Annotated in this window: 49 protein-coding genes and 3 pseudogenes (1 of these 52 running past the window's edge); 14 read left to right on the top strand and 38 right to left on the bottom strand. The window is 39.0% G+C overall.

Going from position 1 to position 57,671, the window contains the following annotated elements:
- Together DXA07_RS08055 and DXA07_RS08050 are read right to left on the bottom strand one after the other, a co-directional pair.
- Positions 1–219: the 5' portion of an SMI1/KNR4 family protein gene (locus DXA07_RS08055; RefSeq protein ID WP_044998407.1), read on the bottom strand. The gene continues 180 nt to the left of window position 1, outside the view; 219 of the gene's 399 nt are visible here — the first part of the coding sequence; it begins with the start codon at positions 217–219; its stop codon lies beyond the left edge, outside the window.
- A gap of 77 nt (positions 220–296) precedes the next feature.
- On the bottom strand, positions 297–617 hold the full coding sequence (locus tag DXA07_RS08050) for a hypothetical protein (RefSeq protein ID WP_118484201.1): 321 nt from the start codon (positions 615–617) through the stop codon (positions 297–299).
- A 413-nt stretch (positions 618–1,030) separates the two neighbouring features.
- Between DXA07_RS08050 and DXA07_RS08045 the strand changes: the two genes are divergently transcribed.
- Genes DXA07_RS08045 through DXA07_RS14090 form a run of 3 tightly spaced genes read left to right on the top strand, consistent with a single transcriptional unit; the run spans position 1,031 to position 1,722 of the window.
- Positions 1,031–1,378, top strand: a complete 348-nt coding sequence (locus DXA07_RS08045; protein ID WP_118484199.1) for a hypothetical protein — start codon at positions 1,031–1,033, stop codon at positions 1,376–1,378.
- Between the two features lies 1 nt (position 1,379).
- Complete coding sequence (locus DXA07_RS13060; RefSeq protein ID WP_182427508.1) at positions 1,380–1,535, top strand: hypothetical protein; 156 nt, start codon at positions 1,380–1,382, stop codon at positions 1,533–1,535.
- Positions 1,507–1,722, top strand: coding sequence for a hypothetical protein (locus DXA07_RS14090; protein WP_348980797.1), 216 nt, complete (start codon positions 1,507–1,509; stop codon positions 1,720–1,722). Before DXA07_RS13060 ends, DXA07_RS14090 begins: the two co-directional genes overlap by 29 nt.
- Positions 1,723–1,875: 153 nt before the next feature.
- On the opposite strand, the pseudogene DXA07_RS08035 reads toward DXA07_RS14090, so the two are convergent.
- From DXA07_RS08035 to DXA07_RS08015, 5 genes and pseudogenes are all read right to left on the bottom strand, one after another.
- A pseudogene (locus DXA07_RS08035) lies at positions 1,876–3,119 on the bottom strand (IS256 family transposase).
- Between the two features lie 252 nt (positions 3,120–3,371).
- Positions 3,372–3,662: a RyR domain-containing protein gene (locus DXA07_RS08030; protein ID WP_118484197.1), complete on the bottom strand. Its 291-nt coding sequence runs from the start codon at positions 3,660–3,662 to the stop codon at positions 3,372–3,374.
- A 19-nt stretch (positions 3,663–3,681) separates the two neighbouring features.
- Positions 3,682–7,932, bottom strand: a complete 4,251-nt coding sequence (locus DXA07_RS08025) for a hypothetical protein (protein WP_118484195.1) — start codon at positions 7,930–7,932, stop codon at positions 3,682–3,684.
- Positions 7,929–8,666 (bottom strand): protein phosphatase 2C domain-containing protein, encoded by a 738-nt coding sequence (locus DXA07_RS08020; protein ID WP_118484193.1) that lies wholly within the window; start codon positions 8,664–8,666, stop codon positions 7,929–7,931. Before DXA07_RS08020 ends, DXA07_RS08025 begins: the two co-directional genes overlap by 4 nt.
- Positions 8,667–8,777: 111 nt before the next feature.
- Positions 8,778–11,363: a hypothetical protein gene (locus DXA07_RS08015; RefSeq protein WP_118484191.1), complete on the bottom strand. Its 2,586-nt coding sequence runs from the start codon at positions 11,361–11,363 to the stop codon at positions 8,778–8,780.
- Positions 11,364–11,950: 587 nt separating this feature from the next.
- On the opposite strand from DXA07_RS08015, the gene DXA07_RS08010 reads away from it, so the two are divergent.
- From DXA07_RS08010 to DXA07_RS07990, 5 genes are all read left to right on the top strand, one after another.
- Positions 11,951–12,283 carry a hypothetical protein gene (locus DXA07_RS08010; protein WP_118484189.1) on the top strand — a complete coding sequence of 111 codons (333 nt, stop codon included), beginning with the start codon at positions 11,951–11,953 and terminating at the stop codon, positions 12,281–12,283.
- Positions 12,284–12,285: 2 nt separating this feature from the next.
- The gene (locus tag DXA07_RS08005; protein WP_118484187.1) at positions 12,286–13,209 is read left to right on the top strand and encodes a hypothetical protein; all 924 of its coding nucleotides are present in this window, start codon (positions 12,286–12,288) and stop codon (positions 13,207–13,209) included.
- Between the two features lie 32 nt (positions 13,210–13,241).
- Positions 13,242–14,048, top strand: coding sequence for a hypothetical protein (locus DXA07_RS08000; protein WP_118484185.1), 807 nt, complete (start codon positions 13,242–13,244; stop codon positions 14,046–14,048).
- Between the two features lie 17 nt (positions 14,049–14,065).
- Positions 14,066–14,560, top strand: coding sequence for an OmpA family protein (locus DXA07_RS07995; protein ID WP_207663737.1), 495 nt, complete (start codon positions 14,066–14,068; stop codon positions 14,558–14,560).
- Between the two features lie 182 nt (positions 14,561–14,742).
- The gene (locus DXA07_RS07990) at positions 14,743–16,044 is read left to right on the top strand and encodes a VWA domain-containing protein (RefSeq protein WP_147352427.1); all 1,302 of its coding nucleotides are present in this window, start codon (positions 14,743–14,745) and stop codon (positions 16,042–16,044) included.
- A 167-nt stretch (positions 16,045–16,211) separates the two neighbouring features.
- Here DXA07_RS07990 and DXA07_RS07985 read toward each other — a convergent pair whose 3' ends face one another.
- The 15 genes from DXA07_RS07985 to DXA07_RS07915 form a co-directional block, all read right to left on the bottom strand.
- On the bottom strand, positions 16,212–18,674 hold the full coding sequence (locus DXA07_RS07985; RefSeq protein ID WP_118484180.1) for a toll/interleukin-1 receptor domain-containing protein: 2,463 nt from the start codon (positions 18,672–18,674) through the stop codon (positions 16,212–16,214).
- Between the two features lie 50 nt (positions 18,675–18,724).
- Entirely contained in the window at positions 18,725–18,967 is a 243-nt protein-coding gene (locus DXA07_RS07980) for a hypothetical protein (protein WP_118484178.1), read from the bottom strand.
- 67 nt (positions 18,968–19,034) lie between these two features.
- Entirely contained in the window at positions 19,035–19,187 is a 153-nt protein-coding gene (locus DXA07_RS13055; protein WP_182429578.1) for a hypothetical protein, read from the bottom strand.
- The gene (locus tag DXA07_RS07975) at positions 19,184–19,645 is read right to left on the bottom strand and encodes a hypothetical protein (RefSeq protein ID WP_118484176.1); all 462 of its coding nucleotides are present in this window, start codon (positions 19,643–19,645) and stop codon (positions 19,184–19,186) included. The genes DXA07_RS13055 and DXA07_RS07975 overlap by 4 nt, the downstream gene beginning before the upstream one ends.
- 28 nt (positions 19,646–19,673) lie before the next feature.
- A complete protein-coding gene (locus DXA07_RS07970) occupies positions 19,674–20,060 on the bottom strand; it encodes a hypothetical protein (RefSeq protein WP_004853985.1) in 387 nt (128 codons plus the stop codon).
- Complete coding sequence (locus tag DXA07_RS07965; RefSeq protein ID WP_182427505.1) at positions 20,050–23,046, bottom strand: DUF4062 domain-containing protein; 2,997 nt, start codon at positions 23,044–23,046, stop codon at positions 20,050–20,052. The genes DXA07_RS07970 and DXA07_RS07965 overlap by 11 nt, the downstream gene beginning before the upstream one ends.
- A 1,054-nt stretch (positions 23,047–24,100) precedes the next feature.
- On the bottom strand, positions 24,101–25,699 hold the full coding sequence (locus DXA07_RS07955) for an ABC transporter substrate-binding protein (protein ID WP_118484170.1): 1,599 nt from the start codon (positions 25,697–25,699) through the stop codon (positions 24,101–24,103).
- Positions 25,692–26,504 (bottom strand): ABC transporter permease, encoded by an 813-nt coding sequence (locus DXA07_RS07950; RefSeq protein WP_008402011.1) that lies wholly within the window; start codon positions 26,502–26,504, stop codon positions 25,692–25,694. The genes DXA07_RS07955 and DXA07_RS07950 overlap by 8 nt, the downstream gene beginning before the upstream one ends.
- The gene (locus DXA07_RS07945) at positions 26,504–27,301 is read right to left on the bottom strand and encodes an ABC transporter permease (RefSeq protein ID WP_021943440.1); all 798 of its coding nucleotides are present in this window, start codon (positions 27,299–27,301) and stop codon (positions 26,504–26,506) included. The genes DXA07_RS07950 and DXA07_RS07945 overlap by 1 nt, the downstream gene beginning before the upstream one ends.
- Before the next feature lie 22 nt (positions 27,302–27,323).
- The gene (gene potA, locus DXA07_RS07940; RefSeq protein ID WP_118484168.1) at positions 27,324–28,751 is read right to left on the bottom strand and encodes a polyamine ABC transporter ATP-binding protein; all 1,428 of its coding nucleotides are present in this window, start codon (positions 28,749–28,751) and stop codon (positions 27,324–27,326) included.
- A 143-nt stretch (positions 28,752–28,894) separates the two neighbouring features.
- Positions 28,895–29,608, bottom strand: a complete 714-nt coding sequence (locus tag DXA07_RS07935; RefSeq protein WP_118484166.1) for a hypothetical protein — start codon at positions 29,606–29,608, stop codon at positions 28,895–28,897.
- 212 nt (positions 29,609–29,820) lie between these two features.
- Positions 29,821–30,813: a leucine-rich repeat protein gene (locus DXA07_RS07930; protein WP_118484164.1), complete on the bottom strand. Its 993-nt coding sequence runs from the start codon at positions 30,811–30,813 to the stop codon at positions 29,821–29,823.
- Positions 30,814–30,824: 11 nt separating this feature from the next.
- Positions 30,825–33,098 (bottom strand): Ig-like domain-containing protein, encoded by a 2,274-nt coding sequence (locus DXA07_RS07925; RefSeq protein WP_118484162.1) that lies wholly within the window; start codon positions 33,096–33,098, stop codon positions 30,825–30,827.
- Positions 33,099–33,348: 250 nt separating this feature from the next.
- Complete coding sequence (locus DXA07_RS07920; RefSeq protein WP_118484160.1) at positions 33,349–35,169, bottom strand: CDP-glycerol glycerophosphotransferase family protein; 1,821 nt, start codon at positions 35,167–35,169, stop codon at positions 33,349–33,351.
- A 35-nt stretch (positions 35,170–35,204) separates the two neighbouring features.
- Positions 35,205–36,320: a hypothetical protein gene (locus DXA07_RS07915; RefSeq protein ID WP_118484158.1), complete on the bottom strand. Its 1,116-nt coding sequence runs from the start codon at positions 36,318–36,320 to the stop codon at positions 35,205–35,207.
- 200 nt (positions 36,321–36,520) lie between these two features.
- On the opposite strand from DXA07_RS07915, the gene DXA07_RS07910 reads away from it, so the two are divergent.
- Together DXA07_RS07910 and DXA07_RS07905 are read left to right on the top strand one after the other, a co-directional pair.
- Complete coding sequence (locus DXA07_RS07910; RefSeq protein ID WP_118484156.1) at positions 36,521–37,186, top strand: TetR/AcrR family transcriptional regulator; 666 nt, start codon at positions 36,521–36,523, stop codon at positions 37,184–37,186.
- 104 nt (positions 37,187–37,290) lie between these two features.
- A complete protein-coding gene (locus DXA07_RS07905; protein ID WP_118484154.1) occupies positions 37,291–37,896 on the top strand; it encodes an L-2-amino-thiazoline-4-carboxylic acid hydrolase in 606 nt (201 codons plus the stop codon).
- 149 nt (positions 37,897–38,045) lie between these two features.
- Here DXA07_RS07905 and DXA07_RS07900 read toward each other — a convergent pair whose 3' ends face one another.
- The 3 genes from DXA07_RS07900 to DXA07_RS07890 all read right to left on the bottom strand — a co-directional run bounded on the left by DXA07_RS07900 (position 38,046) and on the right by DXA07_RS07890 (position 41,116).
- Positions 38,046–39,380, bottom strand: a complete 1,335-nt coding sequence (locus tag DXA07_RS07900) for a leucine-rich repeat protein (RefSeq protein WP_118484152.1) — start codon at positions 39,378–39,380, stop codon at positions 38,046–38,048.
- Between the two features lie 256 nt (positions 39,381–39,636).
- Entirely contained in the window at positions 39,637–40,665 is a 1,029-nt protein-coding gene (locus tag DXA07_RS07895; RefSeq protein ID WP_118484150.1) for a hypothetical protein, read from the bottom strand.
- A 136-nt stretch (positions 40,666–40,801) separates the two neighbouring features.
- Positions 40,802–41,116: a hypothetical protein gene (locus tag DXA07_RS07890; RefSeq protein WP_182427550.1), complete on the bottom strand. Its 315-nt coding sequence runs from the start codon at positions 41,114–41,116 to the stop codon at positions 40,802–40,804.
- Positions 41,117–41,566: 450 nt separating this feature from the next.
- Between DXA07_RS07890 and DXA07_RS07885 the strand changes: the two genes are divergently transcribed.
- Genes DXA07_RS07885 through DXA07_RS07875 form a run of 3 tightly spaced genes read left to right on the top strand, consistent with a single transcriptional unit; the run spans position 41,567 to position 46,189 of the window.
- On the top strand, positions 41,567–43,942 hold the full coding sequence (locus tag DXA07_RS07885) for an endonuclease MutS2 (protein WP_118484148.1): 2,376 nt from the start codon (positions 41,567–41,569) through the stop codon (positions 43,940–43,942).
- A gap of 25 nt (positions 43,943–43,967) precedes the next feature.
- A complete protein-coding gene (locus DXA07_RS07880) occupies positions 43,968–44,684 on the top strand; it encodes a response regulator transcription factor (protein WP_117808537.1) in 717 nt (238 codons plus the stop codon).
- A gap of 2 nt (positions 44,685–44,686) precedes the next feature.
- Complete coding sequence (locus DXA07_RS07875) at positions 44,687–46,189, top strand: HAMP domain-containing sensor histidine kinase (protein ID WP_118484146.1); 1,503 nt, start codon at positions 44,687–44,689, stop codon at positions 46,187–46,189.
- A gap of 43 nt (positions 46,190–46,232) precedes the next feature.
- Here the strand turns inward: DXA07_RS07875 and DXA07_RS07870 are convergent, their stop codons facing one another.
- From DXA07_RS07870 to DXA07_RS14080, 13 genes and pseudogenes are all read right to left on the bottom strand, one after another.
- The gene (locus DXA07_RS07870) at positions 46,233–46,454 is read right to left on the bottom strand and encodes a type II toxin-antitoxin system MqsA family antitoxin (RefSeq protein ID WP_348980796.1); all 222 of its coding nucleotides are present in this window, start codon (positions 46,452–46,454) and stop codon (positions 46,233–46,235) included.
- A gap of 11 nt (positions 46,455–46,465) precedes the next feature.
- Entirely contained in the window at positions 46,466–46,777 is a 312-nt protein-coding gene (locus tag DXA07_RS07865) for a DUF4258 domain-containing protein (RefSeq protein WP_118484144.1), read from the bottom strand.
- 76 nt (positions 46,778–46,853) lie between these two features.
- Positions 46,854–47,342 (bottom strand): WYL domain-containing protein, encoded by a 489-nt coding sequence (locus DXA07_RS13495; RefSeq protein WP_243015433.1) that lies wholly within the window; start codon positions 47,340–47,342, stop codon positions 46,854–46,856.
- Between the two features lie 11 nt (positions 47,343–47,353).
- Positions 47,354–47,929, bottom strand: a complete 576-nt coding sequence (locus DXA07_RS13490) for a hypothetical protein (protein ID WP_243015432.1) — start codon at positions 47,927–47,929, stop codon at positions 47,354–47,356.
- Positions 47,930–47,941: 12 nt separating this feature from the next.
- A complete protein-coding gene (trmL, locus tag DXA07_RS07855) occupies positions 47,942–48,433 on the bottom strand; it encodes a tRNA (uridine(34)/cytosine(34)/5-carboxymethylaminomethyluridine(34)-2'-O)-methyltransferase TrmL (protein ID WP_118484142.1) in 492 nt (163 codons plus the stop codon).
- Between the two features lie 18 nt (positions 48,434–48,451).
- Entirely contained in the window at positions 48,452–49,396 is a 945-nt protein-coding gene (locus DXA07_RS07850; RefSeq protein WP_117808534.1) for an AIR synthase family protein, read from the bottom strand.
- A gap of 298 nt (positions 49,397–49,694) precedes the next feature.
- The gene (gene nth, locus DXA07_RS07845) at positions 49,695–50,339 is read right to left on the bottom strand and encodes an endonuclease III (RefSeq protein ID WP_118484140.1); all 645 of its coding nucleotides are present in this window, start codon (positions 50,337–50,339) and stop codon (positions 49,695–49,697) included.
- Positions 50,340–50,345: 6 nt separating this feature from the next.
- Positions 50,346–51,652: pseudogene (locus tag DXA07_RS07840) on the bottom strand (ATP-binding protein).
- Between the two features lie 72 nt (positions 51,653–51,724).
- Entirely contained in the window at positions 51,725–52,978 is a 1,254-nt protein-coding gene (locus DXA07_RS07835) for an AI-2E family transporter (RefSeq protein WP_243015431.1), read from the bottom strand.
- 79 nt (positions 52,979–53,057) lie between these two features.
- Entirely contained in the window at positions 53,058–53,708 is a 651-nt protein-coding gene (locus DXA07_RS07830; protein WP_117784669.1) for a 3'-5' exonuclease, read from the bottom strand.
- Positions 53,709–53,867: 159 nt separating this feature from the next.
- Complete coding sequence (locus DXA07_RS07825; protein ID WP_118484136.1) at positions 53,868–55,355, bottom strand: MATE family efflux transporter; 1,488 nt, start codon at positions 55,353–55,355, stop codon at positions 53,868–53,870.
- A gap of 114 nt (positions 55,356–55,469) precedes the next feature.
- Positions 55,470–55,670: a DUF6363 domain-containing protein gene (locus DXA07_RS14085; protein WP_348980802.1), complete on the bottom strand. Its 201-nt coding sequence runs from the start codon at positions 55,668–55,670 to the stop codon at positions 55,470–55,472.
- 195 nt (positions 55,671–55,865) lie between these two features.
- Positions 55,866–56,278 (bottom strand): annotated as a pseudogene (locus DXA07_RS14080) (patatin family protein); the annotation flags it as partial.
- Between the two features lie 281 nt (positions 56,279–56,559).
- On the opposite strand from DXA07_RS14080, the gene DXA07_RS07815 reads away from it, so the two are divergent.
- Positions 56,560–57,525, top strand: coding sequence for an ATP-grasp domain-containing protein (locus tag DXA07_RS07815; protein WP_118484134.1), 966 nt, complete (start codon positions 56,560–56,562; stop codon positions 57,523–57,525).
- The last annotated feature ends 146 nt before the right edge of the window (positions 57,526–57,671 follow it).

Here is a 57,671-nt window from a genome sequence, read left to right as displayed (position 1 = left end):
CGTATAGCGTAGTACCTTCCTCACAGGATAAACCTCTGTTCCCGGCACACCAATCTCGACACCGTCTGTAACTCTGTAGAAATCAAGAACCTGTGAAGGAACAAACGGATAGTTTTTCTTCATTTCCGATATAGCCTTGGCATCTGCTGGCGGATGAATATCTATCCTGTAGCTACTGTGCTCCTCCATCTGCATTAACAAATCTTCTACTGTCTTCATGTGCATCACTCCTTTGAATTTTTTGCTCTGCCTCTTTTTCATAGCCTACATAAGGTAAATCCGTGTAAACCTGAAAATTATCGCACAGATTCCCCTCTTACAATAGTGTTAAGCCAGGCTTGTCTATTCGCTTCAATCAAACTTTTCGGATTCAATATAAATGACGATAGCTGCCTGATTACTGCGCTCACAACATTCTGAAAAACATCTTCCCAGTTTGAATAGCCAACACGATTTATGATCTTATATTTCGTATCGCATTGAAGTACAAAGTAAAGTTCGGCATAAGTCCAATCCTTGAGTTTCTCATCCTGCAAGCCATTTTTTAACCTTTCAAAAAACTCTTGTGATGCAAAACGCATACCTACCACCTCTTCAAGTTTCTTCGTCTCATCCATACCTTTTTCTCCTATCAAATTTTGCCATTATTGGTTTGATGTCATCTTTGTTCTATAGATAGTTAATCACATCAATTTGAGAGAAAAAGCAGGGGGAAAATCCGCAACGCAAACCGCGCAGCGATTCGGAGAAGTAAATGTTTGCTTTCGCAAACCCAAATCGTGCGCCAAATTTTCCCCTTCGGATTTAACTTTTGCTATGGTGATATAACTTAGGCATAGCAATCAGACAGCTAATATTTTTAAAGGAGGATTTTGATATGCATTGGTCAGATTTGATAGCAGAGGAAATAATTAAAAGGAAGTTATCGATTTGCTTGGCAGAATAGTGCCGTGCTTATCTGATGTAAAAGCAATTTGCTGATGGATTATTTATTTAAGACAGTTAGATCACAGAGGAGGAAAGAAAAATTATGGAGAAAATCAAAGTGATTATTAAAGATGACCTTTTTAAGGCAATCGGATTAACGGTCGAGAAGTGTTCGGCTTATACAGAGGATTCAGATAGTTACGTAAGAATCAATGGCGAAATAGTTTGTAATGAAAAATGGGATGAGGATTATTGCTTGAAGGTAAAAGCAAATCTTTGCAATGAAGACGACGATGTTGTTCATATCGACTATGATTACGATGTGAAAAGATTTATTAAACTCGGGTATGAAACTTTTTCAATTAGCTGTTATAAAGGCAATGTCAAAAGCATCAAATGTGTTGAGATATATCCAATACTTATTATGGCATCAGAAAGAGAGGATGATTAAGATGGATGAACTTGAGATTACGAAGGATTTAATTCGTGTACTGGCATTTTATGGAATTGTTAAAGATTGGGATATGGATGAACTGCTTGATGAATATGAGCATTTGGGAATTCCGATAGTTTTGGTCAATGAGACTCTTCGTGAGGGTGCCGAGTAAGGAGGTTTTATGGAAGATCGACTGGCCTATGAGATGGTTATATGAAGGTGTAGACTTTGAACCCGGAGGAAAAGATCATGCAGCTCCCGGAGGCTCATATAACACCAGCCGAGTTATTGCAAAGGAGATTTCAAGCTGTTTTTTTATTAATCAGCAGACACTAATTACTTTGATAGCGAGACTATGAAAAAAAGTCTGTAAATAATAATCTTCTATGATAATGATTGAGCTGGAAGTGCTAAAATAGGCTTCCAGCTCTTGATTTATATATACGACATGATTTCGAGCATGTCAAGAGCGGCCGTCAAAAACGTCCTTCCCGTCATACTAACAGATTCTATTATTCCGGAAGTCTTCCATCGTACATAATGCTAAGCTCGCCGTAGACCTGTCCCCAGTTTCGAATGCTCATAGTCCATCTTTTGGTAGCTTCGAAAGTTGCCAGATACAGAGCTTTGAGGAGAGCTGTGTCACTTGGAAATACGCTTCTCTGTCGGTTGAGTTTCCGGTAGGTGGAATTCAGACTTTCGATAGCATTGGTCGTGTAAATGACCTTTCTGACATCCGGAGAGAACTTGAAAATGGGCGTTATTGCATCCCAGTTGTCATACCAGCGTTTCATGGAATTCGGGTATTTTGTGGTCCATTTCTCGGTGACGCGATCCAGAGCCAGTCTAGCTTTTTCTTCATCGGAAGCATGGTAAATCGTCTTTAAGTCGGCAGCAAACGCTTTTCTGTCCTTATCTGGAACGTATTTCAGAGTGTTTCTTACCTGATGCACAATGCATCTCTGATACTCTGTTTTCGGGAATGCAGCTGCGATTGCCTCTTTGATACCACTAAGACCGTCAGCACAGATAATCAGGATATCCTTTACCCCACGATTCTTCAGTTCATTTAATACGGACAGCCAGTATTTGGAGCTTTCATTATCGCCTACAGTGATTGAAAGAACCTCCTTTTTCCCTTCCGTGTTGATGCCCAGAATGACATATGCAGCTAGCTTTCTGATTACTCCATTGTCGCGCACAGAATAGTGAATAGCATCTATGTAGAGAATCGGATATACCTCATCCAGCGGGCGATTTTGCCAGTCTCAATCTGAGGCAGGATTTTATCTGTGACGTCTGAAATAAATCCTTCCGATGTCTCAAAACCATAGATATCTTCAATGGTTTCTGATATTTGCCAGGTTGTCATACCTTTCGCATACATGGATATAATCTTCTGGTCGATGTCAGAAATATCCTTCTGGCGTTTCTTTACTACCTGCGGTTCGAACGTTGATTTACGATCCTGCGGAACATCAATATCCATACTTCCATAGCTGCTGTTTAATCGCTTTGATTTATATCCGTTACGATAATCATCGCTATCAGAGCGCTCGGATTTTTGATAGCCAAGATGATCATCCATCTCTGCTTCCATCATTTCTTTGATGGTTCCTCCGAGCAGATCTTTGAGAGCATCCTGGATATCTTCAGCAGTTTCGATATCATACTCCTGAAGGAGTTGCTGAATGATATTTCGTTTTCCCTCTGTCATTACTACTTTGTGTACTGGTTTCTTTTCTCTTCTTGCCATAATTAAAGGCCTCCTATGATTTTTATTTTATCATAGAAGACCTTGCTACTATAAGCTATTTACAGAAAAAGTTTCACACACTCGTGCTGTAATAATTGAATAATGTCTGCATTGCATTTCTGTCAGATTTTATATCTGACAGGAGGCTTTGCAATTACCTACAAAATGTAGGTGCAACGACCTACAAAAAGTTTTTGCAACTTTATGCAAAAAGGTCTTGCAAAAAACATATTATAGATACACTACAAGTAATTACTGCTTGTCGCATGTTATTTTGTATCCCAGCTTAACAATGAGCTTCAATGTCTCAAGCGCTGTATTCCTGTCATACATTTTCTCGCTCTCAGGCAGTTCTTCGTATGGCACAAGCAACGGAGTTGTCTTCTTCTCCGGATTCTTTATCTCGCCCAATGTCCAGCCTTCTGATATTCGCCCTACCGCCCATACATCATGAACATTTGAGGCTATCTGCTCTGTTAATGCGAGTAAGTCCTCCGATAGTATTACATCATCTGTGTTAACCGGTTGTGGTTTGTACATCATTCATATCCTCCTTAATTCATTATTGGTTGTTTTCTCTTAACTTCTCATTTAACGTGTCTCCGATGCAGGCTAATTGCTCATCACTCCATTCACCCATATCTGTGATTTTAATATGGCGAAATCCTTTCGTAATAAAAAGTGCATCGCTCTCATCTTGATTACCGATCTTGCTTCCATATACCACATCATCAAAATATGCGATCCTATTGGGTTCATGATATCCATACTTTAGCGTCTCATAATAAGCCCGAAGTAGCAGCACCCTGTTGGTCTTCATCATTACTCTCTTAATTCTCGGAGAGGTAAATGCAAAGCTCACCTTATCGGAAGAATCCTCTCCTCTCAAACCATTGATAAAATGCTTGTCCTGTAGTTTCTCAAGCATTCTATATGAGTTTTCTTCGATGCGGCTGATATCCGCCACTTCCAGATTGTTATAACCCACCCTCACATATTTGCTTTCATTATATGCTCTAACTCCATAATAGTCCAACAAGATTCTCGGATCAGCAAACAACGTGTCAAACGCATGTCTATATTTTTTAGATACGGAGAATTTTACTATGTAGCTTTCACTTGTATAATTCTCTATAATATCATCCCTTAAAATATCTCGCTCTGATAATTCTCTAAGCAATCGACGCACAGTTTTCTCCGTGTATTCCGGCAATACAAAGGATAATTTCTCGGTGTATTCATTACACTCATTGCCAAGTATCTCAAATTGTGCCAACGGCTTATTTCTCAGCTCATATTCATCAATACAACTACATAGTGTCCTCCACGCATCTTTGTCTGATTCGTAAATCTGCCACAATGCTTCGTAATCTTTTTGATACTCCGGAATATCAGAAATAGCACTATCCGTTCCTTTAAGCGCAGCTATGTTTTCCATTGTTAAGAAAGAGGCATCATGAATATATTGCAGATAATCACAGCCATTATGTTTCGTAAAGTGTTTATTTCTCCAGTCAAAACTATAATATGCTATGCCGGCAGACTTTATGACACTTTTAAAAGCCTCGTACTTTTTCCCATCGTGGAATAATAAATTGCTGCACTCATATATACAGTTATCGCTTTGTAAGTACTGCACTATTTCATTATACGCCGCATCCTGTGACGGATTGCAATATAACAGTGTGCAACCTTCAAATCTGACATTTTGATACTTTCCGCTTTCTATTCCGCTTAACCCTTTCTCAAGCATATTCGTGGTGCCACATTCACGAGAACCTGCAATCACAAACCTTACTTGGCAATGTATCTCTCTGCTGTCCAGATATCCAAGCACTGCCTTTAAGCCAGTCATAACCTTATCTACATCTGAATGCTCATCGCAATAATATATATAATCTATTTTTTTCGGACACAACACAGTAACTGCCGCTACATTGTTCAGTCTGCCATTAAATTCTTCACTTTCATCAAACGCCACTACTACATGTTCTATAAAACTGTACGTCAGTATAAACGGTATCTTCCCAACCAACACGTCATCATACGACTTATAGTCACGATACAAGTTTGCTTCCATAACAGGAAAGAACGCTTTTTTTATCATGGCAATCCTTGTCTCGGCATCTTTTAACACGGCTTCCGAGGCACTACTCTCAAATATTTTTTTAAGTCTTTTCTCATAATTACTATATTGACGAGTATAATTTTCCACTCCCTCCAAAATGTTTTCCAAGCAGAAACAGTATTGTCTGAAGGCACCAGAAACATCTTCTCCACATTCTTCAGCCAATTTACGAAGTTTTTCTATATCACTTTCTCTTTGCATAGGGTTATTTTTCTTATATTCATTGGCTCGCTTTCTGAAGCATCGATGAAGTTTAATTGACATTAGATCCAATTCATCGAGATCTGGATCTATATCCGCAACATCCCACTTCTCACGTCCCGATTTGCTGTATTTGTTGTATTCCTCGGTACTCAGCGGAGTCTCTTCCGTTCCATACACTATGCATGGATGAGTGGATTCCAACTCATTCTTTACTTTTCCCTTTTGAACACACTGTTCAAGATCAAGGTTTCCGTTCTTGTCCCGTGGCGCTCTCCAACCGGCGGTCACTTTCTCCAATACCCACCTTCTATGCTCCAGCGCAACTACAGCATCAAATTTTTCCTTTGCGCACTTTCCTGCCTCTGAATCAATGTCTTTCTTTTGAAGAATTTCTTCAAAGAAAACATTCGCCGCCTCAGAAAGGTTTTTTACCACTATAGCATTTTCATTACAAGTTCCAGCGTCTTTCTCCAGAACAATCCCTATGCTGTACAGCTTATATCGTATAGATAAGGCAAATGCCAATGATGATTCATATCTATATCTGTCATTTAAAAATTTGTCTTTTGCCTCGTCCATATCTTTATTGAGCGAATTATCCCAAGATATATCGGCATTAAACGCCATCTGAACCAAATCTATATCTGAACTGAATGTCTCCGGCGTAATTCGCTCGTTAATACATACCGGGTATACATTTGATGTTCCGTCATCATCAACGCTAAACTCGCTAATATAACAAACAGGGCACAGTTTATCGTTCTCTTTTAGCATTTCGATTGCAATCGTCTCTGCAATAAATCTATTCGTTTCGGTATTTCCTGCTGCTACAAATACATAGTCATATTCTTTTAGCATCGGCTCGAGACATTCATTTATAATAACAGCATTTTTATGTTTTATGCTATCTATATTCTCATCTGAGGCTCCATCCTGTATTACCGTGAACCTGACAGTATCATCATTGTCTTTTAAATCTCGGAATACAAGATCCGCATACATGCAATCGTGTCTGCTTTTCTCAATAGAACCATTTACATTTACGAACCTTGTAAGCTCCGGTCTAAATTGTAAATAGCTCTCCTTATCCTTGTCTGCTTTATCTGATATCGACGTAATGTGTAACTTATACCCTTTGATCTGACCCGCCTGCAGACACTGGTCAATAAATATATGTCCATATGTCCCCGAACCTATAACTAAAATTTTTGGTTCTGTATTTCCGAATTCCAAGCTCTCGTATATAGGATGGTCATACAACATTTTTTGTATTGCAATAACCGGATCAGATATACCTGCCTCATTGAGCTTAACTACCTGCAAGGTTTCATTCTGTCCGATTCTATTGCAGTTTATTCGGGTTATAATCTCCAATGCCTTTTCTAAGTCGTCGAGGAGGTCTTCGCAAGCTTCATATCTTCCTCCCCTATAAGGTGCCAAGCACTTTTCAAGTATAGTTACAATTAGTGACATAAACTCTTCATTTGTGCCAGCCTCTCCACTTGTAAAAAATTTTGAAGATTTTACAAGTTGTCTTATTTCTCCATAAGTTTCATCTACGTAAAGTTCATTCCCTATACCATCTTTTACAATTATTGCATTAAATAGCACAGCTCCGATGGAATAAATATCTGCTCTATTATCTGGTTGATCTTCCATTTCTACAATTTCCGGAGCACAAAATCCATCTGTTCCCATTGGATTTAAATACTCTCCTCCCACCATATATAACGTGTTTACATCATACATGGATATCGTGTGCTCGTTAACAATCTGCCCCTCTCTATATGGCAACATGAAGTTTGATGGTTTTATGTCCAAATGTAATAACCCCGCCACATGAATTGACATTACTCCCTCTGTAAGAGCTATCACAGTTTGGATAACTTGCAGAAGTTTAAAGTCTGAATTACTTTCTGGATTCCGCTTTATCTCCTTAATAAACTCACCATAGCTCTGTCCTACAACACCTCTCGTCCATATATATCCGGATGTTGGCACAGCACCATCTATTGCTTCACTCAGAGCTTTAATGTCTACCTCATCATATACAGCAGGACTTTCTACATCTTCATCCAAGCGTCCATATAATAATTCCGGAATCTGAATAAAGTTACCCATTAGTCGGTTATCCTCAGATTCTAACATCTTGTCATTCAGCAAATTATATGCGTCCATATATTCATCACGCATTTTTACAAATCTGTCCAGAGTTCCCGCACCGGGAACTATTTGACCATTTTTTAACCTGAAAATAGAATAAACTATATTATTCTCAATATCGTCGGCAGGATAAAATTCCTTTAACAACCCTGCTTCCAAATGTCCGTTTCGATTTCGAACAGCCTCATAACATATAGCAGACCCTCCTTCGCCAACACGACCTGTAATCTGATATACTTCTTGATCATTTCCAGCCTTATTCCTTGATAACAATATGCGTTCACCGATTTTTAAATACGCTCTATTATCTATGCTCACTTTCCATCTCCCCCCTTCACCTCTGCCATAACAAGGTTATTGTCTTCATAATCATCCAGGCTAACAGCTATATAGCCGCAATCGTCTGTGAATTTAAAACTATCCAACAGTTGATTCAAATTTTTGAATTTACATCGTTCAAGATTATCGTTTATCCTTGCATCTGTATTAACATTTTTCCAAAAGCCATCTGTACACATAAATAGAGTTGTGCCTCTCTGCAATCCGAACTTCTTTACATCCATCACTTTCCACGCACTATCTGTTGTCACAAGGCACGGCTGTCCGGAAAACACTTTTGGATTTAATACTTTAATCATCTTCTTATCTGATCTTATCAATTCAATTGCAGAATCCCCAAGATTCACTGCTATCATTTCCCTGTTGTCCTTGTCAATAAATACTGTGCTCACAGTTGCAGCATACTCATATCTATCTTCCTTTTCCGTAATGTTATTTTTTCGTTCAATGAAACTCAATATATGCTCTGTGATTAGGTAAGCCAATTTCCTTGAATCATAGGAAAATACACGTCTTCTCTCAATCTTAAAAAAATTTATAACTGCTTCACATGCCAACTTCGCTCCTTCAGCACCATACTTACATTCCGTGACCCCATCTGAAATCACTGATGTTATATATCGTTCATCCTCATAGTACTGCACATAATCTTGACAAGCTTCTCCCTTTTCCAAATGATACATTCCTGTCTTTACATATTGATTAACAATCATAAGCTATCCTCCTTCCATTTGTGACTGATTATCGCATATGGAAAGAGAATAGTTTATAGGGGGAATCCAATATCTATCCTGAACTAAAGCGGAAAACTGCGGTATTTCTAGTCACTCAGACTGTAAAACATCGTTTTCAACTACAAATACACATAATGAAATTAAAACATACAAATCCAATATATTTTTTTCACTCATTCGTTGGAATCGAGCTTTTCCAAGCTCAATATCTATTTTATTTTTAAAATCGTCATATATATCCTTGAATGTTTCTACCCCACTTATTTTATCTAGTTCAAAACATAAATAATAATTATAATATACTGCAATAAATGTAGATCTGGAAATATCTTGTTTTTTTACAATTCTCTCCAGTAAAATTTCCCAAAGCAATGTCTTATCCAGTTTTATATTAAGGCTCTTTATTATAGCATCTAATTCGCTATCATTTTGATACTCTCTTCCGCAAAGAGCATATACTTTTCCTTCTTCGGCAATGTCTTCTGTGGCTTTCTTTGACTTCTTTATTTTTTTCCATTTGATATCCAAGCCTATACTTTTAAGCATCTCAACGTCATCTTGAAATAAATAGCCATTGTATAATCCTCCGGTTTTTTTTCTAATCATTGCTTGCAGTTCTTTCCCACTAATAAATGTATCGCTATTTGAATCTTCATATAATATTGTAAGAAGCTCCGCCAATTCGTTAATTTTTCTACTGCTTAACCATACGAATCTTTTATTTAATCGTTGTTCTATTAAGTCTATGATTAAGAAGAATTCTTTGTCATTTGAGCCTGTATATTTTTTTCTCAATTTTTCAGATAAACTCCATTTAACTATAGAATTTTCCTTGAAATATATAATATTAGATAACTCTAATACCCTGTCTGCAACTTCATCTGACTCAGCTGCCTCCTTTATATCTTTTATTTCTCGCTTTAATGTGCTACTATCAACATTCTTTACATACTCTTCTTCTAAGCTTCCTGACCATATTTCCATTGCATCACGTGCGTAAACCTCTTCGGACGATATAGCCGTTATAGATTTACCCTCATTGAACATAAAATCATACTCAGTACTCATTAAATAACTTCCAACCTCCGATGGTTCACAATCCAAAACACTTTCCATATATGAATTCTTATACCCGACAGTATCATTAGTCTCTCCAACTTTTATCGGATGTGTTATCTTCTCTTTGCTATTACTGCATTTATCTATTATCTTCTCAGCCATATCTATTCTTTCTCCGGGAGTCAAGTTCAAATCCTTCCTATATAAGAAGTACAAATATATCATTTCAGCATAATTTTTATAATTAATACCATCTCCTCTTGGTTCCGTCTCATAATCATTGCCTTCTCCTTTTCCGTTTCCTTGCAAACTTTTAATGTGTTTTTTCCTTTCATAACGATTTAATAAAAACTTCATAATGTTGTCACTGTAATAGTCTTCAAAAAGATACGCCTGCATGTCAGCACGTTTTCCAAACTCAGTTTCCACTTCCTTTGTATCTTCACTATAATGATCGTTCTTTTTTAAGGCCTCTGACATGTCAAACATAATGGCAAAATAATACAAATATTTTCTTGTGTTACCCCCGTTACTCTTAAAATCTCCATTTGCCAAATCTTCACATAAATTCAATAACTTCATTTTACGGTTACGTTTCTTTAAAACATCACAATATCTTTCCTCTAATGTTTTCTTTTTACCCTCTCTGCTTATATAGCATAATGAATGCAACTGTTTCTTGAAATCTACATTAAGAGCAGCAACAAAATCTATAAATTCTACAACTGCATTTGCCGGATAGTCGTTATTAAATATGTTATATAGTAATTTAATATTTTCTATTACACTCACATTTGTAAATTCAAATCTCAGTTTACACATAAGATTTTTCAGCTTAATGGTCGTTATTTCCTTCAAAATTATGTCCGAAATTATAATTGTTTCATTAGAATTAGAATCAACTATTTTCCCTTCTTTGGACATTAATACATATTTGTCAAAATTCTCAATAAGGCATTTTGTTTGTTTCAATGCTTGAGTTAAACTTCTATCAAAAATAGAATTATCTATTCTGGATACAGCTAACTCAAGTTTCTTTTGACTGTCTGACTGTAAATCATACTGTTCCTTTTCGCTAGCATTCATTTTTTCTTCTGCCCATTCAATAATCTCTCCTGTATTAAGTGTTTTGAAACCTTTACCGCCTCCCATAACAAACTTTTTCAATATAATTGTTCTGTTTTCATCATCTTTTTTTATATAAGTATCCGATTTTGTCAGGCGATGTATTATTCTGTTCATATAGTCACTTGTCATGGGAGTGTTTTTATATTCTTTATACAATATTGGCAAAAATTGATCACTTATTATTTCTGATCTGGTATGTATTGTTTTAATTACAGAATCATCTTTAATCAATTCATCAGGTGTTTTCTCAATTCCTACAGACTTACAAGCGCTTTCAAGTTCTATTCTTGCAGATGGAAGTCCACTATATCCACTTCTTCCCTTTTTGCGTGCTATATCATCTTTATCTTTTGCTTTCTTGTAAGCATTAAATCTATAAACTACATCCTCTCTGCCATATAATGACCTTATTTTTGACAGTTCTAAATTGATTTTTTCTCTGCGATTTTTCGTAAAATCATACATTTCCTCTGCTACTGTGTTTTCCATATCTTCGTTTCCTCCTTATAAATAGGTTTTTTTTACCAACAACTCTTCCCCTGCGTTGCCTCTAATACTGAGCTACTGTAGTTTCTTCAGGCTTGATTAATTTACTACTTTCTTACAGCTGTACAAGACTATGTAGCACATACAAGTCTTTGTTAATTTTATTACTCAAACTTCGCACATTAAAATGTGCCTATGCACCTTGAAAATTCAATAATAACTGGCATAAAAATAGCATGAAACCAATGGTTTTGGCAATAATTGAGTTGTCAAAAAACAATTACAAACCGGAAGCTCATGCTATGAATAAAAGTATAACACAAGTGACTCAAAATGATAAGCAGATTTCTAAATCTATCAAACCAATCTATCAAACCAGATAAATTTTCATTTTTTAAGCTGACAACCGTTTTCTCATCTTAAATCAAACAACGCAGTATGAGCAAACCTATTATAGTGATTCATATCAAAATTCCCCCTTCGGATCATGGATCTTATAAGGTTCATAATGTCAATATAAATAAACCACACCTACTGCTGAACAAAAATAATCATCAGTGTAGGTTCAAAAAGAAAGCGAGGTATACCTTATGAAGAAACACACGAAGATTAAGTATCGAAACTATTTATCCGAGTTAAGGGTAGACAGGAAGCCTATATCACCGGATCTCCCTAGTTACAACCCGGAGTTTATTAACAGGGTATATAACCCAAAGCCTCCTTTTATCACACACGAAGAATTCACAGCAGCTCTTAATGACAGGATCGCAGCTGAGAACAGCTCATACGTAGAGAAGGAGATAGAAGAGGTTAGACTTCAGAAAGCAATTTCATCTGAGCTAGAGACAATCGAAAAGAAAAAAAACAAAATTGTAGATTTCATTGAGTATTTGTCTATCAAAAACAAAGAAAAGGAGGACTGAACATGAATAATCTTACGGCATCCCTAATCCTTGCTATTGCAATTGCAGTTGTATTTATCGTAATTTCTGCTGTTGCATATAAGCTACATTTAAAAAACAAAAATACCCGGATCCTTAAGAAGATCCACAATAATGAATACAGTCTAGATGAATTGAAGGAGTATTATTATCAGTCACTCTCACGTATTAAAAAGACAGGAGCCAAAGCATATCTGGCAATGCCTATAGTATACGTATTATCTGATAGCAGCAACTACTTTGTCTCTCTAAACTCAATCTACCGCGAGAACGTTGCTATGTTGCTGATATTGACATTAACACTCAGTATCATCCTTGATCATACCCCGACTGCTATATCAGAGTACATATTCTCAAAAGAAAAGGAAAGCACAATATCAAAGAAAAATCAAAAATATATAGGAATTGCAATCGGTCTTCTGGTTGCTGTCATGTTTAGTTTTATAGTGATGCTTTTTCTAATAAGAGTGAACACCACAGATCTCGTATTTGAAGGCAGCAGTGCAGACAAAACAGCCCAGACATCAATGATGATATTATGGACTGAGGTCGCTATCGGAACCACTATCTCATCGTTTATATATAAGGCTATCCGGGATTTGATTCTGGTTCCTCGTTTGCTTAAGGCATTGAATTGCGAAACGGAAGTATTAGCAAATGCGCAGTTATCAAATGTGGAAGCACAGATAACAGAGTTGGAAAAGTATGCAAATCAAGAAGTATCAGAGTCCGATAAGGTACACGAATCAAATATTCAGAAGATTTTGTCCGACGGTGCTCTCTTAGAAGCAATGTATCTCGCCAGAATACAAAATATATCGTCAAATAAGAATGCCAGATCCAGCAATAAAAGTGTTTCTTTGCCATCTGATGTCAATGCATCCCAAAAGGAACACTCTATATCATAAGTCAATTTAACCAACAAAGGAGGGAATTCACCATGATGAACACAAACAAGGAATCCAACAAAACAAGAGCTCTCGTAGCCGCCATTATCCTGTGCATCTCACTTCTTTTCACAACAGGATGCAGCAGTGCCGATGTAACCAATGACGTCAAATCAGCGCTCGGCATGGAAGTAGCCGCAGTCTCACATACTGTATATGTCGTGGACCAGACGAAGTATAGTGCCAAATACGACCTGAACCAGCTTCTCAGCAAAACAATCTCAGAAAATTACGCCGCATATGACTCGACATCAACAATCATAAGACTTGACGGTGATGCCAAGGTCGTAGATCATCTGACTTATACGAACAATGGCAAAGGAGGCGGCGCTACTTGGAAGGAGAAAGACAAACAAGAAGATGTTAATAGTGTCATAAGAAGCATCATCAACAATACATCCCCTGTTGCAGACGAAGTCAACGTATTGAAAGCTATTCGGCTGGCTTGTGACGAACTCCAAACGTACGACGATGGTATAAAACGAATTGTGATTGTCTCTAGCATGATACAGACCATGGACCCAATTAATATGGCAGGCGGCCTTGACGCATATTCTGATTCCGATACCATTAACGAAACCGTTGCTGACCTTAGTAATATTCATGAGCTGCCTGATATGAGAAGCATAGAGTCAGTAACGGTGTATGGCCTCGGTCATGTAGATACCACCAGCGGAGAACAAGCTGAACTTTCACAACTTGACTCTACAAACCTCCAAGCGCTGTGGCAGGCTATATTTGAATCTAGCGGATGCTCTGACGTGACCTCAAGACTAACACACCGGATGGTGCACCCCTAGACATAGACTATCCCTCTGTGACTCCGGTTACAGCAAGCGATATAGGCAATCATTTTGTTTATGCCGATACTACAACAAACGAATCCATAAACCTCAAGGATGATGTACTGTGTTTTAACGATGTGTCATTATCGTTTCAGCCTGACTCTGCGGAACTGATTACTTCTGAAAACGAGGCGTTGAAAGTCTTGTCACCGGTGATCAGCTATGCAACCAGTCAGGATGTAACAATCGCCGTATTTGCGTCAACTGCATGGTCAGACGATAAAGAAGCCTTATATGACTTATCATCCGCTCGTGCAAACACAGTAAAAACGTTGCTGATCAAAGCCGGTGTACAAGAAGAATCTATACGCTGTTATCCACTCGGTTATGATTTGAACCCTTTTAAGTGTGACTGCTTCGATTCATCCGGAGAATGGGATGAAGACAATGCAAAGAAAAACAGAGTCGTTTATATAACCGATGCAAGTTCATCTGTTGCAAATGTCTTCTATCAAAATCTTGACTAGTTACATCCACTAAAACATATGTGTAAAAAGGCGGCATAGCACAACAGAAGCTATAACGTGCATGCCGCCTAGAATGGAGGAACTATGAACAAACGACGTATCTCATCAAATGTGTTGAATTGGCTTAATACATTCAAACGTAACAGAAAAATCAGTCTGGCAAAAAGATTACGAATATAGAATTGAGATATTATGCTGAAATGTTATTTCCGGCACTCATATCTGTGATTGCAGGATATTATCTCTGGAGGTATAAGCTGGCATCACTGTATTCAACCGAGATTCCAAACTTTCTACTTGTAAGCGCGCTCTTTTTTGCAATTACAGCTGTTTACACCATGCTGATCGGTATAACGGAGATTCTCAGAGGTCGTATATATTCTCAATCAGATTGTCTGTCATTCAAGAAGGTGTTAATAATTGTTGTGGTTGGAAGCATCTGCACCGGAATTATTGCCGGAGTCTGTGAAATACTATATGAGCTTAACGGAACAGACTACGATGTTGATATTGCTCAAGAAACCATGCTCGTGATAGATGATAGCAGTTCTATGAAAACTTCCGATAAAAATGATAGGAGATTGACTGCTGCAAACGAGCTTCTTGAACATATAGACGGGAATCGCAAAGTGGGCCTAATACGTTTTTCAAAAGATATTCATTGCTATATTCCAATGGACTATCTTAAAGTGAACAAAAGCACATTAAATCATGAGTTGGAAAACAAAGCCAAAGAAGGAGGCACCGATATCAATGGCGCATTATATGCGGTTCTGAATGCCTTTGACAAAGCCGGTACAGCTACAGGAAGCCGAAGTGTCATACTCCTGACCGATGGGAAATCCACAATCAATGTTGATGAAGAATACTTGATAAATAGAGCCAACAGCATGAACATACAAATAAACGTAATTTCATTGGGAAATCACACAGATAAAGCCTTCATTAAACGGATAACCTCGAGTACCGGTGGCAAAGCAGCCAAGACCTCTAGTGACTTCTATCTAGATGCAGCGTATGGAGTATTTCTTGGTTCCCATATAGAGAGATGTCTCTTGGTTCCATTGATCGTCGGTTATCACACGGCAGGTCAGATTTTACTTCAAATACTTCTGATCGCCATAATCTGCATTACTTCACAGGCGGTACCAACAATATTGCTCCGATATCATTCGTATATTAACTGGCATATAAAGTTGTCACCTGTCATGATATTGATCGGAGCAGCGTCATTAGCCATCCGAGATGCATCATTTTCAGCAATCTGCTTTTTGCTTGTACTCTATCTCATGCCATTTTTCAAAGGAAGAGTAAAGGCACGGAAGTTGAAAATACGGCACAAAAAAAAGCCGCATAAATCAAGAAGTATTCCACATTACACACGAGGAGATAAAGGGTATGAAATGATGGAATATTATGAATCGCATAACATCTACGATAAGAACATAGGTGCCTTTGAAAACCGCAATCACTACACACGGTAATTTGAAATTTGTCCGCTTTAGACATTGTTGTTGTCTCTTCTACAACCTTTCAAAATATGGTGCTGTCGCTTTTAACGAATGAACTTTCGTGAAGCGGCAGCCCCTTGTTTTAATCCTAATGCCATACGATTTCTTCCACTCACATGATTCTTTTAAGTTGTCATTAATCATATAGTGCCTGTTTCTCCAGGATTTACCATAAGTATTTTCTGTACTTTATCCTTTTCTTCTTTATATTTTCGGTTATTCGGATACCAATTGGTAAGTTCGCTCCACACTTCATACGATTTTTGAAGTAATTCCTTGTTTACATTTGCCTTGAGAATAGGACGATTGTCTTCAGTTTCATCAACAGCTTCAATAACCATCGCTGCCTGGAAATAGCATATTGCCACTTTAACATAGTCCTGTTCTTCATGAGTAAGAAACCCAGCATCTCTATATAATCTTGCGGCCTTATAGAAATATGTTCTCTTATCATCATATTTTTTTGCTTTTTCCATAAGCGCACCAATTCTCATATAAGCCCGGGCTAAGTCACGCTTTACCGCTACCCAATCTGTATCTATCCTTAATGCTTCTTCTAGTAATTCGTTGCTTATTTTGCATGAATCTTCATAATAATCTAATGCCTTTTTCATATCTTGCTTTTCCAAAATAACGCCAAGCCAATAATAACTGTCAGACATATCTCTCCTATCCAATATTGTATTTGTTTCATAAGCTAACTCTTCTCTGATCCTAAGTGATCCTTCAAGGAAATCCTTTGCATCAGATATATTGTCATTTGCTGTGATTCTCCCCAGCCGAACATAACATGAAGCTAAATCTCTTTTAGCCTCGATTGTTTGTATTTCCTCCGCTATTTTTTCAAAAATATCCAATGATGCTTCATAAAATTCTTTCGCTTTGTTAAGCACTCCTACTTCGCTTAAAACGTCTCCCATATTGCTACTGCTTATGGCAACCTCTCTCCTTATACTTGCCTCTACTACATTTGTCTCACCAACAAGCTCTTTAAGAATTTTATCTCTTTCAATATAATAAAGTGACGCTTTATCTGTATTGCCTGACATATAAAATATATTACCAACCGAAGAATAATTTCTACATAAATCCAGCATTGTTTTCATACTGCTATCCTCGGTTAATAATGCTTGTCTAATCTCCAGTGATTTAATATACCATTTTAATGACTCGGAGAACCTCCCTGCAATCTCTAATTCACGGGCATGACTATAGTAAATGTCTCCAATTAGAGATTTATACTTGTGCATCCCTGAGTCATTATAAATTTCCTCACAACTTTTTTTCAGCATATTATAATGAAATGTTGATAAAATTATATGTCCCGACTCTGACAAATAATTTGCATAAACCAATGATGCATTTATATACAATTCTGCAACATCTTCAACTGTTCCATCATCATTCGTATACAAAACTGATTCATTTTTATCTTTTGTTTTTTTATACTGTTTTCTCCAATAATCCACTAATTTCCCTTGCCACTTGATAGCCTCCTCATAATTCCTCTCTACACCTTCACCCATACGATACATCGAAACCAATTTTTCCATAGCCTCCGCCGATCCGCAATTCGCTGCATCCTCTATCAGGGTAACTGCACGTTCACGGTCCACTTCAACATCAATTCCACCCAAGTACGCCAGTCCTATAAGAAAACTATGCTCAGCAGAATTATCAATTTCTCTGACTCCCATATCCCAAACCGCAGAAATCAAAAATCTTCTCATCATATCATCATTGTTGGGATCGACACATAAAGGAATATCCGGATATAGTTTTTCCAATTCAGATCGATTTGTCTTTTCCATTTCTACAGGTAAAATATTTACATCAGTTTTTTTTGCCGTAGGATATTCTTCTTTCATTACATAATTCACCCCACCAAAACTACCCGGTAACAAAAGATTTGGAGTTACAACCAAAACAAACAGACCACTATTTTGTAATGTCTCTTTGATATTCTCCCTGTAATCTTCACCTATAGTCAAAAATTCATCGTACCAAATTGCTACATCCCTGTAATATTTGTTTTTATGTATCAAACGCATTAATTCTTGGGCATATTTTCTGTCCATTTTTCGATAGGAAAGGAATATATAAGCATCAAATTCATTTTTTATTTTTTTCGTCATTTCATCACCGAGTAAAATAGCAGACAGATGCTTTTCAAGCTTTTCTTCATAACTGATGGCAGTTATATCTCTTTGGGTTTTATCCAGATACTGCATATCTCCAAACTTTCTTACAAACAATTCCTCCAAGCCTCGCTCTTGAATTAAAGGAAGTACAGGGATCTTATTCTTTAATGCAAGTGGAAAATCTTTATCCATAGCAATTGATGGTTTTTTCAGCAGATTTGTAGTTACCGGTATGACAAAAAGCTGTATGGATATAAGGTCAGTTTCACGCTCCTGTTCCGGAATAGATGAAGCATTATCATAAAAATAAACTGCACAGTTTTGCTTATCCAGAATTTCATTTCTTACGGACTCAAAATACATATCAAAATCATCTGGATGACAGCAAAAATATACTCTTGGTTTTCCTTGATTTGTTGAGTCCCCTCTGGTCTTAAATTGTATATGGTTTTCCTTCTCCATTTTTTATCCTCGTCTTATATCAAAAAATCTTTTTCATATATGTTTTTAAATTACTGAGATAACATTTGTTTCCCCTTTTCAATCAATTCATCCAATGTATACATTTGATAAAATCCAACGCACCCTTCTCCTGACCTATCAACAAACATCACTTCGTGCGATTCTAAATCTACAATAGAATTTCTAAAATTTAAAAATGCCACCTCATTGTTGTATAAATAACATATATCTCCAATCCAGCCAACAGGATACCATTCATTAAAATCACTTACTTGTTCTAATTTCTCTTGCAAGATGATTGCTCTTGTACTTATGAATCATACAACTTTCTCCTTTTTCTTGAGTGACTTAACAATGATTTTAAATAGGTGATTTCTCATATTCTCTCTTTTTCTGCCTATCAATTAAAAAATCTATCAGCACAGCAGAACATGCAACTATTATTCCAATGAGAATATAATAAAATCCTTCTGCCCTAACAACATCAATCCAAGGTTCATCACTATATGTCATAACCACGCCTCCAACAATGACAGCTGAAAAAGGGAAAAAAAGAAAGATATTGCTGAAAACAATATCAATTGGATCCTTGCCCTTGCAATTGCTATTAAAACTGCGGTAATTATAAAAATAATATATATACATCGTATAAATGAATCACTATTTATACATAAAGAATAATCTACATTTCCAGCTTCATCTAAAAAAGATATTACCGGCGTATCCATAAATGCAAACAAAGACAATGACACGATAATTACTAATCCTAAATAGACCGTAAAACTCCTATTTTTGTATGGCGTACGCTCTATGCAATCTTTTCCTCCAATAAATGTATGATCCTTTATCTTCTGATTACTTTCCGAATACTTATTATTTTTGAATCTTCCAACATTCATATCTTTAATCTGTGAAATTTTTTCCTCTGTCCCAACGACGCCCTCACAAATAATACACTTTCCGTTTCCCATTCTGTTCAAGCTCCCACATCGCTCGCATCTAATCATTAACGTCATCCCCTTGTATATCTATTTGTAACATATAATCTAAATGCTTGTTATATTTTTTTACTATCAAAAATTTTAAAATATATCCGATAACCAAATTGATTACCAATAGACAAATAGCGAACAATGCTACTGTTCCTATTAAATCATTCATTCTTATTATACTGCTTGTAATTTCTTTTGCTCCCAATACAGCTGTACGCCTATGATTAACGTAATAATAATTAATTATACTGTATAATATCAATAATACGGATGCAACATAAAACATACCTCTACTAACAATAGAGCTTGTTTTATATATTTTATCTTTTTTTTGCCTTTTCATGTTATGCTCAGCAACTATCTCCTTGTACACTTTGTCTCCATCAGAATTCATATGAAAAATCAACTCCCTCGTAATTATTATTTATCCATTGGCTTATATTAGATATTTTTTCCTTCAATTCTATAATTTGTTCTGTTAATGAACCGTTATCATTTAACCTTTTATATATTTGAGCCAAATTCCCATAAGCTCTCATCAAGATCATATAATTATTCAGCGATGGGATGTCGGTCGACAATTTAACGCAATAATTCACATTGTCTGCAGCAGTTCTACCAGCTTGCTCTAATTCTCCTTTTTCCTCATATGCCTTCACTATAACAAAGTAAGAACGAAACAAATCATAGTAGTTTGATAAATGATTTATGTATATTTCTTTTGCCTTTAAACCAATTTTTATTATTCTGTCAAAATCCGGTTGATCATGTTGAAGCATCAACTTACACATGGATACATAGTTTTCATACAACCTATGATATATATCTTCCTTATTATCGTCCAATCCATTCTTTATTTTATCGAAATTTTCAATTACAGCCTTTTTTATAAAGTTCTCTGCATTCCTATAATCTTTCACTTTCATATATAAGTTACCAAGAATATCGTACAATTCTGCGATATATGCTTTATTTGTTTTCTCAGAGTACATTACAGCTATTCCTGTTTCATAAAAAAAACTATTTCCCTCTCCTAATTTCTCAAATAAGCTTAAAGCCAATTCAGCATAATAAATCCCTTGCCACAATTCCTTCTTATTCTTGCAATAATTTAGGTAACATCGTGCCAAAACCATGTAGCTTATAGAAATACTTCTTATACCCGTCTCGATTAACATATCTTTATGCCATATTTCCTTATAGGAAAACACACCTAGCAACCGATAAATATAATAAATTATACGCATATTATTTCTGAAAAATAGTGTACTTCCTTCAAGTCCAAAGTAATCATACACATCCTTTATTAGGAGTTGATAAAAACGATTTATCTTTTTCAAACTAAAAGCATTCATCTTCCTGCTTTTTATAACCTGTTGATTCAAATATCTCAAAAAATCGTCCGTATTTTCATAATTCTTTATTTCATATTCAACTATCTGTAGCATAAGCGAATCGTCATCTGCTAATACTATATCATTAAGTTGAGAAAACAACTCCTGAGCAGTTCTGTACATACTTTCAGAGACTTGTTCGTCTTTCTGATATACGGCATCTATAGTTTTATTTATGTACTCACAAATCATCTCTGCGTTTTCACATTCTTCAGCTATTGAGATTGTATCAGCAACACGAACTGTATCATCCAAGGGTAATGTTTCAAAATATTCAATTATCTCTATACGCAATTTCTCCGCGCGATTACACTTTTCTCGTACCTCTGTCCGGAAACTCTTATGCATAAAATCATACCGTCCATCTTCTCTTATAAGGATATACGGTTTTGCAAGCTTTACAAATCTGGACATATCCAATTCAGACCATTTAATATTCTCATGGTATATGCTAACTAAATTCTCAATATCCGAAGTCCTTAGCCCTCCGGATGAAAGTGCAATATAATCTATAGCAAGCTGTATAAAGTCTTCATTTATTCTCATTGCTATATTGGAGAGCAAATACGCGCCCACATTTTGTGGCAAACCTCTTATATATGCAATTTGGTATTCGTTAATAGCCGCCATGCCATTATCCAATTTGTCTATTGCTCTTATCTGTTCAAAATCACTATGCCCAAGCATCATCATTATATTGTACACAATGCTTAAGTATAATGGCTCATTGGAACGATTCTGATTTAATATCTCCTGGATTACTTTGTCACTTAATCTATTCGAAACACTTTCTCTTATTTTATCTATTACATTCTTTTTTTCAGATTCTTTCATACCTTTCAACATAATTTGTTTAATCGGGCGACCTGGTATATATTCCGGTGTATATGACAGAACTAATTTTATGTTTGAAGGTATATATCTAAACGCGCTAACCATGTCCTGCCCAAGCTGTAGAAGTTGATCTGCACCATCTATGAAAATAAGCAGTCTTCGTTTTTCAAATCCAAATCTAAACAAATACGAATTAAGAACACTTATACTGTCTCTTTCTTGAATATCCGGCATATATCCAAAATTGGTCTCAAAAAAAGTATTTAAATAATATATGACCCCATATACAGTAGAACTATTCTTTGTAATACCGCAAAAAACAGGAATAACTATAGTGCCAGTTCCTCCATAGTTGTAAGCGAGTTGGCTGATAAATGTACTCTTTCCCATTCCCGGTTCTCCTACAATCCCCAGTATTCTATGATTTGAATTTAATCCATTATTTACCAGTTTTTCCAAATCTGGTCTTGCCCCGTATTGTATATACTTTTGCTTTGCATAATTCCAATGTTGTCTTTGCTCCCGATCAAACAATGACAATTCTTTATATTGGGATAATCTATCACTTATTTTTTCTTTTATATCAAAAAGAACCTTTTCTTTGAACGCATCAAATTTCAATCCTGATCCCGTCCAATGTGCCTGATACGTATATGTCTGATTTGGAAATAATTCTTTTATTCTTTGTTTCAAACGTTTAAGCTTGCCAGCACTGTCTGTATCTTCGCTTTCATATTCCGGTGGAATTACACCATCCAACTCCCTAAAATAGAATAATGCATTAGGATTATTTCTTGCCAATGCCCCATACTGTATCTCAAGCTCAGTAACACTTTTATCATAGTACTCTGCCTGTAAATCTATATCGCTAACATACTTTTTGTCCGGAACCCAACCATATCTATTTCCAAGAAGGACAACCATATATGGATTACAACGCTCAATTTCATCCAAACATACAGACAAAATTTTCTTTGAACCTTCTACTTCATCATATCCTGTAGTGTCAATGCCCCAGCGTAAGTCACACAATTCTACTTGCTCACCATATTGAGACGCATACTCATTCAACTCAGGAACTATTTCATCATGAAGAATATCGCGTTCATAATCCATATCTTTAAATGTACTTGACACAAAAATTTTTATCATATGTATCCCCCACATCTTAAGCAATCCATGAATTGCCGAATCGGCAATTCATATACCACTAATATTTTGCACTTTCCCAGAATTACTTCCCTCTATCCAAGTATTCCTCCCGATTCTGGTGGAATGCTACCTATTGTATTCATTATTTGCCGATATATATTTTTCAACATGTACGTTTGTTTCTACCTTGTATATCTGTACTTGCCAGGGAAATATCGCATGAAAGATAATATTTTCGCATTGATATCCTTGTGAAAGAATATCCTTCCGCAGAAAATCCACTTTGATATTCATAAGAGACATAATAGACAATCTTTGTAGTTTTTATTCAAAATCCAGTCGCTCCCCAGCATATTTTGTCGTTCTTTGACAAATAAATTATAACATTTTGTCAAATTATTGACAACATTTACTCATTTTTAGTTCTTGCGTTCATTTTTACGATCAAGAACAATATTTACTTGTCAAAGTTCAATGCCAGAGTTTTTCTGGCATGATCACTCAAGATTCCGAGAGATCATCAGACCTTCCTGTCTACTCTGTTTGTTACGAAAATGCCTTCTTAGCATCTTCTTTTTTCGTTGTTTTGACTATGTATCCCGGGAAATTTATTGCTACATATTCGTCAGATACCATAAAAAAAGATCCTGTCACAATGACAAGATCTTTTCTTCCATATCTTCATCCCATATATAAACCGCACATAGATCATTCTCTTGTTCCGACACTTCCACGATCAACCAGCACACACGGCACAATAATCTTTTTCGGAAACCGGATTCATCCCACAACAGATTCATACATAAGACCGCACATTCTGCACTTTCCTTCAGAAATACTTCTACAGATGATAGGGGTGGATTGGAAAACTCCAAAAAACTTGTATTATTAAAGGTTATAATTCCTATATCATCCGGAATCTGTCTACCACATTCCTGCAGTGCCTTTACAATGCCAGATGCAACAGCATCACTTGTACTAAAAGTATACTGTTTTTATCTCTATTTGACAATGACTTATTATTGCAAAACCGCTGTTTTATTACGTACAGTTCTTATCCATGATATCTGGACATTTTATGCCGTATGATCAGACCAGTTACCGCAAGGATCAGGATAATAACAATCACCCATACCTGCAACGGTACATCTTTGATATTATAACAACGGACATTGATCCACATCTGATTGATCTGTTTGCTGGCATCTACATCGAAATACTGCATGATCGCACTTCGCTCGATCGCCGCTTCGTCCGGATACTGGGCATAGAGCTGACGTCTTGTCTGCTCCTCCGGAGCAGTTATGATGTAATCAGGATCCGAATTATCACCACTGAAGAAATAACCAAGCGGATATTCTGCTGTATCTTCTTCTCCATCTTCCGCACCATAATTCCAGTTCAGATAATCAAATACTGTATTATCATCTTCACCTCCTGCAATAACAGAAGTATATCCGATGTAGTACATATTTCTGACTGCATTGTCCGGTCTTGAAAGAAAGTTCACAAAGCTTTCTGCTACCTGTTGTTTTCTGGCATCTTCATCGATACCATCCTTTAACATCACCCAGCCATCAAACCAGAGATTGGTAGATTCCTTCGGCACGGCGAAATCAAGATAAAGATCATCTTCTTCTGCCTGATCCATCGCATAAACCGCATCACCGGACCACTGATAATTTGCAAGTACCTTACCGGATACCATATCTGCCTTACCACTGTCTGTCTCAAAGGAATATACATTGTCCTTCATATCCTGAAGCAGATCCTGTACTTCCTGTATCGTTTCCGGGCTGACATCATTCATTACCCGAAGCAGATCATCATGATAAGTATCTGCATTTGTGAATTCCTCTGATGTCAGTTCGTCCTGCTTTAAAATACCAAGTGCCGCAAAATAAGAATCACGCACATTATCCTTGATCGTAACCTGACGTGCAAACTTCGGATTATCCAAGATATTCCATGTACCTGCTTCTTCCTCCGTTATCTCCTCCGGATTATATAAGATACCGGTTACACCCCACATATATCCGGCTGCATATTTGCTCCAGCTCTCACCATTGATCTCATTTTCATCAAAGGTCTGTCTGATATATGGAGATACTCCCTTTGCATAATAATTTTCCTCTATACTCGTGTCATAAAACGAATCCGAAAACGGAACTACTTTTTCTTCTGCCATCAGCTTCATGATCATGTAGTCGGATGGACAAACCAGATCGTATTTATCACCAAGGGTAAGCATGTTATAAAGGTCTTCATTTGTTCCAAAACAGGAATATTCCACCTTTACCTTCTGACCATATGTCTCATAGTACCAGTTCTCAAAATCCGTCACCATGGAATTCTCACCGAAGATCTCGGTTCCATCTTCCAGGTCGATTACTTCGTCCTCATCCCATTCTCCAAGGTCGATATATTCTTCCCAGTTGGATACTCGAAGCACGATCGTATCATCCGACTTCTGTACATCGGCAGCATCTGTCTTTGCTGCATCACTTCCTGTATTATCTGATATGGCAGATGCTTCTGTCTGATCCTGCACATTATTATCTGCCTCCGCATGTACCAGATAAGCCGCAGGTGTAAGCATCATAAGTCCGGCACAGAAGCCGGCAAATCCTTTGAATAACTTCTTCTTATTCATATCTGCCACCTGCCTTTCCGGCTCTCGCCTTTGCCTTTGATGTCATATTCATACCAACAACGATCAGTATAACGATCACGAAGATCACTGTTGATAACGCCCATAAAGCAGTCTTGATCTCTGTCTGAGATCCTTTCGTCGCATTTACGACATAAGTACTGATCGTATCAAAGGTCGCAGGCTTCGTATAGCTTGCAATGAAATAATCGTCTAATGACAGGGTAATTGCCAGTGCAAATCCTGAAATCACCCCCGGCAGGATCTGTGGAAGGACTACTTTTACCAGTGCGGTAAATGGTGATGCACCCAGATCCATAGCTGCCTCATACAGGCTTCCATCCATCTGCTTTAGCTTCGGTACAACTGACAGATAGACAAACGGGGCAGACAGCACAACATGTCCAACGACCAGCGGCACATAGGATTCCTTACTGACACCAAATACTACGATCAGCAGGATACAGATTGAAAAACCGGTTACAACATCTGCATTTACAACCGGAACCTGATTCATCGCAGATACGATCCCCGATGCAAGTTTCTTGGAATAAAATGCACCGATCGCACCCAATGTTCCAAGCAGAGTGGCAATCAATGCAGATCCAACCGCAAGAAGAACCGTACCCCAGATCATATCTGCAAGCTCAGGCTTTGTAAATAACGTAATATAATTCTGAACGGAAAATCCGTGTATTGTTCCGATATTTGCCGAATCCGTAAAACTATAAACTGCAAGGATCAGAATCGGCAGATAGAGGATCACCAACATCAATATAATAAAAACAACCCGAAATCCTTTTTTCATTATAACAATGCACCTCCTCTGTTGTTGTCTTCTCCCTCATATTTATTTGTAAAGAGAGTAAAGATTAATATGATCAACAGAAGCACCAGTGCGATCATGGATCCATTGTGCCAATCGTATGCAGCAAAATAGCTACCTATCAGGCTACCCATAACATAAGTGCTGTTATACAACATATCCAATACAACATAGTTCGTCATAGACGGAAGGAATACCATCACGATACCACTGATGATACCCGGAACAGATAACGGAAGCGTCACCTTTAAAAATGTCTGAACAGAGCTCGCACCCAGATCATTTGCTGCTTCTAACAGACTGTTATCTAACTTCATCAATGTTGTATAGATCGGCAGGATCATAAATGGAAGAAAATCATATACCATACCGATCACGGAATTCAAAAACGGATAATATGCCAGATTATGCTCGATCAACGTCAAGACTTCTTTTAAAGCAGTCAGTCTTAACGTAAAATTGATCCACATCGGAAGAACGAAGATCATAACAATGATCGACTTTTTCTTCCATTCACTTCTGGCAAGTATATAGGCGATCGGATACGCCAGCAACAAAGCTGCTGCCGTCGATACACAGGCGATCGCAAAGCTGTATGCAAGGGTTCCGATCGTGTTCGGACTGGTGAAGAATCCTGTCAGGTTCTCCAGTGAGAACTGCCCCTCTCCATTTGTAAATGCATAATATATAATGACTATAAGCGGTGCAACCACAAAGCATATCAGGAACAATGCATATGGCACACACAGTTGTTTTCTGGAAAAACGTAATGTACTCATCTCTGTCTCCTTTTGCTTTCGGTTATTTCTTAAGTTCAAAGTGGATCTTATCCTTTGGAATCACAAGGCTGACAAAGTCATCCATATTCCAGAGATATTCATCGTGAACAATGAAGTCTTCCTCATTCTCCGTACGAACTACATAGCTGTAGTGGTCTCCTTTATAGATCAGGTTAATGATATGACCGGATATGATACCTTCCTCCTGATCATCACTCATCGTAATATCATCCGGCTTGATCGTTAAGATCACCTTGAGCCGCTCATGATCGATGACATCTCCGGACGCATCCATTAATACACCATCCTCATAATGAGACGACGGAACGATCTTACTCAGATCACACTCAAGCTCACCATCTAAGAATTCCAGCTTATAATATTTGTCAACTCCTGTCTCGATGCGGTTCAGTGCTTTCTCCGCAGGCATAACATGAATGCCATCCGGCTCTACGTTAAGTCCAACCATGTCGCCTACCTTTGCAGACTTTGTGGACTGTATCACGATCTCATTTTTACCGGACTGTACTGTGATCTCATAATGAACACCCTTGAATACCACAGAGATAACCGTTCCTTTTACTGCTCCCTGCTCCGGCGACACGATCAGGATATCCTCCGGACGCACTACGACATCCACCTGTGTTCCATGCTCTACATCATCCAGGCATTCAAATTCCGCACCACAAAAACGAACCTTTAATTTGCCTGTCATGATACCATTAAAAATGTTGCTTTCTCCGATAAAGTCCGCAACGAATGCATTCTTCGGCTCATTGTAAATATCCTCCGGCGTACCAATCTGCTGGATACGTCCTTCTGACATTACAACGATCTTATCTGACATTGTAAGCGCTTCTTCCTGATCGTGAGTTACATAGATAAAGGTAATTCCAAGTCTCTCGTGCATTTCCTTTAATTCGAGCTGCATCTCTTTTCTCATTTTCAGATCCAGCGCACCGAGCGGCTCATCAAGCAACAGAATCTCCGGCTCATTTACCAGTGAACGTGCGATCGCAATTCTCTGCTGCTGTCCACCGGACAATGTCTGAACGCGTCTATCTTCAAACCCTTCAAGATCTACCATCTCAAGAGCTTTTTTTACTTTCTTTTCAATCTCAGCCTTTGGAAGCTTTTTCATCTTCAGGCCAAATGCGATATTGTCATAAATATTTAAATGTGGAAACAATGCGTATCTCTGAAATACCGTATTGATCGGGCGCTTATTTGGCGGCAACTTACTGATGTCCTTACCATTTAATAAAATCTCCCCCTCTGTCGGCATCTCAAAACCGGCTATCATTCGAAGTGTGGTCGTCTTACCACAACCGGACGGCCCTAAAAAGGTTACAAACTCTCCACGCTGCACCTCCAGATTAAAGTCATCCACAGCCGTAAAGTTATCATCAAAATTTTTTGTGATATGCTTTAACTCGATAATGTTTTCCAATTATTTATACACTCTCCTTTTCAAGTTATTTATAATTTTTATCATTAGACAAAAATCAACTAATTCTAACATATCCGGGAGAAAATTAATATATATTTCATGTTATTTTTCTTAGGTTTTGTGTAAATTTTACATCTGAAATTTCATCGTCTGAGAACTGACGCATACAACCTGACCAGATCTGTCTTATCACCGAATTGAAGATGAACCGAACCGTAATCCGTCTCCTGAATCCGGACATTTTTATTCGCTGTCAGATTACTCAGATGCACGCTGGAATTCAGCCGCCCGTACCAGCCATCCGGGTTCTGCGTAAGCCCTGTGACTGGAAGCTCAGCCAGCAATTTCTCTAATAATGGGTCCTTCCCTGACGGCTGCAAAGAAATATCAGCTTCAACGCTCACCACCTCATCAATATTCAGATCATCATAGAATGTATGAATCCGGTCAACTGCTTCTATATTATCCGTATGAAAGATCAGATAACTCTGACCGGTATTAGAATCAACAAGGAAAGTGATTCTCCAGAGCTCACTTTCCTCGTTGCTTTGAAATGTTGTTATATACTCATCCTGTCCAGTGACTGTCAGTTCACCGGAAGTTAGGCAAAAATATTCAGCCGTATTTAACAGAAGATTTTTTATTGCTGTCGGCGTCAGATGAGAATGAGCCACCTGATACACGCCCCATGCACTCACATCCGCATCGATCTGCATCTGTGCATCTGCCTCCTGCACTCCGGCAAATACTTCTTCAATGTCCATTTTCTCATTTATAAAAAATTGCAATGCTGCTGCGATCCAGACAAGCAGCACCATATATATCTTCGCCGAACGCTTCATGTATACATCTACCATCCTTTTCCTATATCCATATTCTGGACAATATCATGTGCTTTTATTCCAGGAACTTCTTGGATTGCTGACGTACATCATAATCTTCATATTCATGAGGCAAATCAGATACTGCAGACTTACGTTCTTTTGCAATATAGCAAAAAGAGGTGCCAGACACATAAATGCCTGACACCTCCAATACAGCTCACTTCCATCACAACTTCAGATATTTTCTACTTGAACTTCATCTTCTTTGTTACACCCTTCTTTAAAAGGATCTTTTTGTATGCCGTCTTCTTTGCTTTTGGTACCTTGATCGTTGCTTTTGTATAGATCTTTGAAAATGCTTTAGAGCCAACAGTCGATGCTGTTAACTTTGTTGACTTGATCGTAATGGTCTTCAGATTTGTGCATCCATAAAAAGCATAATTTCCAATCTTGGATACATTTGCACCGATCGTTACTTTTTTCAGCTTCTTTCTGTTTACAAAGGCACGGGATGCAATCGCCGTTACCTGATATGTTTTCTTTCCAATCTTCACAGTCTTAGGAATTGAAAGTGATGTGATGGTATTTGAAGTAACTCCGCCAAAGGCAACCGTCTTTGATGATGTAATCTTATAGATCATCTTATCCTTGATATAGATATCACCCTTCCGGTATCCACTCTTCTGTCCATTATCAAATGACTCTGTCTTGTCGGTTTTGAAGGTCTTTACGTTCCTGGCTTTTGTCTGTACCTTGGATAACTGATATGGATTGATCTCGACAAATACGGGTGAATCGTTATTGGTTACATACCATATAACCGTACCGGATTTGGTTACAACCGGCTCACACATCGCAAGTGCCAGTGGAGAAGAACAGATCTCCGAGGTTTTATTTCCACTTTCATCCAGCAGCACCATCTTCGTTGTATAAGTATTCTTCACTGTATTCTTTTCTTCCCATAATAACAGGAACTGTGTTCCCGACAATTTTACAAGCTTTGGATTCATAACCGTGATCTTATCCTTCGCTGTATAGTTTGTGATCCACTTTGCACCTGTCTGCAAATGTGTCTTCGATCCTGCATTCACATAGATATTTCTTACAGAGGTCTTTTCGTTCTTGATGCCTGTTCCGGTCAGAATATAGTTATTGGTTCCAAGCTTCAGATCATTTAATGTATAACCGGTATAGTTATATCCTGTGTCTCCCGGAATCGCAATAACCGTTCCATACATGGACGGATCCTTTACCTGATCTCCGACTTTCGTTGCTGTAAGCGCAATACCCCTTGGATAAGCATCTCCCAGATCTGCACGATAAATGTACTTACCATCTGTTTCATCTGCTGTGCAAATGAATGGCTGACATAACCCTCTGACAGATTCATAACATCATAATACGAATCTGCCAGCTTCATATTGCTCTCTTTTACAACAAAGGTACAGTTCGCCTGATGATGATATCCGTCGCTGCTGGCAAACATCGTATGACAGGTGTGTATATATAATTTACCTGCTGTTTCTGTCATTGAAAGTCCACCTGCATCAAATGGCATATATGTATTTGCTCCCTTGATCCGGCAGGCTCCGATCCGCTTCCAGTTTTTATCATACTTTACAACACGGATAACTTCCTTTGTCTTGCTCTCCTTTGTATTTGACTGTCCAAATACAAGATAGTTGTATTTCTCTCCATTATAATATCCGCCAAATAACGGGAGTTCGCATTTGATCTTTTTCCGGCTCTTTAACCGATAAGAAGAATCATAAACCTCGCGAACTACCGAACCTCTGATATACTCTACACGCTCAAAGGTTCCATCGGATCTTGCATTCAGATAAGCGGTCTGTACATTTCCATATGTATATCCACTGTTGATGCTCTGATGCATGGTTGCTGATGCTGTACCGACTGCTCCTGTAGATTTATAAGTTTTACTGCTCTTTGACAATGTGGAATTTGTTACCTTGATCGTGATCGTCTTTTTTACATTGATCGGGTCTGCCTTGATCGTGATCGTTGCCGTTCCCTTTTTCCATGCATTTAAATTGCCATTCTTATCGACACTTACGATCTTTGCATCTGAACTTTTATAAGTATAGTCCAGAGCAAAGCCACCATTTGTACTGCAGGCGGCTGTTCCCGATGCTCCTACCTTCATACTGGCCGGTGCATTCACACGGAAGGTTGTCGGATATGTCCAGTCAAATGTTTCCAGATAATAATTGTCATTCTTTTTCTCTACTACTACACAGGTGGATTTGTCCATGAAAAATGTATAGACCGGGTACTTTGTCTGTAACCGTATCTTCTCTTTTTGCTTTGCTATGTCGTATTCTGTTAATACCGTCTCATCTGTTTTTACGATCAGAGACGTTGCTGTGCTGTTTAATGCACATCTTGGTCCGATGCTTGTAAGGTCAATATATCCATCGCCGTAATATGAATCAGCTGTGTAAAACGCCATCTTCAATGCTTTTTTATTTGCAATGTTGATCGGTGATACGGATACACTGCTATCAATCAGGTTAATACTTGTAGAGCTCTCGGTTACATCATTTATATCATACTGATTCGAATCTATCAGTACACAGATGTTCCCATTAAATGTAGACAGAGATACCAGATACCTGTCATTTAACATCCGGATCGGAGCCTTATGTGCAAACCATCCATCCTGGTAGAGATACATCATATTCTCTCCCTTGATCGTGATAGAATTATCGCTGTTTACCTTGCCAGCCTTCAGACTTGCCATGCTGTGATCATATCCCCAATATCTCCAGTTCTCTGATCCTCGGTAATAAAAATTACCATTCGTTTTATCAAAGCCTGCAAATTCATATATCTCACTTCCACATTTGGTCGTACTCAATAATTTTCCTTTGGAATTGAACAGATACAATTTATCTTCATTGGTCGCAATATAATATCTTCCATATGAATCGACTCCAAATGTAGATATAGGATTTGCCCAGTTCGCACCAATATCCAATGTTTCAAATGCCTGCTTATTTACTGTTCCTGTCTTAAAATTATAATTTGTGATCTTTATATCACATGTACAATCATAAGAACCTGTATTTTCGTTATTCGTATATGATACATCCGTTTTCGCAAAATATATGGCATTATCATCCATATAAGACTCTTCAACCCCTCGTTCACTTGTATATACCGTCGTATATGTATTCTTGGAAATATCATAGAATACGATCTCGTATGTCCTGTAATTTCCATAAACCTCACCTACTGTATGGACAAAATAAATTCCATTCTTCTCCGGTGAATACACCATATCATTGTAGGAGGTTGTCTCCCCAACCTTATCCGCATTCAGCTTTACCGCCTTTACAGCCGATAACTCCGCTTCTGTCTGGTCTGATTCAGATACTGTCTGTGTCTGCAATACAGCCTTTGCAGAATCTTCCTTTGCCTGTACCATAGCCGGACTTCCGATCAGTCCAACACAAGCGGCAATTCCAGCTAATGCCACAGTTAATTTCTTCCATTTTTTCATAGTCACTCGCTCCTTTTCATTTATATGATCTGTCTTCCTCTATTCATCTCCGCAGATATTAAACATATTTTATCATTGCATTTACGCTCTGCACAATCACTAATCTATAGATGTTGTAAAATTTTTTCTTTCTTTCCATATCGCGGCAGCAAAAAAAACAGGCAGCCACCAGATCTTCGCAGATATGCATTCACTCTTTATCATGCATATCCAGACTGATAACCGCCTGTTTTTATTAATTTGTATTTAGTTAATATCTTTCAGGAAGAACATATTTCTCCTGATAGTCGATCATCTCTTTGTAGATTCTCTCGCAGTTATTATGATCTCTGTAGTAGAAGAAGTCATCGGCACGTTTTACATACTCCGGCTTCATCTTACAATCATTCTGCATATACTCGATCAAGGTATCGATCAGCTCGTCATTATCATGACAGATCTCACCAAATGCCATTGTATCATAATGGAAGGTTCCCTCCTCATAATGCTGTGGTATATCTTTGTGATGGAGATATACCAATGGTTTTCTCATATAAGCAAAGTCAAACTGGATACCAGAGAAATCCGTTACCATCAGACTGGATTCACAGAACATATCTTCATAGCTCATATCTCCAACTGCCGGAACGATATCTACAAAATCATTCTTATCAAAATCATCCACCTGAGAACTTACGATCGGATGTAAAACATATTTGATCCGGTATCCGTATTTCTCTGCTGCTTCGATCAGACGCTTATCATTAATAAGTGCATTGAATACTTTAAAGTATTCGGATTCTTTAAACAGTGGATTGTAATCACGCTGCTCACTCTCACTGGTACGCACCGGCATTGCTGCCTGCATTCTCCAAGTCGGGCTGATCATAATCTGTTTCTTTGCCCGATCCTTCAAACCATCATAACGTGGTACACCGGTCAGCTTCAATGCATTATAACCAACATAATCATATACCGGTCGTGACAGGTTCTCGATCTCATACTTGGATGCACAGAAATAAAGTCTGAGATTGTCTCGCAGACGGTTCTGTGCGATCGCGATCTTCTGGATCGACATACCATGCTGAACACAGCAGACATGAAAATGCGGAAGATCACGGATAAATGCAGAATTCTTCAGCTTATAGCCGTTAAACGCATACACGGTTGAATTCGATATAACCATCATATCTGCATATAAGAATACCAGTCTGTGCTTTAAGGAATCACGCACCAACGGCTTGTATCCTTCCTTCTTCAGGCGCTTATAATCGGTACTCTTCTTATCAACCAGATAATAATGCTTAATATCCTTGCTGTTTTGTGCACTGGCATATTTATACAGGTACTCGGATGAATCTCCGCCCTTGTAAATCTTATCAATATACATCCAGATCGGCTTTCTGGTCATAAATGGACGACAGATAAAGTACAGCATTCTGAATATCGCATACTTTCTTGTCCAGTTATCCTTCTTAAACATATCCTTCAGTAACTTAAGCTCTTTTACAAATTTCTGTGACTTGCTAACCTTACGGATCACCATACTTCTCCGCTCAGATGTCATCATATACTCTCTGTTATCTCCAAAGAACCAGTGGCTGTTTGTAAAGGCTCCACATACCCGACTGAAATGGGATGGGAAATGAAGTGAGATCGTCTCGATCTGCGTTCCGAATTTCGCCTCACAGGATATTGCTGTTTCATTTTTCTTTGCGACCGGAATACTCAGATGGAAAGAATGCCTCTTACAGATAGCTGCTCCAAATGCCTTTGTCAGACCATATCGTCCGTTATATTCGATCTTATATTTGACATTGTTATATTTGAAATAAATCTCGTCCGCCATGGAGTACAGGATTGGATGAACCGTTCCATCGATCTCCAGCTTACCATCTCTGTAATTGATGAACAGGATGTTAGTGCTTAAGCTCATAACTGAATTAAACAGGGTATCCCCGATTCCATAATAGATCTTTCCTGCAAGGAAAAATCTCTGGAACTTATAATCCTGTCCATTTCGTAAGATACCATATACCCATTTCATCGTATCTCCTGTAATACAATCTGCGATCTTATTCCGATTCAGCATGATACTCTCTTCGATCAGTCCAAGTGACCTGCCTATCAGTTCCAGATACTCTTCGCCATGGCTTCCTCGATTACATGCTTATTCCGGTTGTCCATGTTGCCTTCAAATCTGGCATGTATGGAATACATGAAGTTATACTGGATAAATACCGGTATCCTTCCATATTTTTCTTTCATTTCTGTTAAGAACGGCATCCAGAATTCTGTAATAGAATCAAAATACCACTCCTGCATATACAATCCACGATAAAATGTAATATCATGCTCCTCATATTCATATGCTGTATATTCCACACCCGGAAGATATACAACTTTCATTTCTTCTGCTAAATAACGCAGGAAGAAATCACGTTCCATTTCCAGTCCCAATGAAGCATTCACGTTACGCTTCTTTAAAATATCCGTCTTTAATATTGTTCCTGCAAAAGTAAATGGATAACAGTCGTATTTATTTTTCAGATCAATCACATAAAATGGTTTTAATTCCTTTTTACTGTCTGTGACTTTTAAGAAATTACGAAATGCACCTTTCGTTGCATTTGCAAATGTTTTTGCGACCATATATACATGATGTCCCGGGCAGATTGTAATTCCATTTGTAAGGATCTCTGCCAGATTCTCTGAGATCACATCTCCGGCTTCTATAAATGCACAGTAATCTCCCTCTGCTTTCTCTGCCATCTGATGATATGCTTCTGCCGGTGCAGTATATGCGGTATCGTCAATTGTTACCGTAAATGCAGGATTACCGATCCTGGTGATCACATTATTATACCAGTCTTTATCTGCTGTTACCTGACTGGTATTCAGCACAAACTGAACCGAATACTCTGCCATCTGCGCATCCGAAACTACAGTCTCTGATTTCTTTTCTACTTTTTCTTTCTCAGTCTCAGCATGCTTCTTCTTTTCACCCATGCTGATCTTTTCCTGAGAAATATCATCCGCCGACAGATCACTGTCGCCAATATCAGTACTACTTCCTTCTGCAAATGCCATACTGCCTTCCCCTGCTGCATTTGCAAATTCTTCACCGATCCGGACTTTATTATTCTTACCAAGCCCATATGCCGCCATCTTTTCAAATACTTCAATGGTCGCCTTGTTTAATTCTTCGTCGTCCGTTAAACAACACAAAATGGATAATTTCATCGTCCATCTCCCTCACAACTACTTTACTTTCTTCTATATAGTATCATTCATTTCTAGCATTTTACATACAGAGATTATTTTACCTAACTTTCTTCTATAACGCAAGTAATTGTTTTAATCTTGTATTCATTATTTTCTTGATTTCATTTATGATCTGTGCTATAAAGTAAACAGTGTTTACCATTTTAAACAGACAGGGAGTGAGAACAATTCGAGAAAGTACAAAAGCAACAAAAGAAGCCATCCTTGCAAGTGCCAGAGATATCTTTTTAGAATATGGATATCAGGAAGCCTCCATGCGTAAGATCGCAGCGCGAGCAGGCATAACACCGGGAGCGATCTATAAACACTTTTCCGGCAAAGAAGATATGTTTGAAGAAATTTTTGCGGAAAGCGGAAATAAGCTTATGCTGCTTTCCGAATCTATGTTGCATGCAGATTTTACTTCCATGACAGATGATCAGTTACTTCAGGTCTTATATTCCGGGATATCCATCCGCACCTTTGAGCTGTTAGAGGATGACATGCAGTTATTTCACATGCTCTTAAAAAATGACTCCGGTACATACCTGAGCCGTTTTCGTAAAATCTACATTGAACAATGCACCGGATTTGCAATGCAGTATTATTCCGAATTATACAAACGAGGACTTGCATCAAATCAATTATCAGAAAAAACAGTCTATATTCTCTCATCCTCTGAGTTCTCGATGGTCTGTGAAATAATCGCAGATGATTCCTGCAAAAACGGGATCACACCTGAGTGCAAACAGGCATTTTTAGAAGCAATGAACATTCTGCTTCATGGACTGGAAGCAGCACTTGGAATAAAAAAACAGGAGGAACCAAAACATGAAAAAAATTAAGATTGAAAAAGGAACCGTACAGGAAACATTATTAATTCCTCTATATGGAAGAAAATATGCCAGATCATCGAACTGGAATTTGACTAGTATGGAGGCAGTTTAAAATGGAATATGGATTTACACAGAAATTATTTGGATATTTTTATCACAGCTCCTGTATGAAACAGGCAGCAAAACAGAGGTTGAATATTGATAAAAAAGCAATAAAGCAGGAATATGTATCGATTATGAAAAATGCGAAGGACATTGGCAAATCCAGACTTATGAGTTCCTATTGCATGGGTGCATATTTTATCGCCTTAAACCGTAAAACCCCACTGTCACCGGAGGCCTGCTTTGAATTGTACAAGAACGGCTTATCTTCCAACAAGCTGTTCCACATGGTTCTTGGAAATGTTGACAGCTATCTCGATAAAAAGAAGATGCCAGGCAGACTGAAATGGTCAGCAGATTCCCATTTACGCCGATATGAAAATGACTGGGTCGTTGATATCATTGAGGGAACTCCTCAAGATGATTTTGAACTTGGCTACGACTATCATACCTGCGGTATCTGTAATCTCTGTCGGGATGAAGGCTGCTTTGAACTGGCAAAATACCTGTGCCGCATGGACTATGTTCTTGCAGACATGATGCAGATGAAGCTCATCCGGACAAAGACGATCGCCGAAGGTGCAGATCTTTGTGATTTCCGATATGGACGGAAATAATCTTATACGACCGGCATTCAAATACAAAAGAATTAATACACTTCGTAAGAACATAAAAACTGCCGCCAGTTGAATGACTGGCGGCTGTTTTTGCTCTTCCTTATATTTACACTCTACTTTTTTGTGAGCGCTGCACCTCTAATATCAGATTATTTAATCTTGACTGCTTTTACAGCACTCCATTTTCCATACACCCGGTTTCCGGTAGAATCCTTCTTAAATGCACGAACCTTAACGTAGTATTTCTTTTTAGATTTTAATCCGGTTAATGTCTTGGATAATTTCTTTGTTACTTTTTTCTTTGCTCCACTCATGTTTTTCTTAGTAGAATAACAAATCTGATATCCATATGCATTCTTGACTCTTTTTATCGTTACTTTTGCTTTTTTCTTTGATATACTCTTAACGCCAGGTTTCTTTGCCTTCGCTACTTTAACCTTTGTCCAATGTGCATATAATGTAATATTCTTATTTGCAACCTTACTCTGTCTGGATACTTTAACGCCACCGGCAGGGCTTGTATACCAACCTGCAAATGTATATCCCTTTCTGGTCGGAGCAGGCAATGTACCATAATATTTACCAGGAATAGCCGACATGCTCTGCTGTTTACATGTACCACCATTTGCTGCGAAGGAAACCTTGATCGGTCTGACTTCAAATTTATAATAACCATCATAAGAAGCAGTTTTATTGGTGTCACTTACAAATTTTGCTGCAGTTGAAGCAGCATTTCCTTTTAATGTAGTTCCTTCTCCAAATGCGTATCTGGAAAGAACAACATTATCATCTAACACATCAACATATGCATTTTCTGCCAAAAAAGCTTTTGCCTGAATAGCTGATACACCTTTTGAGATCGTGATATTCTTTACTGTATCTCCAAACGCACGCTCTTCTATATTAATTGTGTTTTCCGGTATCGTCACAGCGGTAACCTTTGTCTTTTCAAACGCACCTTTATTAATATACTGCAGTCCTTTATTCAACCGAACATCATTAAGTCCGGAGTAATAAAATGCATATTCATCAATAACCTGTACATTACCCGGTATATTGATGCTTGTTAACATATCACAATCCTTAAATGCATATTTACCAATCGTCTGAACATCTTTACCGATTGTTACAGAATTCAAACTACTACAAGCTCTAAATAAATAGTTTCCGATTGATGTGATCCCATCCCCAATTACAACACGATTGATTCGTCCCTGATATGTTTCAAATCCATTCTTATTTTTATCCCCATACCAGAATGAATTGGTCCAGTTATTTTCACTATCTCCCTCATATGTACTTCCGGTACCGGTCAGAGTCAGAGTACCCGTAATATCCAGAACTCCTGTAACATTTGCTCCGCATTTGAACACACACTGAATGTTCGCATTACCTGCTGCCTTTACTGTCAGCTCAGGAATCATACTAATAATCATTATCCCTGCAAGCAATAATGCCGTTAATCGTTTCATCACCTGTTTCATCTGTTATTCCTCTTTTCTTTCTCATTTTTGTCGTTTTGGGTATATGCATGTATATATTTACATGTCAACCTCAGATACTGTTTTATTATAAAAAAGCATATATTGCCTGTCAATAGTGTACAAATTCTTTTTAACTTTTTAGATAAATTGTCAAATTTCCTGATACCTGTAATAAAGCATAAAAGTCCAGATACAGCATTTCTGCCATATCTGGACTTCTACTAAAATATACATGTTACCTGTCCTGCTTGTGTCTTTAGTCTATAATTGCCTTAATTTCCGATTCGCTCATATCGGTTACATCCATGATCTGTTCTAAGGTGTAGCCTTTCTTATGCATTTTCAGGATAATATCAACTCTTTCTTCCGATCTTCCTTCAGACCTTCCAATGACCTTACCTCGTGCTTCGCCTATTTTTTCGCCTTCTGCCCTGCCAGTGGCTTTGCCAGCGGCTTCGCCCTTCGCATATCCCATTTCTTCTACGCCTTCACTCAGATTACACATGATCTTCACCTCGTCTCTGATACCGTGTCTGTCTACTGGTATGTCATACTCTTGTTTCATCAGCTTCAATTTTTGTTCTGCCGTCATTGTCTGCGACAATAGCGTTCCAAGTAAGCGATGCAGTTCATATCGTTCTTCCTTAGGCGGTATCTCCTTTGCCAATCCGATCATCACGATGTTAGGAATATCCAGATTGCCTTTCCAGTCCTGTTCGCCAAGTAAATCATCTTTTACCATATGAATATGACTCAGACTGTTCTCTTTCATATTCATACAGATCCAGATGGAATACACCTGTTTGATCTCGTTATAGTCAGAACCTGTAAATTCCCGCTCTTTCTGGGATGACACCAGTCTTGCCGTATAGAAGATTGCCCGATTTAAGATAAAATACTTTGTCGGTTCATTCTTCTGGGCTTCCAGATTAATGATCATTTTCGCCAGTCCATCCCGCATCCGTACATAGAAGATAATATCAAAATATATCTTTCCCTCATCAATTTCGGAATTTTCTGTATTCAGTCCGACAATCCGTTCACCGGTTCTGGCATCCAACATATCTTTGTTCGTTAATCCCGGTTCAACCGGAATCTGGCTGATATACGGTTCACCTTCGATCAATGAGGCAACCGTATCTGCATCCATATCTTTGAATTCTTCTACTACCCTGATCAGTATATGCGCCAATATGATCTTCTGTCCAAGCAACCGCTTGGCGCTGGCATCATACTGTGCTTTCTGATCAGTAGCCTTGGAGGAATATACAATTTCGTTATCCATGTTCTATCTCCTTTCCCGATAAAACAGAATAACATGCATATTTTAGCTTTGTATATTGCCTCCGTCTCTCCAAGTCTGATTGTAACGGATATCAGAAAGGAAAACAAGTTTATCCAGTAAAAAACTGCTGCAACCTTCAAATGCTCCACCATATATTTCGGTCACACCTCGATATTATTATGCTTTTTAAATTCTTACAACCCATAAATGCTAGCTCGCCTATATCGGTTACTTTTTTCCCTTTAATTTCTCCCGGAATCACAATCTCTGTCTTATTACCTTTATACCCAAAAATTGTAATTGTATCACTCCACGATTCATAAACATATGTAAAACCATTATATGTTTCCTCTTCCGCCTGTGCTGTCATACCGATTCCGCCACACAGCAATACACACAGAACCAATCCCAAGCCTGCATAGATCAGGCTTCTTATCTTCTTTTGTATCATTTTCTTTTCTCCTCCTTGTTACTTACGATTTTCTACAGTATCCTTACTTTTTACTTATTGACCCGTCCTTTTTTCTCTCACCCCACATTACATTTTCATATTTATTTTCATCAATATCCCTGCCCTATTTTCACAAGCCGATCTAACCTGAAAAAATGGCATAAACATTATAAAAAAAAGAGTCGTCAATATGCCAGAGGAAATTGATAAAAGGATTTTCCTATAAACATATGTCTGAGAATTTGGGCGACTGCTGGTTCATAAATGTGCGAACCGAATAGAAATATTGCAAGTCTTGTTATGTACCCCTATCAGCCATAGTGTCGGTAACACAGCAAAAACTTAATTAAGGCACGTCTATTGTGCGTATCCCACACTGGACAGTCACAGGCAAACTGTTTATAATGGATTGTGTATGCGTATTTGTGCATTTAAGATGGAGAAAATGATATGAATTTAAGGACTTTAAGACTTTTAGAATATAATAAAATTGTAGAAATGCTGACCTCCTACGCGGCATCCCCGATGGCAAAACGAAAATGTGAACGCCTGAAGCCCCGCAAGGATCCGGTACTGATCCAGACCTTACAGCAGGAAACAAGAGATGCGCTGATCCGGCTGAATACACAGGGCAACCTGTCATTTGCCGGTCTCCGTGATATCGGCGCTTCGATCAAGCGACTGGAGGTGCAGGGAGCACTCGGCATCAAGGAACTGCTGGATATCGGAAGTGTCCTTGATATGGCACTATCCGCCAGACAATATGGCAGCAGCGATGATAACGAGGAAAAGGCACATGACAGCCTCTACTCCCGCTTCATGGAACTTGTTCCGCTGGAACATTTAAGTCAGGAGATCCACCGCTGTATCCTGTCAGAATCCGAGATCGCAGACGATGCATCGTCCGGTCTGAAGGCGGTCAGACGGAACAAAAAACTGACAAATGAAAAGTTACATAACCAGTTGAACAAACTTGTAACCGACCAGAGCAAGCAGACAATGTTTCAGGATAATCTGATCACGATGCGTAATGGAAGATACTGTATCCCGGTCAAGCAGGAATATAAGAACAGCTTTCCGGGCATGATCCATGACCAGTCTTCCAGTGGAAATACTGTATTTATCGAACCTCTGGCGGTAGTTAATCTGAACAACCAGTTAAAAGAGCTGGATAATCAGGAGCTGGCAGAGATTGAAAAAATTCTTGAGAACCTGTCAGCGCAGGCAGCATCTGAATACGAAAATATAAAATTTGACTTTGAGACGTTGACCGATCTGGACTTTATATTTGCAAGAGCGAATTTTGCAAGATCCTATAAGGGAACCGAACCGATCTTTAATACGGACGGCATCGTGGATATCAAGCAGGGCCGCCACCCACTTTTAGACAAACATACCGTTGTTCCGGTCGACATCAAACTGGGTGAGGACTACAACCTGCTGATTATTACCGGTCCAAATACCGGTGGTAAGACCGTATCCTTAAAAACACTGGGTCTGTTTACTCTGATGGGACAGTCCGGACTTCATATTCCGGCACTGGATGGTTCCAGACTGAATGTATTTGATGATGTATTTGCCGATATCGGAGATGAACAGAGCATCGAGCAGAGTCTCTCGACCTTCTCCTCCCATATGAGCAATGTCGTATATATCATGAACCATGTGACACCAAACACGCTGTGCCTTTTCGATGAGCTTGGCGGTGGAACCGATCCGGTCGAGGGTGCAGCACTTGCGATCGCGATCTTAAGCAGCTTAAACGATCAGGGCATCCGCTGCATGGCTACCACGCACTACAGTGAACTGAAATTATTTGCCATGTCGACTCCGGGCGTTCAGAATGCAAGCTGTGAATTCGATGTAGCGACATTGATGCCGACCTACCGGCTCATCATCGGTATTCCCGGCAAATCAAATGCATTTGCAATATCTAAGAAATTAGGCTTATCCGACGATATCATCGAACGGGCAAAGACAAATATCGACAGCAACAAGGTTGATTTCGAAACACTGCTATCCGACCTGGAAAACAGCCGAAAAGAGATTGAACGGGACAAAGCGGAGATTGCGCAGTTTAAGGAAGAAGCCAGACAGCTTCAGGAACGGGCAAAAGCAAAGGATGACGAACTCTCTGCCAGGAAGGCTCAGATTCTTGCAGATGCAAGAGAAGAAGCGGCGGATATTCTGGAAGAAGCAAAGGAAATGGCGGATTCAGCCATTAAAAAATATAATAAATGGACAACAAATCCCCATAAAGCAGATGCGAGCACTATGGAGAATGAACGAAAAAAGCTCCGTACCAAGATGGACGATTACCGGAAGATGACGCCGGAAAAACGCAAATCCATGACCTCCCATCATACGGCAAAGGATTTCAAGGCCGGAGACACCGTGCATGTTATCAGCATGGATACAACAGGAACGGTTACTGCTCCTGCTGATTCGAAGGGAAATATCAAGGTTCAGATGGGCATCTTAAGCTCTCTGCTTCCTGCTTCTGATCTTGTGATCATCGAGACACCAAAGCAGAACAACGCTCAGGTATCGATCAATAATAAACGTGGAATGAGCAAGGCTCTAAACATCCAGCCGGAGATCAATGTACTCGGCATGACTGTAGCCGAAGCTACCTCTTTGGTTGACCGTTATCTCGATGATGCCATGATGGCGCACCTGCACAAGGTAAGGATCATCCATGGAAAAGGCACCGGAGCACTCCGGAAAGGCATCCATGACTATCTGCGCAAGCAGTCATACGTCAAATCCTTCCGTCTGGGTGAGTACGGGGAGGGCGAAGCCGGCGTTACGATTGTAGAGTTATAAAATACACAACAACAAGGAGAACTATATGGACAAAGAAAAAATATTGATCGTTGACGATGACGAAAACATCGCCGAACTGATCTCCCTTTATCTGAATAAAGAATGTTATGAAACACAGATTGCCGCAGACGGAGCTTCTGCCTTGGAGGCATTTGTCGAATTTATGCCAAATCTCATCCTATTAGATGTCATGCTTCCGGGCATGGACGGCTATCAGGTATGTACGGAAATCAGAAAGCAGTCCAATGTACCGATCATCATGTTATCCGCAAAAGGTGAGGTATTTGACAAGGTGCTCGGACTTAAGATCGGTGCCGATGATTACATCGTAAAACCCTTTGATTCCAACGAACTGGTTGCCCGTGTCGGTGCATTGCTTCGCCGCTGCAACTCACGGACGGATAATTTCCAGAACTATAATCCGACAAATGCCGATCATATCGGCACCTATGTCGAGTATGATAATCTGGTCGTTAATATTTCAAATTATACCGTTACATTAGAGGGCAAAAATCTGGAAATGCCGCCAAAAGAACTGGAACTGCTGTATTTCCTTGCAAGCCGTCCAAATCAGGTATTTACCAGAGAACAGCTTCTGGACAAATTATGGGGCTACGAATATGTCGGTGACACCCGTACCGTTGATGTACACATCAAACGTCTGCGCGAAAAACTGACCGATAAATATAACTGGTCCATTTTTACAGTATGGGGAATCGGTTACAAATTTGAGGTTAAATGACCATGAAAAAAACGATTTTTGATAAGATTGTTGTCGGCTTTGTCCTGCTGGTCATTGTAATCTTCAGTGTACTTGCTCTGTATACCGTCAATATGACACAGTCAAAGCTGCTAAGCAACACAGAACAAAATCTGAAAACAGAATCCAAGCTTATCATCAGCACCACCGTAACGGATTATATGAACGGCCTGATCGATAAGGATACGTTTTATCAGAAGCTGGATGAACATGCTGCTGATATGAACGCAGAGATCTGGCTTTCTACTGCAAATGGCGAGATCATATACTGTTCAAACAGTGAAAGTCCTGCTGCAAAAGATATGATGATCACTGATTTTTATGACCGGACGGATATATATTCCCAGACAGTAAAAACCGGTACGCTGAACGGCTGCTTTTCAGCCAAAACCTTAAGCCTCAGTACCCCTGTTTATCAGGATAAATCCTATGCAGGACTGCTGTCCATTCACTTGTCACTGCAGTTTATCAAGGATATTGCGCAGAAAACATTTGCATCCACCTATATGCCATTTCTGGTCATTGTGGTGTTGTCTCTGATCGCCTTAATGCTGATCACGAACAGTACATTAAAACCAATCCGTGAAATCATTGCAACCTCCAAGCAGTATGCCGCCGGAAATTTCAATGCGCGAATTGATGTGCATACCGATAACGAATTTGGTGAACTTGCACGATATATGGAGGAAATGGCAGACGAGCTGAGTCGTTCCAATGAATACCGAAAGTCTTTCATTTCCAATATATCCCACGACTTCCGTTCTCCTCTGACCTCGATCAAAGGATATATTGAAGCCATGATTGACGGAACGATTCCACCGGATAAGCATGAGAAATATCTACAGATCGTATTAAATGAGACAAAGCGTCTGACCAAGCTGACACAGGGACTTCTGGAACTGAACAACTTCGACTCCTTTGATCTCCAGCTTGATAAGTCGAATTTTGATATCAAGAGCATTATTCTTCCTACGATCAACACCTTTGAAGGTCGTTGCCAGGACAAAGGCATTTATCTGCATGCAATCTTCCATACCGACAATACCATTGTCTATGCGGATCGTACAAGAATCCAGCAGGTTATCTACAATCTGGTTGACAATGCGATCAAATTCACCCCGGAAGGCAGGCAGATTACGGTTCAGGTCACAGAAAAATCCGATAAAATCTTTGTCAGTGTCAAGGATGAGGGTGTCGGAATTCCACCGGAATCAATCAAGAAAGTATTTGACCGTTTCTATAAAACGGATCCAAGCCGCGGAAAGGATAAGACCGGAACCGGTCTCGGACTTGCCATCACAAAAGAGATCATCAAGGCGCATGGTGAGAATATCACCCTCACCAGTAAGGTTGGCGAAGGAAGTGAATTCATTTTCTCTCTCCCTATGCAGAAGGAAATGCAAATTCCGATCAAAGCCGTACATGTGAAGAAGGAAGAAGATACACAATATATCTCCAACGGAAAGTTCCGTATTAAGAAGAACTAAAGGAAAAGCAGCTCTGAATATCCTATCCAGAGCTGCTTTTCCTTTAAGCTACCTGTGGGTAGTCAATAACAGCAATTTCCTGCATCAATTTCTTCGCCATATTAACAATTGCTTCAAGCCGTTCGGCAACTTCATTCGTATAATATTTTTCACCGCATTGTTCACATTCAAGGCATGGAACATTTTTAATTACAATAATACTATTTTTATAATTTACAACATGTGTCGTTGTACTATTTACGGTTGTGCTATTTTTGCAATACATACACATATCCATCACCTCTTTCTTCTAGTCTTTAAATCATTTTCAAATTTCTTTGTATCTGGATAATACGCTGTTATAAGATATACATTTATACTATCACAACCTGCAACAATATGCAAAATCCGTCCATTTATATTATATCCAAAAATCAGGCAACTAGGATTAGGAAAATCATCTGGATAATCCTCTATGATTTCCCCTGTTGCAATTCCGTTCTTAACATCAGCACGACTGATATCTCTTTCCTGCATTCGCTGCAAGCAATGCTGTGTCCAAAGAATCTTTGATTCAGCACACAACTTTTGGTATATCTCTAAATCCATCTGCTCCCTCCTTTAGCTCATTCTGAATTACTGTGTTCTATTATGTCTCTAAATAACTATATTTTCAACAAAATCATTATTTATATCGTTCTGCCATCTCATTTACAGCATCACGGATACGCTCGCGGAGATCTGCAGGCTCTATGACCTCTACGCTGGTTCCGTACTGCATCGCCCAGTGAAACATGGCATTCTGGCTGCAGGTCACACGGATAAACGCCTTATTGGCATCTGTCTCAGGATTAAAGTTATCTGGATAATTGTTCTGAACAAATTTTGGTGACAACACTTCAAAGTTCTTATCAAACCAGTCTACAATATCACCCATATTCCCTTTCTGAACCTTTAATACAATCGTAGCTGCGGGATCACTGAACATGTAGAGATGTTCCGCCATATGCTGTGGCAGATTCAGTCCATGCTCCATCCCTTTTACCAGACTTTTATCCTTGACCTTTTCATCTAATATCTCAATCTCCGTCATACGATCGATCCGGTAATTCGACAGATTGTCATATTTATCATAATTGCAGATCAGATAATATTTGCCCTCATTTGCAACCATCTGATATGGATTTACGATATACTTCGTATCCTTCTTGGATGAAGCTGTTTATCGATACCATAGGTGTTATAGAGAAATGCAACCTTCTTGCCCTCACTGATCGCATCATCGATCATCTCAACATTTAACATGGTCTGACGGTTATCGGTATGTGATAACCCCGGCAGATTGCACACATGCTGTACCTTCGCACTGAAATACACATTCGAAAGCCCCTTGATCTTCTCGATCAGCTCCTGTGCCTGATTTCTCGGTATCGTCTTTGAAAATAAAATACTGTCGATCAACATTCTAAGCTCAGCATCATCAAATTCATGATTGTAATACCAGTCCTTTGTCAGGATCTCGGTCTCTCCGTTTTTATTTTCACGTTCAATCTCCGTACATTCCAGATTATAACCAAAATCCACCAGATTCATCAGATTGCTCTTGACGGATTTCCGGTCAACCTTCATTCCATATTCGGTTTCCAGCTTCTTTATGATATCCTTCTGATCCATTGTATGTTCGGAATCCGTATATTTCCGAAGAATCTCAAGGATACAGATATTCATCATTTTCTTTCCATCTACCATGTATGTACTCATAAATACTCCTTTTTACCACTCATAATGGTGAAGCTGTCCCTTCGTCTCAAGCTCTGGGAAGCCCTGCTGTCTGAGTGCCTCATATAACACGATTGCTACAGAATTTGCCAGATTCAGGGAACGGATCTCCGGGAACATCGGAATCCTGACTGCTGTTTCCTTATAGTCTAACAGAATCTCCTCCGGAATTCCTGCGCTCTCTTTTCCAAACATGATATAGGCATCTTCCTCATAGTTTACATCTGTATATTTCTGTTTGGATTTGGTCGTTGCCATATAGATCTTTGCGCCCGGATTCTTTTCAAGGAAATCATTGAAATGATCATAGATCGTTACATCTAATTTGTCCCAATAATCCAAACCCGCACGCTTTAACTGCTTCTCGTTGATCTGAAAGCCCAGAGGCTCGATCAAATGAAGTCTTGCACCTGCTGCCACACAGGTACGTCCTATATTTCCTGTATTTGCCGGCATCTCCGGCTCATGAAGTACGATATTTAACATGTTTTTCTCCCTTCGCTCTTATGGTGTCAAAAAGCTTTCCTCTCCATCGTGGATGATCACGCGGTCATGTCCGGTTGTTGTTCTGCCGATCACAGCAGCCTCAAATCCGGCTTCATACAGACGATTACTTAACATTCCACCATCTGCTGTGACAAATAACGCTGCTCCACATCCATCGATCCGGTATGGATCATCCCCGGTAAATTCACAGATCTCAATGGTTTCCTGCATGATCGGTATATGGTCATGGCTGATCCGAAGCCCGACATTTCCAGCCTCTGCCAGTTCCCATAATGCGCCATATACTCCTTCTGTTGAGATGTGGCGTGCATATATACTGCCACATGCCATCGCAATATCTCCCTGATTCTTCATAAGTAATAACCGGTCAAATTGCTCTGCTGTGCGAAGATATTCCTCAGAATATCTGGTCAGAAGCTCTTCTTTTCTTTCCCTTACCCGAAGCAGGGTTCCAAGGATGCCGGTCTGTCCGCACATAACGATATCCATATCCGGCTTGATCTTTGCATTTTTCTCGCCCTGCGATATCTTTCGTCCATACATCGTTACAGTTACCGCAGGCTCCTTGAATATCCCGCTGATCGCAGTATCTCCATACACGACATCTACATGAAGCTCCTTCGCAAGATCAGAAAGCTCCCGCAGGATCTTCTTCATCTTCTTCTCGTCATTTTCCGGCATCATAACCGTATCTGTAAGTGCAAATGGCTGATACCCGCCAAGCCGTAATTTATTATATTGTTTGATAACATCCGAAGTCACCGTACCCAGTGCATTTGCAAGGCAGAGTCCTTCCGTTACTGCAAGCTCACTATCCAACAACACAAGCCGGCTATAGTCATCTCCTATGCCGGCTTGTGTTACGTCAGAATGTTCCTGTTTATTCAACGATCTTAAGATTGACCGCTTCTGCTGTATAAATCGAAACTTTTCTTTATTCATCCCTGATACCTTTTAGAATGCATATGCAAGCATACCGATTACCATAGCTGCTACCAGGATTCCAACTATAATTGCAGATGCTACCTTTTTACCCTTTGAACTGCTTAAATTGATCATTTCCCATTTCTCCTTTATATTTTAAACTTATAATTTTCTGATATTATCCGCCCCACATCAGACCTTTTTCCGTCTTATGCAGCGACATCATGTATAGATTAACGCTGAATTTTCACTTTGTCCAGATATAATAGCATTATTTTATAGCAATTTAGCATTTGTGCCAGATTCTGCCAACTGCTTATTCCGTTACATTTGCCGATGGGCACACACGGTTCAGCGCGCATTCGGCACATTTTGGTCGTCTGGCGATACAGATCGTTCTTCCAAGTGTAATGATCTGAATATTATATAAGATCCACTGTTCCTTTGGAAGCTTTTCCATAAGCTCATGCTCGATCTTCACCGGATCATCACTATCTGTCAGCCCAAGCAGCCTGGAAATACGTTTTACATGTGTATCAACGACGATACTTGGCTCGTGGTAGATATTGCCACGGATCACATTTGCGGTTTTTCTTCCAACACCGTCTAATTTTGTCAGGCTCTCGATATCACTCGGCACTTCTCCGCCATATTCACTGATGAGCTTCTTTGCACAGCCAATTATATTCTTCGCTTTATTCTTATAAAATCCGGTCGAGTAAATATCCTTTTCCAGTTCCTTGATATCTGCATCGGCAAATGCCTGCAAGGTCGGATATTTCACGAACAGATCTTTTGTTACGATGTTTACTCTGGCATCTGTACATTGTGCCGACAGCATCGTTGCGATCAGAAGCTGCCATGCATTTTCATGATTCAGATAACACTTGTAATCTGTTCCATATGTCTCATTCAAGATCCAGCAGATCTCAGCGACCTGCTGCTTTTCTTTTTTTGTCATGCTGCATTACTCCTGTTTTCCTGCCAGATAGTTGATAAACTGCTGGGCTGTACGACCGGAGATTCCACCATGCGACAGCTCCCATTTGTTTGCTTCCGCACACAGTTCTTCCTCTGTCATATGGATGCCGTTCTTCTCTGCCAGACCTACAACGATCTGGAAATATTCCTTCTGTGATGGCTTGCTGTAATTGATCGTAACACCAAAACGATTGACCAGTGACAGCTTCTCCTGCATCGTATCGCTCTTGTGCATACCATTGTTATTCTCAAGATCGGTACGATCTGTCCATGTTTCACGGATCAGATGACGACGGTTCGAGGTCGCATAGATCAGAACATTATCCGGCTTGATCTCCAGGCCACCTTCGATGACTGCCTTCAGATATTTGTATTCTGTCTCAAACTCCTCAAAGGACAGATCATCCATGTAAATGATGAATCGATAGTTACGGTTCTTGATCTGGGAAATAACCTGAGACAGATCCTGAAACTGATGCTTATAGATCTCGATCATACGAAGTCCCTGATCGTAATATTCATTTATGATCGCCTTGATCGTTGTTGACTTTCCGGTTCCGCTGTCACCAAATAACAGCGCATTATTTGCCTTACGTCCTGCAACAAAGGCTTCCGTATTCTCCACGATCTTCTGTTTCTGGATCTCATATCCGATCAGATCATCCAGACGAACATCCTCTGTGTTATTGATCGGAACAAACTGCATATCTCCATTTGTCGGATGAACGATACGGAATGCCTTGTTCAGTCCGAACATTCCAACACCATATGCCTTATAGAAATCCGTCACGATCTTGAAGATATCATTTTCATCCTTTGCCCCTTCGATCGCACGGCTGATATCCTGTACCTTTGTGCTGACATTCTTATTATACATACGTTCTTTCTTGCCGATGCTTTATAATTATTCACGATCGTGAAGCAGTCAATATCCAACGCTTCCTCAATCTCAGAGAAATCAAAATCAAACAGCTTCTTGAAGATCTTGAAATCATTTTTTGCAAAATAATTAACGGTTCCGTCATTGGCACCCACTTTTTCACTCGTCATAGAGAATGAATTCTCATTTGTGATAAGAATAAATGCCAGATAATTGTGCCACAGATTTGTGTCAAATCCATAATCGGTAGCAAGATCCAGCAACCGCTTGATCTGGTCGTAGATCCTTGCAACCAGCTCCGCATTCGGACAGTCTCCGCGGTCAAAATCCTCAAATATCCCGGACAGCTTCATCAGAATACTGTTCTCACCCAGATTTCTATATAATACCAATTTCGCTATATCTCTGTACATCTTAAATTATCCTTCTTTCTTCATTTGTCTATATAAACAGGCATTTGCCCTGTTTTATCCAGCTCGTTTCTCTCAGGCATTTTCCTTGCTTCTTTTCTCTTTCATGCGTCTGGACTGTCGTCTCTGCTTCCGCTTCCGGGGTTTCTCCCTCCAGCCATCATCCGTCGAAGCGTAAGGTTCTCCATACTTTTCCCAGGCGACTCCCTTTTCCCGCAATCTCATAAGTACGAATTCCTTCACCAGTGCATATAAGACAGAGGATAACGGTACAAATATCAACATACCGAGAATTCCCATCAGATCTCCGCCAATGATAACTGCAACCAACACCCATATAGATGGAAGTCCGACGGAACCGCCTACCACATGCGGATAGATCAGATTTCCCTCGACCTGCTGCAGTATGATAAACAGGATCAAAAATACCAGTACCTTTTTCGGATCGTCAACCAGAATGAGAAATGCACCAACACCACATCCAATAAATGCACCAAAGACCGGAATCAATGCCGTTACCACAATCGTAACACTGACCGTCAGTGCATATGGAATACTAAGGACGCTCATGGATACAAAGAACATCAAGCCCAGAATACATGCCTCCAGGCACTGTCCGGTTATGAAATTTGCAAATGTCTCATCTGCCATAACGCAGGTCTTGATGATCTTATCTGCTGTTTTCTCTTTAAATAACGCATATATCAGACCCTTTGTCTGACGCTTCAAGTTCTCCTTCTGTGCCAGAATATAGATTGCGAAAAATAATCCAACCACAAAATCGACTATACCGCTGACAACAGAGGTTGCAAAATTAAATGTTGATGACAACAGGCTTCCGCTTCCATTCTTTATCAGATTGATTGCACTCTCACTCACCTTATCCCATGCAATATCAATCTCCATGATCCGGTCAACGATATCCGGATATCCCGCTGCCAGATTCACCGCCCAATTCTTAATTGCCTCCATCGTAGACGGGAACTGCTGTCCGATCGCTGTAATTGTCCGGCTGACCTCCGGTATCAGCATCGTGATCACAAAAGCAATCACCAGAACGACGCAGATAAGGGAAAGCACCATACAGACCGGTCTCCGGAACCGATACCATCTACTTTTTTCATTTCGGAATAACAGATTTTCAAATCCCTTCATCGGCACATTCAGAATGAACGCAATCGCAAATCCAATCACGAACGGCATAAGCAACCCGATGATCCATGTACCGCAAGCATAGATTTTATCAAAACGAAATACGCAAAATACGACTAATACAGTTATAATGATCAGTTTTATGAGCTTTTTCATATTCGAATTATTCAGTTCCAAATTCAATTTCCTCTGCTTTCTTTTTACATTTTTTTGAGCAGGCACATAGAACGTGTCTGCTCAATCATGCCAAGACCATTTATTCCGGCAGATTGATGTTTCCAAATACATCTCCTATGGAATAGGTCATATTCTCTTTTGGTTTATAAGCATTCATAATCGGAGCCATGATCTTCTCAAACTTCTCCCTGTTCTTTGAAAGAACGAATACTTCTGCTGTATTTCTGGCATCCCACAATGCATCATGCTCTTTTCCCTGAAAATCTTCTCCCAGATAGAATACCGCATCTGACAGTGCCAGTCTTCTTCTGGTTCCAAGCATACGTGCAAATTCCTTCTGGAAATCCTTCCATTTGGATGCAAGCTTCTGTGCATCCGGGTTATTGTAGGATTTTAACTTGCGTTCCCGGTTAAACTGCCGCAGATCATTCTCACTCCATGCATAGATCACATCCGCGCTTAAGCCCCATGCAATGAACCGATCCATCGCAATCGCAAAATCCGGTGCATCGTCTACCATCTCATTTGTGATCCCGGTAAGATTTGTTATTCTGGATGTCACAGGCGTAATTCCCGGCTTTACATAAGTCTTGAATGAATCAATCTCCTTATATGTATCGTCCAGCTTAACAGCTCCTATTTCAATTATTTCATTTTTGCAAATTTTTAATTCATCGGGATGAGAATTATCGATCTGATTCATCTCAAAATCCACAAATATATACTCCATGTGTCACAACCTTCCTACAGCTGTCTTCCGGATGAAAGCCGCCTGTCGAACATGGCTTCCACCGTCACAATCTTACCTTAAAGCATACCATTCACATCCAAAAATGTCTATCTTTTTCTTGGTGGAGATTTCCTGTAAATGCCCTGTTAAAAAATGTAGCTATTTTCTACCTGTTTTTTTACACATATGAATCGCCACAAGTATAAACGGCAATGAAAATACCCCTGACAGTACATCGGAGATTCCCTGTGTAAGAGCCACGCCTGTTTCCTGAAAACACATAGGAAGAAGCCAGATCAATGGCAGGAAAAAGATTCCCTGTCTGGTGGAGGATATGAGAATGGCTTTTCCGATCTCCCCTATTGCCTGAAATAACATACCGCTGACCAGACACACCGCCATAAATGGCAATGATACCGCGTGCATCCGAAGAGAAAGAACTCCCAGCTCAAGTGCCGCATTTTCCCCAAATAATGAGATAATCGAGGATGCAAATATCCACACAAGAATACCTGTAACAGCCGATGCAATGACCTGACTTAGAATCGTAAATATGATCGCTTTTCTTACTCTATCATTCTTCTTTGCTCCATAATTATAACCGGCCACCGGTGCAAAGCCCTGCCCATATCCGACCATGACTGCAAATAATATGGCAAATACTTTATTTGATACTGATATCGCAGCTATCACGTCATCCCCATATGCTCTGGCTGCCCGATTCAACAGGATGGTCGCCACACAGACCAGCCCCTGACGGAAAAAGGATGGGATTCCGGTTCTCGTAATATCGATGGCTGTCTGCTTAAACACCGCTAAACCCCGTCTATCCTCTCTCTTTATCTGCTCAATTTTAACTCGCATTCCTGTTGGTTTATATTTGGCATCTGCATTTTGGGACAAATGATCCATTATGTCTGTATTTTTATTAAACCTGATCACACTTTTCCCACTCAGCATCACGATCAGCATAATAATGAGACTTACGCTCTGTCCACAAAATGTCGCGATTCCCGCTCCGCGGATTCCAAGTTCCAAATCTGACACCAAAATCGGATCTAAGACTGCATTTAAGACAGCACCACTTCCAATTCCAACCAATGCCCAGACGGGCATCCCTTCCGCCCGCAGAACATTGTTGAGTACATACGACACACACATGACCGGAGCTGTAAGCAGGATCCAGAAGCCATAATCGAGCGCGTAGATCTCGATTGTATCCGTTGAACCCAGAAAATCGATCAATGGCTTCTGCCACAGGAAGCCGGCCGCCATCAGTATCAAGCCGGCCACAAGAGCCATCAGGACAGCAGCAGACGCATCTCTGCCCGCCTCCTTCTCTTTCTGCTCCCCTAAGAACCTGGATATCCTGCTGCCTGCTCCCATCCCAAATGTATAACCTACTGCCTGTATCATCGCAAGCACTGAAAATAAAATGCCAACTGCCGCCACTGCACTGGTTCCAAGATCTGAAACAAAATACATATCCACGATATTGTATGTCGTTCCGGCAAGCATACTGACAACGGTCGAACAGGACAGCCGCAGAATAAGAGAAGGCACAGGAGTCTGTGTCATTTTCACATGATTCTCCTGTGCCTTATCCTTTGTATTGTCAGCTTTATTTGAGATATTATCTTTTTTCATATGCAGTCTTCCTGCCTTATAGCCGTAGTAAGAAACTGACAAATAAATCTTTCTGTATCTATCCAAACTCGGATACCAAAATCATAACGATCCTTTGTATCATCCAGATATGCATTATTGCAGAAATGCAGCCACTTCCTCAATCTTATTCTGTGCATCATATACGCCCAGATCGTACATTGCCTGAATCTTCTTATCATCCTTTTCCGTTCTTGATATGTCAATCTGTACACTCGGACGGATAATAAGAACCTCGCCCTTCTGTTCCAGTTCAGCCAGCTTCTCCAATGTCTTATTATAATACAAATGCCTCATGGCTATTCGTTTCACATACTCCGGATATTCCTTATACCGGATTGCTTCCAGCTTCAACATGCTGTCTTCTTCCTTGACGTAACCTTCCGGTCTGGTCAAAACTACGATATCTTTTCGATATCCCATTCTCCTGAACTGGAAGATCGGAATGCTGTCTGCAGTTCCGCCATCCAATAACTTCTTGCCATCTACTTCTACAATCTGTGACACGATTGGAAGTGATGCTGATGCACGTAGCTTGTCCATATCCTTTCGAAGATCCGTACATTCCAGATACTCCGGCTGTCCGGTCTCTACATTTGTACAGCATACATAAAATCTCGTTGGATTCTCCTCGAATGCATCATAGTCGAATTTGTATAATTCATTCGGCAGCCGATCATAACAAAAATCAACGCCAAATAAATTTCCCGTTTTCAGCAATGACTTCAAACTCATATATTCCTTATTGTTTCGGTATTCCAAGCTATATGCAATATTCTTCCACGCTGCTTGGATACGAAAGATGCTCCATGAATAGCTCCCGCCGATACGCCGATCACGCCATCCACTGTAATATTATGATCTAAAAATACATCCAGTACGCCGGCAGTATAGATGCCACGCATGCCACCGCCTTCTAAAACCAATCCTGTCTTTGTCATATATCTTCAACTTCCTTTCAAAACGAATTTGCTATCTTTTGTTTTTACTATGATAACGCAAATCTGGATTTTGGCAAGGGGAATTTTGGAGGTGGGGTGATGGATAAATAGGATGATGGATAATCTTATATTATCAATCTAAAGGATGAATAATACTTAAATTATATCATCTATAAGTTTTATAAATTACACAGGTATTCTTTAGCCCCAAATAATAATCAAAATAATTGCGGAGGGATTAATAAATGTTTTTAATGTTCATTGGAAAGTATCAGTCAGATATGGCATATACAGGTCATTATTTTAATGGTTCCATTACCTTCTATGGAGATGGAACAAATGGCAATATATATTGTTGCCCAAAACATTCACGTGTTTATGACAAAAATGTGTTTATAAATTTTATTATAAAAAATATAAAATACAGATTAGACAAATATAATTTTATTTTTTATAACCAGAGTTATGCATATGAAGTCATAAACAAATTTCCGGAATGCAAAGAGCATATTTTAAATATTAATTCAAGAGAATTGCTTGATTGGCTATCAAACAAAACATTAGTTCGTGTATGGGCCCAAAATCTTATTGATGTACCATCATTTTGTACTGTTACTGGAAGTGAATGTACCTTTTCTAATTTTAAAAAATTATTTCCACAAGAAAATGAATTTGTAATTCAAGATAATTATTCATCTGGCGGATTAGGTAGTTTCATAATTAAAAAAGATCAAAATATGAAAGCTAACATACTCAATCCGTGCAATATTTATTTAGTTTCACCATTATTGAAAAATAGTTATTCAATAAATATACATATATTAGTTGGTAAATTTAATCAAATAATATTCTCACCATCAATCCAGATAATTGACCCAAATCAATCTCCGTTGATTTTTAGAGGATCTGACTATATCGAAGCACAAAAAATTCCAAAATTAATTATTAATAATTTATATAATTGTACAAAAAAAATAGGTAATAAACTAGGAAAAATGAATTATAGGGGAATCTGTGGTTTAGACTTTATTGTTCAAAACAATAAATTATATTTTATTGAAATAAATCCCAGATTTCAAGGTTCCTCTTTTTTGATTAATCGTACATTATTTGAAAACAACCTTCCATCATTATATGAATTAAATGAAATGGCATTTTCTAATGAACCAATTAAAATAGAAAAGAAAAAAATTAGAAAATTTGAATATTAATTATAGCTATTACAAGATAAAATATATGAATTAAATGAAATGGCATTTTCTAATGAACCAATTAAAATAGAAAAGAAAAAAATTAGAAAATTTGAATATTAATTATAGCTATTACAAGATAAAATATAGTAAAAATATAGCTGTAG

The organism is Clostridium sp. AM54-37XD, from assembly GCF_003478225.1.
Lineage (GTDB): Bacteria > Bacillota > Clostridia > Lachnospirales > Lachnospiraceae > Coprococcus > Coprococcus ammoniilyticus.
This window is presented reverse-complemented; position numbering and strand designations above follow the sequence as displayed.

What these genes read in the sequence shown, in the direction of transcription:
- DXA07_RS07925 (WP_118484162.1), bottom strand. Translation starts at nt 33,098, where the DNA reads ATGAAAAAATGGAAGAAATTAACTGTGGCATTAGCTGGAATTGCCGCT.
- DXA07_RS07900 (WP_118484152.1), bottom strand. Translation starts at nt 39,380, where the DNA reads ATGAAACAGGTGATGAAACGATTAACGGCATTATTGCTTGCAGGGATA.
- DXA07_RS14090 (WP_348980797.1), top strand. Translation starts at nt 1,507, where the DNA reads ATGAGACTCTTCGTGAGGGTGCCGAGTAAGGAGGTTTTATGGAAGATC.
- DXA07_RS07920 (WP_118484160.1), bottom strand. Translation starts at nt 35,169, where the DNA reads ATGCTGAATCGGAATAAGATCGCAGATTGTATTACAGGAGATACGATG.
- DXA07_RS07985 (WP_118484180.1), bottom strand. Translation starts at nt 18,674, where the DNA reads ATGGAGAAGGAAAACCATATACAATTTAAGACCAGAGGGGACTCAACA.
- DXA07_RS07830 (WP_117784669.1), bottom strand. Translation starts at nt 53,708, where the DNA reads ATGGAGTATATATTTGTGGATTTTGAGATGAATCAGATCGATAATTCT.
- DXA07_RS07935 (WP_118484166.1), bottom strand. Translation starts at nt 29,608, where the DNA reads ATGGTAGATGTATACATGAAGCGTTCGGCGAAGATATATATGGTGCTG.
- DXA07_RS08010 (WP_118484189.1), top strand. Translation starts at nt 11,951, where the DNA reads ATGAAGAAACACACGAAGATTAAGTATCGAAACTATTTATCCGAGTTA.
- DXA07_RS07930 (WP_118484164.1), bottom strand. Translation starts at nt 30,813, where the DNA reads ATGTATGGAACGGTTATTGCGATTCCGGGAGACACAGGATATAACTAT.
- DXA07_RS07915 (WP_118484158.1), bottom strand. Translation starts at nt 36,320, where the DNA reads ATGAAATTATCCATTTTGTGTTGTTTAACGGACGACGAAGAATTAAAC.
- trmL (WP_118484142.1), bottom strand. Translation starts at nt 48,433, where the DNA reads ATGTTAAATATCGTACTTCATGAGCCGGAGATGCCGGCAAATACAGGA.
- DXA07_RS07850 (WP_117808534.1), bottom strand. Translation starts at nt 49,396, where the DNA reads ATGAATAAAGAAAAGTTTCGATTTATACAGCAGAAGCGGTCAATCTTA.
- DXA07_RS08015 (WP_118484191.1), bottom strand. Translation starts at nt 11,363, where the DNA reads ATGGAAAACACAGTAGCAGAGGAAATGTATGATTTTACGAAAAATCGC.
- DXA07_RS13055 (WP_182429578.1), bottom strand. Translation starts at nt 19,187, where the DNA reads ATGACATATAGTGATGAACCTTGGATTGATGTTGTTAGGGCAGAAGGA.
- DXA07_RS07880 (WP_117808537.1), top strand. Translation starts at nt 43,968, where the DNA reads ATGGACAAAGAAAAAATATTGATCGTTGACGATGACGAAAACATCGCC.
- DXA07_RS07870 (WP_348980796.1), bottom strand. Translation starts at nt 46,454, where the DNA reads ATGTATTGCAAAAATAGCACAACCGTAAATAGTACAACGACACATGTT.
- nth (WP_118484140.1), bottom strand. Translation starts at nt 50,339, where the DNA reads ATGACAAAAAAAGAAAAGCAGCAGGTCGCTGAGATCTGCTGGATCTTG.
- DXA07_RS08030 (WP_118484197.1), bottom strand. Translation starts at nt 3,662, where the DNA reads ATGATGTACAAACCACAACCGGTTAACACAGATGATGTAATACTATCG.
- DXA07_RS07875 (WP_118484146.1), top strand. Translation starts at nt 44,687, where the DNA reads ATGAAAAAAACGATTTTTGATAAGATTGTTGTCGGCTTTGTCCTGCTG.
- DXA07_RS07945 (WP_021943440.1), bottom strand. Translation starts at nt 27,301, where the DNA reads ATGAGTACATTACGTTTTTCCAGAAAACAACTGTGTGTGCCATATGCA.
- DXA07_RS13060 (WP_182427508.1), top strand. Translation starts at nt 1,380, where the DNA reads ATGGATGAACTTGAGATTACGAAGGATTTAATTCGTGTACTGGCATTT.
- DXA07_RS08005 (WP_118484187.1), top strand. Translation starts at nt 12,286, where the DNA reads ATGAATAATCTTACGGCATCCCTAATCCTTGCTATTGCAATTGCAGTT.
- DXA07_RS07885 (WP_118484148.1), top strand. Translation starts at nt 41,567, where the DNA reads ATGAATTTAAGGACTTTAAGACTTTTAGAATATAATAAAATTGTAGAA.
- DXA07_RS07970 (WP_004853985.1), bottom strand. Translation starts at nt 20,060, where the DNA reads ATGAATTCTGATGGAGACAAAGTGTACAAGGAGATAGTTGCTGAGCAT.
- DXA07_RS13495 (WP_243015433.1), bottom strand. Translation starts at nt 47,342, where the DNA reads ATGGTTGCAAATGAGGGCAAATATTATCTGATCTGCAATTATGATAAA.
- DXA07_RS07825 (WP_118484136.1), bottom strand. Translation starts at nt 55,355, where the DNA reads ATGAAAAAAGATAATATCTCAAATAAAGCTGACAATACAAAGGATAAG.
- DXA07_RS07815 (WP_118484134.1), top strand. Translation starts at nt 56,560, where the DNA reads ATGTTTTTAATGTTCATTGGAAAGTATCAGTCAGATATGGCATATACA.
- DXA07_RS08000 (WP_118484185.1), top strand. Translation starts at nt 13,242, where the DNA reads ATGATGAACACAAACAAGGAATCCAACAAAACAAGAGCTCTCGTAGCC.
- DXA07_RS07865 (WP_118484144.1), bottom strand. Translation starts at nt 46,777, where the DNA reads ATGGATTTAGAGATATACCAAAAGTTGTGTGCTGAATCAAAGATTCTT.
- DXA07_RS07950 (WP_008402011.1), bottom strand. Translation starts at nt 26,504, where the DNA reads ATGAAAAAAGGATTTCGGGTTGTTTTTATTATATTGATGTTGGTGATC.
- DXA07_RS07890 (WP_182427550.1), bottom strand. Translation starts at nt 41,116, where the DNA reads ATGATACAAAAGAAGATAAGAAGCCTGATCTATGCAGGCTTGGGATTG.
- DXA07_RS07955 (WP_118484170.1), bottom strand. Translation starts at nt 25,699, where the DNA reads ATGAATAAGAAGAAGTTATTCAAAGGATTTGCCGGCTTCTGTGCCGGA.
- DXA07_RS08050 (WP_118484201.1), bottom strand. Translation starts at nt 617, where the DNA reads ATGGATGAGACGAAGAAACTTGAAGAGGTGGTAGGTATGCGTTTTGCA.
- DXA07_RS07965 (WP_182427505.1), bottom strand. Translation starts at nt 23,046, where the DNA reads ATGATAAAAATTTTTGTGTCAAGTACATTTAAAGATATGGATTATGAA.
- DXA07_RS07975 (WP_118484176.1), bottom strand. Translation starts at nt 19,645, where the DNA reads ATGGGAAACGGAAAGTGTATTATTTGTGAGGGCGTCGTTGGGACAGAG.
- DXA07_RS14085 (WP_348980802.1), bottom strand. Translation starts at nt 55,670, where the DNA reads ATGAGGCATTTGTATTATAATAAGACATTGGAGAAGCTGGCTGAACTG.
- DXA07_RS08020 (WP_118484193.1), bottom strand. Translation starts at nt 8,666, where the DNA reads ATGATTGTTAATCAATATGTAAAGACAGGAATGTATCATTTGGAAAAG.
- DXA07_RS07895 (WP_118484150.1), bottom strand. Translation starts at nt 40,665, where the DNA reads ATGGATAACGAAATTGTATATTCCTCCAAGGCTACTGATCAGAAAGCA.
- DXA07_RS13490 (WP_243015432.1), bottom strand. Translation starts at nt 47,929, where the DNA reads ATGAGTACATACATGGTAGATGGAAAGAAAATGATGAATATCTGTATC.
- DXA07_RS07905 (WP_118484154.1), top strand. Translation starts at nt 37,291, where the DNA reads ATGGAATATGGATTTACACAGAAATTATTTGGATATTTTTATCACAGC.
- DXA07_RS08045 (WP_118484199.1), top strand. Translation starts at nt 1,031, where the DNA reads ATGGAGAAAATCAAAGTGATTATTAAAGATGACCTTTTTAAGGCAATC.